The sequence below is a fragment of the Mesorhizobium sp. M0701 genome, assembly GCF_040320365.1.
Taxonomy (GTDB): domain Bacteria; phylum Pseudomonadota; class Alphaproteobacteria; order Rhizobiales; family Rhizobiaceae; genus Mesorhizobium.
In genome coordinates this window covers 168,783-211,677 of record NZ_JAMYPO010000007.1, presented here as the reverse complement: position 1 = coordinate 211,677, position 42,895 = coordinate 168,783, and the positions used below count along the sequence as shown (strand labels likewise).

At 61.3% G+C, this 42,895-nt stretch carries 39 protein-coding genes and 1 pseudogene (1 of these 40 running past the window's edge); 9 read left to right on the top strand and 31 right to left on the bottom strand.

The annotated features are described in order from the left end of the window. Positions 1-579: 579 nt before the first annotated feature. The 3 genes from NKI24_RS09945 to NKI24_RS09935 all read right to left on the bottom strand — a co-directional run bounded on the left by NKI24_RS09945 (position 580) and on the right by NKI24_RS09935 (position 3,139). Positions 580-1,182, bottom strand: a complete 603-nt coding sequence (locus NKI24_RS09945) for a hypothetical protein (RefSeq protein WP_352744822.1) — start codon at positions 1,180-1,182, stop codon at positions 580-582. A 9-nt stretch (positions 1,183-1,191) separates the two neighbouring features. Then, positions 1,192-2,208, bottom strand: coding sequence for a betaine--homocysteine S-methyltransferase (gene bmt / locus NKI24_RS09940; protein WP_352452092.1), 1,017 nt, complete (start codon positions 2,206-2,208; stop codon positions 1,192-1,194). 88 nt (positions 2,209-2,296) lie between these two features. After that, a complete protein-coding gene (locus NKI24_RS09935) occupies positions 2,297-3,139 on the bottom strand; it encodes a helix-turn-helix domain-containing protein (RefSeq protein WP_352452091.1) in 843 nt (280 codons plus the stop codon). 228 nt (positions 3,140-3,367) lie between these two features. Between NKI24_RS09935 and NKI24_RS09930 the strand changes: the two genes are divergently transcribed. Then, positions 3,368-4,378, top strand: coding sequence for a fatty acid desaturase (locus NKI24_RS09930; protein WP_352744818.1), 1,011 nt, complete (start codon positions 3,368-3,370; stop codon positions 4,376-4,378). A gap of 83 nt (positions 4,379-4,461) precedes the next feature. After that, the gene (locus NKI24_RS09925; protein ID WP_352452089.1) at positions 4,462-5,262 is read left to right on the top strand and encodes a phosphate/phosphite/phosphonate ABC transporter substrate-binding protein; all 801 of its coding nucleotides are present in this window, start codon (positions 4,462-4,464) and stop codon (positions 5,260-5,262) included. A 109-nt stretch (positions 5,263-5,371) separates the two neighbouring features. Here NKI24_RS09925 and NKI24_RS09920 read toward each other — a convergent pair whose 3' ends face one another. The 4 genes from NKI24_RS09920 to NKI24_RS09905 form a co-directional block, all read right to left on the bottom strand. Beyond that, complete coding sequence (locus NKI24_RS09920; RefSeq protein WP_352742511.1) at positions 5,372-6,685, bottom strand: M24 family metallopeptidase; 1,314 nt, start codon at positions 6,683-6,685, stop codon at positions 5,372-5,374. Positions 6,686-6,710: 25 nt separating this feature from the next. After that, positions 6,711-8,336 carry an ArnT family glycosyltransferase gene (locus tag NKI24_RS09915; RefSeq protein WP_352744815.1) on the bottom strand — a complete coding sequence of 542 codons (1,626 nt, stop codon included), beginning with the start codon at positions 8,334-8,336 and terminating at the stop codon, positions 6,711-6,713. 39 nt (positions 8,337-8,375) lie between these two features. Then, entirely contained in the window at positions 8,376-10,961 is a 2,586-nt protein-coding gene (locus NKI24_RS09910; protein ID WP_352744813.1) for a GcvT family protein, read from the bottom strand. Positions 10,962-11,093: 132 nt separating this feature from the next. Then, complete coding sequence (locus NKI24_RS09905; protein ID WP_023676493.1) at positions 11,094-12,671, bottom strand: trimethylamine methyltransferase family protein; 1,578 nt, start codon at positions 12,669-12,671, stop codon at positions 11,094-11,096. 208 nt (positions 12,672-12,879) lie between these two features. Here NKI24_RS09905 and NKI24_RS09900 point away from each other — a divergent pair, with 208 nt between their 5' ends. The 3 genes from NKI24_RS09900 to NKI24_RS09890 all read left to right on the top strand — a co-directional run bounded on the left by NKI24_RS09900 (position 12,880) and on the right by NKI24_RS09890 (position 17,825). Further along, positions 12,880-14,040, top strand: coding sequence for an MFS transporter (locus tag NKI24_RS09900; RefSeq protein WP_352744811.1), 1,161 nt, complete (start codon positions 12,880-12,882; stop codon positions 14,038-14,040). Positions 14,041-14,135: 95 nt separating this feature from the next. Further along, positions 14,136-16,205 (top strand): prolyl oligopeptidase family serine peptidase, encoded by a 2,070-nt coding sequence (locus tag NKI24_RS09895; RefSeq protein WP_352744808.1) that lies wholly within the window; start codon positions 14,136-14,138, stop codon positions 16,203-16,205. Positions 16,206-16,445: 240 nt separating this feature from the next. Then, positions 16,446-17,825 carry an aspartate aminotransferase family protein gene (locus NKI24_RS09890; protein ID WP_352452083.1) on the top strand — a complete coding sequence of 460 codons (1,380 nt, stop codon included), beginning with the start codon at positions 16,446-16,448 and terminating at the stop codon, positions 17,823-17,825. A 326-nt stretch (positions 17,826-18,151) separates the two neighbouring features. Here NKI24_RS09890 and mmsB read toward each other — a convergent pair whose 3' ends face one another. The 3 genes and pseudogenes from mmsB to NKI24_RS09875 all read right to left on the bottom strand — a co-directional run bounded on the left by mmsB (position 18,152) and on the right by NKI24_RS09875 (position 20,716). Next, positions 18,152-19,036 (bottom strand): 3-hydroxyisobutyrate dehydrogenase, encoded by an 885-nt coding sequence (gene mmsB, locus NKI24_RS09885; protein WP_352707878.1) that lies wholly within the window; start codon positions 19,034-19,036, stop codon positions 18,152-18,154. Between the two features lie 78 nt (positions 19,037-19,114). Further along, a pseudogene (locus NKI24_RS09880) lies at positions 19,115-19,484 on the bottom strand (four helix bundle protein). Positions 19,485-19,549: 65 nt separating this feature from the next. Beyond that, positions 19,550-20,716: an isobutyryl-CoA dehydrogenase gene (locus tag NKI24_RS09875; protein WP_352744805.1), complete on the bottom strand. Its 1,167-nt coding sequence runs from the start codon at positions 20,714-20,716 to the stop codon at positions 19,550-19,552. A 151-nt stretch (positions 20,717-20,867) separates the two neighbouring features. Here NKI24_RS09875 and NKI24_RS09870 point away from each other — a divergent pair, with 151 nt between their 5' ends. Both NKI24_RS09870 and NKI24_RS09865 read left to right on the top strand, forming a co-directional pair. After that, positions 20,868-21,482, top strand: a complete 615-nt coding sequence (locus tag NKI24_RS09870) for a dimethylsulfonioproprionate lyase family protein (protein ID WP_352744804.1) — start codon at positions 20,868-20,870, stop codon at positions 21,480-21,482. Between the two features lies 1 nt (position 21,483). Continuing rightward, on the top strand, positions 21,484-22,953 hold the full coding sequence (locus NKI24_RS09865) for a cobyric acid synthase (RefSeq protein WP_352744801.1): 1,470 nt from the start codon (positions 21,484-21,486) through the stop codon (positions 22,951-22,953). 307 nt (positions 22,954-23,260) lie between these two features. Here NKI24_RS09865 and NKI24_RS09860 read toward each other — a convergent pair whose 3' ends face one another. From NKI24_RS09860 to NKI24_RS09850, 3 genes are all read right to left on the bottom strand, one after another. Next, positions 23,261-23,680, bottom strand: coding sequence for a VOC family protein (locus NKI24_RS09860; protein ID WP_352451986.1), 420 nt, complete (start codon positions 23,678-23,680; stop codon positions 23,261-23,263). A gap of 73 nt (positions 23,681-23,753) precedes the next feature. After that, positions 23,754-24,581, bottom strand: coding sequence for a helix-turn-helix domain-containing protein (locus tag NKI24_RS09855; RefSeq protein ID WP_352470313.1), 828 nt, complete (start codon positions 24,579-24,581; stop codon positions 23,754-23,756). 111 nt (positions 24,582-24,692) lie between these two features. Continuing rightward, positions 24,693-24,863, bottom strand: a complete 171-nt coding sequence (locus NKI24_RS09850; protein WP_352451984.1) for a hypothetical protein — start codon at positions 24,861-24,863, stop codon at positions 24,693-24,695. Positions 24,864-25,016: 153 nt separating this feature from the next. On the opposite strand from NKI24_RS09850, the gene NKI24_RS09845 reads away from it, so the two are divergent. Next, positions 25,017-25,448 carry a TerB family tellurite resistance protein gene (locus tag NKI24_RS09845; RefSeq protein WP_352470314.1) on the top strand — a complete coding sequence of 144 codons (432 nt, stop codon included), beginning with the start codon at positions 25,017-25,019 and terminating at the stop codon, positions 25,446-25,448. A gap of 21 nt (positions 25,449-25,469) precedes the next feature. On the opposite strand, the gene NKI24_RS09840 is transcribed toward NKI24_RS09845, so the two are convergent. From NKI24_RS09840 to NKI24_RS09785, 12 genes are all read right to left on the bottom strand, one after another. Further along, positions 25,470-25,886: a hypothetical protein gene (locus tag NKI24_RS09840; protein WP_352744796.1), complete on the bottom strand. Its 417-nt coding sequence runs from the start codon at positions 25,884-25,886 to the stop codon at positions 25,470-25,472. 375 nt (positions 25,887-26,261) lie between these two features. Then, on the bottom strand, positions 26,262-26,519 hold the full coding sequence (locus NKI24_RS09835) for a hypothetical protein (protein WP_352744793.1): 258 nt from the start codon (positions 26,517-26,519) through the stop codon (positions 26,262-26,264). 293 nt (positions 26,520-26,812) lie between these two features. Next, positions 26,813-27,238: a hypothetical protein gene (locus tag NKI24_RS09830; protein ID WP_352539679.1), complete on the bottom strand. Its 426-nt coding sequence runs from the start codon at positions 27,236-27,238 to the stop codon at positions 26,813-26,815. Between the two features lie 145 nt (positions 27,239-27,383). Next, positions 27,384-27,584 (bottom strand): DUF4926 domain-containing protein, encoded by a 201-nt coding sequence (locus NKI24_RS09825; RefSeq protein WP_352744790.1) that lies wholly within the window; start codon positions 27,582-27,584, stop codon positions 27,384-27,386. A gap of 140 nt (positions 27,585-27,724) precedes the next feature. Further along, complete coding sequence (locus NKI24_RS09820; protein WP_023676475.1) at positions 27,725-27,916, bottom strand: hypothetical protein; 192 nt, start codon at positions 27,914-27,916, stop codon at positions 27,725-27,727. Between the two features lie 139 nt (positions 27,917-28,055). After that, positions 28,056-28,679 carry a DNA polymerase Y subunit UmuC family protein gene (locus NKI24_RS09815; RefSeq protein ID WP_352679996.1) on the bottom strand — a complete coding sequence of 208 codons (624 nt, stop codon included), beginning with the start codon at positions 28,677-28,679 and terminating at the stop codon, positions 28,056-28,058. Between the two features lie 291 nt (positions 28,680-28,970). After that, positions 28,971-29,435 (bottom strand): Imm26 family immunity protein, encoded by a 465-nt coding sequence (locus tag NKI24_RS09810; protein ID WP_352500928.1) that lies wholly within the window; start codon positions 29,433-29,435, stop codon positions 28,971-28,973. Positions 29,436-29,883: 448 nt separating this feature from the next. Continuing rightward, on the bottom strand, positions 29,884-31,503 hold the full coding sequence (locus NKI24_RS09805) for an ABC transporter ATP-binding protein (protein WP_352744786.1): 1,620 nt from the start codon (positions 31,501-31,503) through the stop codon (positions 29,884-29,886). Beyond that, a complete protein-coding gene (locus NKI24_RS09800) occupies positions 31,500-32,369 on the bottom strand; it encodes an ABC transporter permease (protein ID WP_352744783.1) in 870 nt (289 codons plus the stop codon). Before NKI24_RS09800 ends, NKI24_RS09805 begins: the two co-directional genes overlap by 4 nt. Next, positions 32,366-33,313, bottom strand: a complete 948-nt coding sequence (locus tag NKI24_RS09795) for an ABC transporter permease (RefSeq protein ID WP_352744780.1) — start codon at positions 33,311-33,313, stop codon at positions 32,366-32,368. Before NKI24_RS09795 ends, NKI24_RS09800 begins: the two co-directional genes overlap by 4 nt. A gap of 254 nt (positions 33,314-33,567) precedes the next feature. After that, positions 33,568-35,046, bottom strand: a complete 1,479-nt coding sequence (locus tag NKI24_RS09790) for an ABC transporter substrate-binding protein (protein ID WP_352744777.1) — start codon at positions 35,044-35,046, stop codon at positions 33,568-33,570. A gap of 131 nt (positions 35,047-35,177) precedes the next feature. After that, positions 35,178-36,467, bottom strand: coding sequence for an acetylornithine deacetylase/succinyl-diaminopimelate desuccinylase family protein (locus NKI24_RS09785; RefSeq protein WP_352744774.1), 1,290 nt, complete (start codon positions 36,465-36,467; stop codon positions 35,178-35,180). Positions 36,468-36,689: 222 nt separating this feature from the next. Here NKI24_RS09785 and NKI24_RS09780 point away from each other — a divergent pair, with 222 nt between their 5' ends. Continuing rightward, the gene (locus tag NKI24_RS09780; protein WP_023676467.1) at positions 36,690-37,118 is read left to right on the top strand and encodes a L,D-transpeptidase; all 429 of its coding nucleotides are present in this window, start codon (positions 36,690-36,692) and stop codon (positions 37,116-37,118) included. Positions 37,119-37,261: 143 nt separating this feature from the next. On the opposite strand, the gene NKI24_RS09775 is transcribed toward NKI24_RS09780, so the two are convergent. From NKI24_RS09775 to NKI24_RS09750, 6 genes are all read right to left on the bottom strand, one after another. Continuing rightward, positions 37,262-38,254 carry a lipid A biosynthesis lauroyl acyltransferase gene (locus NKI24_RS09775; RefSeq protein ID WP_352744772.1) on the bottom strand — a complete coding sequence of 331 codons (993 nt, stop codon included), beginning with the start codon at positions 38,252-38,254 and terminating at the stop codon, positions 37,262-37,264. A 1-nt stretch (position 38,255) separates the two neighbouring features. Continuing rightward, positions 38,256-39,284 carry a zinc-binding dehydrogenase gene (locus NKI24_RS09770; protein WP_352451976.1) on the bottom strand — a complete coding sequence of 343 codons (1,029 nt, stop codon included), beginning with the start codon at positions 39,282-39,284 and terminating at the stop codon, positions 38,256-38,258. Positions 39,285-39,320: 36 nt separating this feature from the next. Beyond that, positions 39,321-40,610 carry a beta-ketoacyl-ACP synthase gene (locus NKI24_RS09765; protein ID WP_352744768.1) on the bottom strand — a complete coding sequence of 430 codons (1,290 nt, stop codon included), beginning with the start codon at positions 40,608-40,610 and terminating at the stop codon, positions 39,321-39,323. Positions 40,611-40,685: 75 nt separating this feature from the next. After that, positions 40,686-41,873: a beta-ketoacyl-ACP synthase gene (locus NKI24_RS09760; RefSeq protein WP_352451974.1), complete on the bottom strand. Its 1,188-nt coding sequence runs from the start codon at positions 41,871-41,873 to the stop codon at positions 40,686-40,688. Between the two features lie 39 nt (positions 41,874-41,912). Beyond that, entirely contained in the window at positions 41,913-42,197 is a 285-nt protein-coding gene (locus tag NKI24_RS09755; protein WP_023676462.1) for an acyl carrier protein, read from the bottom strand. Between the two features lie 213 nt (positions 42,198-42,410). Then, on the bottom strand, positions 42,411-42,895 hold the 3' portion of the coding sequence (locus tag NKI24_RS09750; RefSeq protein ID WP_352451973.1) for a histidine phosphatase family protein. The gene runs 64 nt beyond the window's last position; only the last 485 of its 549 coding nucleotides appear in the window; the start codon falls outside the window, past its right edge; its stop codon occupies positions 42,411-42,413.

Below are 42,895 nucleotides of genomic sequence, written 5' to 3'. Positions count from 1 at the left end.
AACCGCTTTCTCTTCATCAGTCCGTCCTTCAATCGAGGCCGGACTCTAATCTCAGATGGAGGAAATTACCCGTGGCAGGTCAGATGCTGCGCGTTGATTTGGCGGAAGATTCTTTACAGGAATCGATTTTCGGGATCACGCGTCGCGTTGCTCATCGCATGTAGACCTGGTGAGGAGCAATATAGCCTATGAAATAAGAAGGCGCTCATCGATAGAAAGATGCTTCCCTGTAGCGAAGCCCCTTTTTAGTGCGCCGCGAGCTAATGTTTGTCTCAGATTTGTCCATTTGGACAAATCCCTAATCAGTTTCTCCGGCGCATTTACTGCGAGCCATTTCCCAATTCTTTCGATCGAATAGCTTTCGACCCAACGCCCGTCTTCCCAACCTTCGACGAAGCGTACAATCGCTCTGTGTGCGTCACGCTCTTCAATAGGCGATTGGAATGCTCGCTTAAATCGTTCTCTGTCGCTAGGTCGGAAAGTTCCTAACCGAGATAGTAAATCGTCCTCTAGTGGCGTGCTTTTGACCATAGCGTTGTTCGTAATCTCACAGAGTGTGGCGACAGCAGACTCTACCTCTCAAAGATAGTCGATCTCAATGTCCAATCCCATACCTTGAATCAAATAGGCAGCCGCATCCACTTGGCTCTTGGATGGCGGTTTTTGTTTGCAATATCGTCCGGAATTGGCATTTAGAATCCAGAGCAGCTTATCGTCATGCAAATCCAGCGCCAACTCTCCGGCAATCCGGGCCTTGCCTCCATCTAATAAGGTCGGATGTCCAAGTTTTTGATCTTCGGATGGATGTTTGTATCCTCGGCGCCGGGGATAGCCGCGTATGTCCGGTTTGCCGTCCAAAACTGCGATCTCCTCGACAGCAATTTTAATGTCACCATTTGCGTCCATGACCCACAGATAATTTTGAGTCTGTGCGGCAGATTTCAGAAGTGGTGATTGGGCGCAATCTCTTAGCGACGACAACGCCGCCAGCAATCCGACGTCCACAGTACAAAGAGAGTTAGGGCTTCGCTCTTTTTCCCAACTCATTATTCTCTCAGGCTCCCTAAGTTCTCCAAACTCAGCGTCGAGATCCTTTTCCAAAGCCGCAGTTCCCCAAAGCCCGCTGTATTCAGTTAACAACGAGAACTTAACTACTGCTTTGAAGATGTCCAGCCTAACCAATCATGGATTTCAAGCGCGTCCGCGGCGCCGCTCGCGGCGGGCTTCGCTGGTCTCGGCGACGTTGACCGTAGCCTGTTTGTTGCGCATCGGGCCAATGCGTTCGACGATCTGCTCGACGGTCGGGCGATCTGACTTGGTGTGCGCATCGAGCGCCTTACGCATGGCGGCGAGGTGCTGGAACGAGGTGCCGCAGCAGCCGCCGACGATTTTGGCGCCGGCATCGACGGCGAGGCGCACATAGTCGGCCATCAGCTCGGGTGTGCCGGAATAGTAGATCTCGGCGCCGCGAAATTCGGGAATGCCGCAATTGCCCTTGACGATCACCGTTGCTTCCGGCTTCGCCTCGGTCATGTCGAGCAGCGACGCGAGAATGTCGGAGGCGCCGACACCGCAATTGGCGCCGACACCGAGCGGTGTCTGCGACAGGCCATCGACGACGGCGTGGATGTCCTTCGGCAGCAGTCCCATCATGGTGCGGCCGGCGGTGTCGAAGGAGCCGGTATAGGTATAGGGCAGGCCGACGCGGATGGCGGCTTCGGCGGCGGCGCGGATTTCGTCAGGCGCCGACATGGTTTCGATCCAGGCGACTTCGGCGCCGCCGGCCTTCAGCCCTTCAATCTGCTCGGCAAAGGCTTCGACCGCCTCGTCATAGGTCATGGCGCCGAGCGGCACCAGCAGCTCGCCGGTCGGGCCGACGGAGCCGGCCACGATCACCTTGCGGCCAGCGTTGCCGGCGACGGCGCTTGCGATCTCGGCCGCGCGCTTGTTCAGCGCATAGACGCGGTCCTGCGCGTGGTGCAGCTTGAGCCGATGGCGGGTGCCGCCAAAAGAGTTGGTCAGGATAATGTCGGCGCCGGCATCGACAAAGTTCTGGTGCAGGCTGGTGATGGTGTCGGGCGCGGTCTCGTTCAAGAGCTCGGGAGCCTCTCCGGCCTCAAGGCCCATGGCGAACAGATTGGTGCCGGTGGCGCCATCGGCGAGCAGGACGCCCTTTTCGGCAAGCAGAGCGTCGATCGGATTGGTCATGTGAAATACGCCTTCCCGGAAGAATAACTGAGATAAGGATATAAAGAATTCTTTATGTGCCGTCAATGTCGGCACGTAGAGCAACCGGTCAAAATCGCATCTCCGCCAGCTTTCGTGTGAAGCTGGCCGCTTCATGCGCGTTGACGTCCGCGGCACGGATCAGATTGTCGAAATGGCTGGTCAGGATGCGGATCGGCTGCGTGGCGTTCAGCACCAGATACATGTCGCCGACGTAAATGGCGGCGCGATAGGGCCCGAAGATGGTGTAGGGGATCGAATAGCGCATCCGCCCGTCATAGAGAAACAGGCGGAAGGTGGGATAGAGGTCGTCGAGCAGCGTCGCCATGTGCAGGAGCTGCTGGTGGCGGTCGGCCTCCGGAAAGCGGTCCCACACGCCCAGCCCGCGCGCGAAGATCTCCAGCGTGTGGCGCGGCATACAGACTTCCATGTCGGTTTCGGGCCGTCGGTTGTAGTCGATGCGGTACTGCGTTTCGCCGGCCTGTGCCTCGCGGCTCTTGTTGGCGATGACGGCTTCGTAGTCGACAAGCGCCTCGGTGCGCAGAAGATCGGGAATGCCGGCCGGCACGTAGCGGATTTTCGTTCCCGCCGCCTCGGCATGCCAGCGAGCCAGCAGCGTGCGGTCGAAGCCGTCCGGCGCCTCCTCGATCTCAAGGCTCTCGCGGATTTCACCGGTGACGCCCTCATCGTGGCTGAGGCCGAGCAGCCAGTCGAGCGAGACTTTGAATTCGGCGGCGATGTTGAGCAGCGTTTCGGCGCGGGGAAGGCGGATCGACGCGCCGGAGAGCAGCTGCGACAGTGCCGAACGGTCGATGCCAACCGCGGCGGCGAAGGCCGACTGGTTCAAATCGGACCTTGTCAAGAGCATTTTCAGGCGCTCGCGAAAGATCGTCGACAGGTCGCGCTTGTCCAAATCTCTACTCTCCCTGACGTGAGCAAAATTTTGCGCCGAAGCGGTCTACATGGCGTTTAGAGCGCAAATGAATCTACGAGCTTGTTTACAATAGATAACATCTGCAGCTGAAAATGCGCAATCGCAACAGTTTGTGCGCTTTATCGCGTTGCAGCGATGCAACGCTCCTGACACAATGCTGTCAGGAATCAAACGGGTTCCGGCGACTGGAAGGCAGTGGTCGATAGCATGACGAGCATGGGCAACAGGCGACACGGCGCAACGGCCATCGAATGGCCGACAGCATTTCTCGCACTTCTCTGCTACGGCGGCTGGCTCGCTACCGGCTTCCTGCTCTGGCCCTCTTACCCGCTGCTGGCACTCGCCTTTCTGACCCTGATTGCGGCGCTGCAATCCTCGCTGATGCACGAGGTCCTGCACGGCCACCCAACCCGGAATGCGCGGCTCAACGAAGCCTTTGTGTTCCTGCCGATTGGCCTTGTCTGGCCGTTTCGCCGATTCAAGACCATTCATCTGCGCCACCATGCAGACGAGCGCCTGACCGATCCGCTCGATGATCCCGAAAGCTATTACAAGGCTCTCTGGCAGCACGAGGAGCTGCCGTCGGCGATGAAATTCCTGCTGAAGGTCAACAACACGATGATCGGGCGTTTGGTGCTAGGCCCGTGGCTTTCCTGCATCGGCTTTTTCATCGACGACGCCAGGCAAGTTGCCGCGGGCGACAATTCCATCCGCAAGGCATGGCTGCTGCATGCGATCGGCCTCGTCGTGGTGCTGCCTGTCGTGCAGTTCGGCTTCGGCATGCCGTTGTGGCTTTACGTTCTGGTGCCGGTTTGGCTTGGGCAGTCGCTGATTTCGATCCGCACCTACGCCGAGCACCAATGGTCTGAACATCCGGAAGGCCGCACGATCATCGTCGAGCGCTCGCCGCTGTCCTTCCTGTTCCTCAACAACAATCTGCATTTCGTCCATCACAAGAGCCCGACGGTGGCCTGGTACAGGCTGCCGAAGGTGTTTCGCGACCGCCGTGACGAATGGCTGCGGATGAACAATGGCTATGCCTACCCGAACTATTTCGCGCTGCTCAAGGCCTATGCCTTCAAGGCGAAGGAGCCGGTCGTCCATCCCGTGCTGCGGCGCATGCCGGAACCAGGACGCGCATTCAAGCCGCGCGTCAGGGCACGCAGCCTCAATGGGCTTGGCAGCGCACCGGTACCCGCCGAGCCGCCGAAAGAATGATTCTTGCGTTGTTGCAGGCGGTGCCGCGCGGACGACGCTTTCCTGACCTTGTCAATTTCCCCGCATAACGGTCAAATCCCGGCATGAGCGAATTCATTGCGGCTTTGCCGATGTACGACTGGCCGGAAGCGCGGGACGATGTCGACGCGCAATGGGCGCGGCTGCGCGATGCTTTCAGACAAAAAGGCATCGATGCGCCGGAGACGATCATCCGCCGCACCGGCGATTTGCCCCCCGTGCCTGGCGGTATTCGCGACGATCAGGGAAAACCCATCGCGCCCGATCCGGCGACATTGCCGCCGGACGAACTGGATTTTCACCAGCTCTGGCTGCATCCGGCGCTGCTCTTTGCGCAAACCTGCTGGGGACCGATGGAACTCGGCCTGTCGCAGCGTGTCCAGCTCATCGGCCAGCCGCGTTACGACGCCTTCGAGGGTGGACAGGGCGAACTCTATTCGAGCGCCATCGTCATGAGAGCGGGCGAGGCACCGCCGGCAAGGGCGCCGGCCGACGGCGGTGCCGTCATTCCGCTCGATCAGCTGCGCGGCAAGCGCTTTACCTTCAACAGCCTCGATTCCATGTCGGGCATCATCGCGCCAGCCCGCGACCTGCAAACATTGGGCGAGAGTTTGGATATCTTTTCCGCGCTGAGCGAAAGCTGTGGGCACCGTGCTTCGATCGTTGCCGTTGCCGAGGGCAGGGCGGACGTCGCGGCGATCGATTGCGAGAGCTGGGCGCTGGCGCAGAGTTTCGAGCCGGCGGCGCAGAAGGTGACGGTCGTCGGCTGGACAAGGCGGCGCAAAGGCTTGCCGTTCATCACGGCCAGGACAACGCCGGAAACGATCGTCGCTGCGATGCGCGAGGCGATCGCCGCGCTCGCATAAAGCGCGTCGCGTTCGGTCGGCCTCATGCGACGCGCTTTAGATTCTTGTTTTATGCATGTCGTTATCGCAAAGCCGCTGCATACTTTTGCGCGACATGCATTAGCGTCGCTCAGCCGCCAAGCAGCCGATTGTCGAGCGGGTAGGTCGAAAGCTTCTCGTTGCCGGTTTCAGTGATCAGGATCTGTTCTTCGATCTTGACGCCTTCGTAGCCGCCAAGCCGACCGATATAGCTCTCGACGCACAGCACCATGCCAGGTTCGAGCACTCCGTCCGGTGTGTCGTCGGTCCAGTCGCTAGCATGCGGCAAAGTCGGGTATTCGTCGGCAAGGCCGACGCCGTGATAGAGCACCCCGTAACGGGCCGGGAAGCAGTCTCCCGGTGGCACTGACGAGCCCTCGACGAGGTCGCGGAACGATATGCCCGGCCGCATCAGCTCGGTGTTGTGGGCGATCTGGTCGGCGGCGATGCGGAACAGGTCGCGCTGCTCCTGCGACGGCGGCGCATCACCGCAAAGCCAGGTGCGCGAAAGGTCGGCGCAGAAGCCGTAAGGACCGATCAGGTCGGTGTCGAAAGCGACGAGCTCGCCGGCCTCGATCGTCCGCGACGAACACTCCTGGAACCATGGATTGGTGCGCGGGCCCGACGACAGGAGCCGGGTTTCGATCCATTCGCCGCCGCGCGCGATGTTGCCGCGATGGAGTTCGGCCCACAATTCGTTCTCGGAGATGCCAGGCCTCAGCGCCTTCTCCATCTCGCCCATTGCCGCCTCGCAAGCGGCGATCGCCCGGCGCATGGCAAGGATTTCGTCGGGCGATTTGATCAGCCGCGCATTTTCCATCACCGCCTCGCCATTGCCGGTCGAGATGCCGAGGCGGGCGAGCTCTTCGATGCCCTCGGGATTGATGTGGTCGACTGCGATGCGGCGATTGCCGCCGCCATGTTCCAATACCAGGTCGGCGATGCCGGCTGCCCAGCGGCGGACTTTTTGACTGGTCAGCTCGCCGCTGTACAGATAAGCCCACGACACCGCCGGCCGCACCTCGTCGACGACGCCGGAATGATCGGAAAGGTGCTCGCAGGAGAAATAGTCGAACAGCACCACCGGGCCATCGGTGGCAACGAAACAATGCCTGGTCCGATTGTGTGCGACCCAGAGCTGCATGTTGGTTGCGTCGGTGGCATAGCGGATATTGACCGGATCGTAGAGCAGGGCTCCCGCATAGTCGCGGCGCTTCAGCTCGGCGCGGATGCGCTCGAGCCGGTATCGGCGCATGGCGGGCAGGTCAGGAGCAGCAATGCCCGCCGCCTGCCATTCGGCTTCCGCCAGCGCTCCATAGCCCAGTGCATGCTGGTTGAGTTCAGCGGCCTTCATCTGCGATTTTTTGCGCAGCACATCATTCGAGCCGTCGGGCTCGAACGGCATGATCTTGCGGTGATGACGGGGCCGGTCAGTCGGGTTCCTGTCCACCCTCGGCTCCTCCGCTAACGCCTTCCTTGGGCGCCGTGGCTTCTCCCACCGCCATTCTCTTCAATCTTACATAGGCGCCGGCCCGGGCGGACTTGCCGGTGCCGCGCAACAGCGGAACCATCATTTGCCGTGGTTGGCCGTCCGGCTCATAGCCGGCCGCTTTGAGCTGCTCCAAAATGACCGGCCGCGGATCGTCGCGGTCAAGCCAGACGAGTACGGCCGGCTCCTGCATCAGCGTTTCGAAATTAGGCACTTCCTGGTCAAGTGCGACCAGTTTTTCGTCGACCAGCCGCAGGTTTCCGACCCATGCACCATCAGATATTGCGGTTTTGACCGGTCCGTCCGCAGTCAGTTGGCGATAGAGGGCGGGGTAATCCACGCGGATCATCCGCGAGAGGCCACTGGCCCCGTTTATCTGGACGTACCAGGTGGCGGGCGCGAGCAGCACGGCGATGATCGCTCCAGCCGCGATCACCATGAGCTGCGCATTCCTGCCGCGCGGCGCCAGCCGTTCCATAGTGGCGACGATGGCCAGCGGCAACATGAACAGGACCGGTAGCAGCCAGCGGTCCTTGACCACCGTCACGCCGGTGGCAAGTACAAGTATTGCCAGCATGGCCAAGCCGAGCGCCAAGGTACGCCACAACAGAATTTCCCGGGGCGGACCTTCCGGATGCCGCTCCGAGAAACGGAACTTCGCCAGCCAGAAAGACAGGGCGGAAACGAGCACCGGCAAGACCGCGAAATTGAAGGTGCCCATGATAAACTTGCCGGCGCCGACAAAGGCCGCCGCCATGCGCGCTTGTTGCGAATCTATTCCGAACTTCTCGCCTCTCGACAATAAATCGGCGGGATGCATGAGGCTCCAATAGGTGGTTGGCGCCAGCACCAATATCGCGACCGCTATGCTGATGGCGAACTTCGGATCGAGGATCGCGCTGCGCCATTCGCGCAGCGACAGCACGGCCGCAACAAGGGCCACCACGAGGAAGACATCATTATATTTGGCAAGAATTGCCGCCGCCGTGGCTAGGCCAAACGCCGCACAGGCGATCATGCTTCGCCGCTCGAGAAGATAGGACATGGCCAGCAGGAGCAGCGAGCAGAAGCCGACGACGGCGACGGAATGCGACAAGGCGCGCTGCGATTCCCAGACGATCTGCGGGATCGTAAACAGGCCGAACATGGCCGCCGCCGCTGTCGCTTTGGTGTAGCCGAACCGCCGCATGGCGGCGAACACGCTGCAGGCGGCAAGGAACAGCACGGAGTATTTGACGAGCTTCAGCGTGAAGATACTGGTGCCGAAAATATGCGCGGCCAGCCAGTTGATCCAGGTGTACAGGGGTGGTTGCGAGCCGCCATATCCAGCCCAGAGATACGGAACATAGATCAGTTGCTCCGCATCATCGATGCCGACGCCGGTTCCCGCCCAAGAGCTCAACAGGGACAGTATGATGGTCTGCAAGGCAAAGTAAGCCGCGACCATGACGATCGCCGCCGGGAAGGGGCCGATCCGCGCCTCGGCAAGCCAGTCGGCCCATCTCAGATTGTACTTCAATGAAATCTCATCGCCCTTGCAGCAGAGTGTTGCCGGCTGCGCTAGCATGAAGAGTATGCTCCGCACAATGCGACCGGCTGGCTGCGCCTACGTCCTCATCTTTTCGCCGCTCGGGTCGAAGGGCGGCTCGACATTGATGCGTGCCGGCCGCCGGTGCCCGAGGATTTCGATCTCGAACAGCCCGGCGCTCTCGTTCTCGGCAAGCGCTGCCGGTACATAGCCTTGCGCCATCGACTTCTCGACATAATGCGCATAGCCGCCGGAGGTGACCCAGCCGACCACGCGACAGTCGCCGTCGACGATGCCGCGCACGGCAGACGCGCCTTCGGCGGCGTTCGAGCCGCGCACTTCCTTGCCGCCCGCGTCGAAGCGCGGCGCGCCATAGCCATGCGGCTTTTCCACGGTGCCGTAATCCTTGCCGCCGACCTTGGCCCAGATCGGCTCGTCGCCCATGACGTCTGCATCCGCGGCATCGACGATGAAGGAGACACGGCGCAGTTTCGGCCCTTCTGCCTGTTCCTTGGCCGCTGCTTCCCGGCCGATGAAGTCGTTCTTCTCTAGCTTGATGAAGCGGTCCATCGAGCCTTCGAACGGTCCGTAGATCGGACGTAACTCGCGGAACCAGGTCGGGAAGTTCTTCTCAAGCCGCATCGAGAGCAAAGCCCGCATGCCGAAATCGACAAGCCCAAACTCTTCGCCGGCCTCCTTGATCGCCTTGTAGACCAGGCGCTGGTAGGCAGGCGCCATCCAGATCTCATAGCCGAGGTCGCCGGTGTAGGTGATGCGATTGACCATGCAAGGCGCGCCGCCGACCGCCATTTCGCGGAAATCCATAAAGCGGAAGGCCTTGGTCGAGATGTCAACATCGACCAGTTTCTGCAGCAGGTCGCGGGATTTCGGCCCGGCGATGGAGAGACCGACCAGCATCTGGTCGAAGCGGTGGATGCGGATGCTTCCATCCTTTGGCAGATGCTTCTCGAACCAGCGCATGTGGTATTTTTGCGCTGCCGAAGAACCCCAGATCATGAAGCGGTCTTCCCCACCCCTTGGGCCCGCCTTGGCGATGGTGAAGTCCCCGATCAGCCGGCCGAACTCGTTCAGCATGGGCGTCAGCACGATGCGGCCGGTCTTCGGCATGCGATTGGTCATCAGACGGTTGAGGAAGTCCTCGGCCCCTGGCCCGGAGACTTCGTATTTGGCGAAGTTGGCGATCTCGGTGACGCCGACCCTCTCGCGGGTGGCGCGCACCTCCTCGCCGATCGGGCGGAAATCATTGGAGCGGTGGAAGGACACGACGTCCTTCGGCTCCGAGCCTCTCGGCGCGAACCAGAGCGGGGTTTCGAGACCCCAGCTGTCGCCCAGGACGGCGTTGTTGGCGAGCATGGTGTCGTAAAGCGGGGTCGTCTGCGCTGGTCTTGCCGCCGGTAATTCCTCGTTGGGAAAGCGGATGGAGAAACGGCGCGAATAATTTTCGCGGACCTTTGCGTTGGTATAGCGCAGCGTTGCCCATTCGCCGAAGCGCGCAACGTCCATGCCCCAGACGTCGAAGCCGGGGTCGCCATGGACCATCCAGTTCGACAGCGCCAGGCCGACGCCGCCGCCCTGGCTGAAGCCGGCCATGACGGCGCAGGCGCACCAGAAATTGGTCAGGCCCTGTACCGGGCCGACCAGCGGGTTGCCGTCCAGCGCGAAGGTGAAGGGGCCGTTGATGATCTGCTTGATGCCGGCCTTTTCGATGCCGGGGAAATGCTTGAAGCCGATCTCGAGCGACGGCGCGATGCGGTCGATGTCGGGCTGCAGCAGCTCGTGGCCGAAATCCCACGGCGTGTTGACCGGCGACCACGGCTTGCAGGCCTTTTCATAGGTGCCGAGCAGGATGCCGTTGCGTTCCTGGCGGGTATAGATCTCGCCCTTGAAATCGAGCACGCCAATCATCTCGCGGCCGGTCGACTTGTTGAATTCCTCGACCTCCGGCATCGGCTCGGTCAGAAGATACATGTGCTCCATGGCCAGCACCGGCAGTTCGACGCCGACCATGCGACCGATCTCGCGCGCCCACAGGCCGCCGCAGTTGACCACATGCTCGGCTTTGACTGTGCCTTGCTCAGTGACGACGTTCCAGGTGCCGTCGACCTCCTGCGTCAGTTCCACGACGCGGTTGCGCAGTACGATCTCGGCGCCTAGCTTCCTGGCGGCCTTGGCATAGGCATGGGTGGTGCCGGAAGGGTCGAGATGGCCCTCGACTGGATCCCACATGGCGCCGACGAAATTCGTCTCGTCCATCAGCGGGAACATCGCCTTGGCTTCAGACGGCGTGATCAGTTCGGTGTCCATGCCGAGATAGCGGCCCTTGGCGTGGGCGAGCCGCAAGAAGTCCATGCGCTCGGGCGTGTCGGCCATCATCACGCCGCCGGTCAGGTGCAGCGAGCAGGATTGGCCGGAAATCTCCTCGATCTCTTTGTAGAGCCGCACCGTGTAGGCCTGCAGTTTGGCGACGTTGGGATCGCCGTTCAGCGTATGGAAGCCGCCCGCCGCATGCCAGGACGAGCCGGAAGTGAGCTCCGAACGCTCGATCAGCATGATGTCGGCCCAGCCAGCCTTGGCCAGATGATAGAGCACCGAGCAGCCAACGACCCCGCCGCCGATGACAACCGCTTTTGCATGAGATTTCATGAAGATAGATCCGTGTTTGAAGAGATTGAATCGAGTGAGCGGGGCGCGAAAACAAAGCGGAGATCGGATACAGCGATGTTTCCGGCCAGCCTGCCATCAAGACGGAGTGGGGGTCGACTACTCATCAGATGATCAAAAATCGGTCGGCGCGCCGCCTTCGGCCCGGCGCTTGTCGACGAAAGCGTTGAGCTCCTCCCGGATTGCCGGATCCATGTAGGGCTCTTCATAGGACGCCAGCCGTTCCTTCCAGACGCGATTGGCCTTTTCGAGTGCCGTCGGCGACCCGGCCTCCGCCCAACTCTCGAAATTGCGCCAGTCCGAGATAATAGGCGCATAGAACGCGGTCTTGTAGCGGTCCTGCGTGTGCTGGGTGCCGAAGAAATGGCCGCCGGGGCCGACGGACTGTATGGCGTCGAAACCGAGTGCTTCCTCGGAAAGATCGAGCGGCGTCAGGAACTCGGCGACCATCTGCAACAGGTCTATATCGAGGATGGTCTTCTCATAGGAGCAGCGCAGGCCGCCTTCGAGCCAGCCGGCGGCATGCATCATCAGATTGCCGCCGCCCTGGATGGCGCCCCACAGCGAGAACACGCTTTCATAGGCGGCCTGCGCGTCAACCGTGTTGGCTGCGCAGGTGTTGGAGGTGCGGTAGGGGATGTTGTAGCGGCGGGCGAGTTGCCCACCGACCAGCTGCGCCTTCATATATTCCGGCGTGCCGAAGGCCGGCGCGCCGGACTTCATGTCGACATTCGAGGTGAAGCCGCCGTAGCCGACAGGCGCGCCCTTGCGCACCATCTGCGCGAAGGCGATGCCGGACAGCGCCTCGGCATTCTGTTGCACCAGCGCGCCGGCAATCGTCACCGGCGCCATAGCGCCGGACAGGGTGAACGGCGTCACGATGACCACCTGGCCCTTGCTCGACATCTGGATGATGCCTTCCATCATCGGCACGTCGAGCTTGAGCGGCGAATTGGTGTTGATGATGGTGAATACCGACGGCTCTGCAAGCAACTGCTCATGGCTGATGCCACGTGCGATCCTGGTGATCTCGATGCCGTCGACGTTGCGCTCCTTGCCGAGCGAATAGATGTGGAACATCTTGTCGGTCAGCGTGGCGAGGTCACGGATGCATTCGAGGTGGCGCACGGACGGATGGATGTCGATCGGCTCGACCGGATAGCCGCCCGTGCAGTTCAATATGTTGTGCATCTGCGCAAGCTTGAGGAAGTTGCGGTAGTCCTGCTGGTTGCCCGGCCGGCGGCCGCGGTCGACGTCGGAGCAATTGGGCGCCGACGCCATCATCGAGATGATCAGATTATCACCGCCGAAGCGCACGTTGTGCGCCGGGTTGCGGGCGTGGATGGTGAATTCCGGCGGGCAGTGCGCAACCAGTTCCAGGATCATGTCGCTGTCGAAGCGCACCCGCTCGCTGCCTTCGCGGACATCGGCGCCATGCGCCTTCATGATGCGCCGGGCTTCGTCATGCAGCACGTCGACGCCGATTTCCCGCAGCACGCGCAGAGAGGCGAGGTGGATAGATTCCAGCTCGTCGTCGGAAACCAGCCGGGTCGGCGCCAGCGGGTTCTTCAACTGTCGAAACGGCGGCTGCTCGAACGCCGCCGATCCGCCGGCACGCTTTCCCGCGCGGCCGCCGCGACGGGCGCGGTCGTTTGCCAATGCAGGTTCGGCGGGCTGAAGGGCGGCGGTCATGATAGTCCTCGTACGCTGCGGCAATGCGGCGGCATAATGGACTGCCGGCCGGCCAGTCATTGCGGAGGCGGCGACCACTAGGACGAGGGAAGCGACATGCCTGAAGGGCAGCCGGAGGGATCGTCAGGCTCCTATCTCTTCCGGCTGGCGCAAGCGGTTTTCGTTGCCGGTGCTTACCGCGATGAAAGCGAAACGCTAGTCCTGCATCATGGACCGGGCGGAACAGGACAGCGGCGAGACAGTGCAATGGGCGGCGATCACCGGCGTGATCGCCACCGTCTCGGTGTTCGCCATCGCGCAAGGGCTGAGCTATCCGCTGTTGAGCTTCATCCTGCAGCGCCAGGGCGTCTCGCCGGCCATGATCGGCCTGTCGGCGGCAATGACGCCGATCGGCTTCATCGTCTCGTCGCCGCTGGTTCCGGCGCTGGCACGGCGTTTCGGGGCAGGGCGCACCGCGCTTACTTGCGCGGCACTTTCCGCGCTGGTGCTGGCGCTGATCGGCTGGACGCAAAATGTCTATCTGTGGTTTCCTCTGCGCTTTTTGATCGGCGCCGTCACCAACCCGCTCTACGTGCTGAGCGAAGTCTGGGTGATCGCACTGGCGCCGCCGACACGCCGCGGCCGCGTCATGGGCATCTATTCGACCATCATTTCGGCGGGCTTTGCGGCGGGGCCACTGTGCCTGCTTGCGGTCGGCACCGAGGGATGGCCGCCGTTTCTCGTCGGCATCACCGCATTCCTGTTTTGCGGCACCTGCCTCGCCTCAGTGCTGGCACGGCTGCCCAAGGTCGACGAGAGCGGGCACCGCGTTTCGGTGCTGGGGTTTGTGCCGCAGGCGTGGCTGCTGTTATCGGCGGTGATCGTGGCCGCCGGTTTCGAACAGGCGGTGCTCGCCTTGCTGCCGGTCTACGGAACACATTATGGCATCGCCGAAGCGCGCATGTCGGCGCTGCTGTCGGTGATGATCGCCGGCAACATCGCTATGCAGGTGCCGCTCGGCCTGCTGGCGGAACGACTGACGGCGCGGCTGGTGCGGTTCATCTGTGTTTCGATGACGGTGCTCGGATGCGTTCTGTTGCCGGTTTTCATCGAGACGCCGCTGATCTGGCCGTGCGTCTTCATCTGGGGCGCGGTTTCCTACGGCATTTACACGATGTCGATCATTGAACTCGGCGAGCGGTTCACCGGCTCGGCACTGGTCGCCGGCAACGCCGCCTTCTCGCTGATGTGGGGCGTCGGCGGCATCGCCGTGCCGCCGCTGGCGGGCAGCGCCATGGATGTTGTTGGCGCCGGCGGCCTGCCAATGACGCTCGGTGCCATTTGCCTGGCGCTGGCAGTTGTAACGGTCATTCGAAGACGGATGGTGTGAATGCCAGAAAGCCGCCGTCTCTGACGAATGACTTGAATATAAGCGGCCCCATGTCGATCTTGGCTATGCCGCCGCCCGACTCAACCGGAGACGTCATGACCAAATCGAATACCAAGGGCCAGCCGGGTTCGGCGGCCGAAGACCCGTTTCTCTGGCTTGAGGACAGGAGGGGCAAGCAGGCGCTCGACTGGGTGCATCACCAAAATGCAGTTACGGTCGGGGAGCTGCAGGGTGATCCGTCCTATCAGACGTCGTTCGAGACGGCGCTCGACCTGATGACAGCCGAGGATAACATCGCCGTCGGGGCCGCTATCAACGGCTATGTCTATAATTTCTGGCAGGACCGGACGAACGTACTCGGCCTCTGGCGGCGCACCACCGTCGCCTCCTACAAGACCGACAAGCCGGAATGGCAGACGATCATCGACTTCGACAGTCTGGCGGCGAAAGAGGGGGTGAAATGGGTGTTCAGCGGCGCCAGCTGGCTCTACCCCGACTTCAGCCGCTGCCTGCTCAACCTGTCGCCGGATGGCGGCGATGCTAGCGAGATGCGCGAATTCGATATCGAAAGCAGATCGTTCGTCGATGGCGGCTTTCGCGCTCCTGCCTCGAAATCGAGCTTTAGCTGGCTGGACGAGGACACGGTTATCGTTTCCGCCGCCTTCGAGGAGGACGACAAGACCCAGTCCGGTTATCCGCGCGTGGTCAAGCTTTGGCGGCGCGGCACGCCACTGGAAGCGGCGATGCCGATCTTCGAGGCGCTGAAGCAGGATCTTGCCGCCGGCGGGTCCGTCGAATTCGACGGCGACAAGCGTCATGTCTTCCTCGCCCGAACCATCGACTTCTTCGCCTCGCACAGTTTCCTGCGGCTGCCTTCCGGCGAGAACAGGCGCATCCCGTTGCCGGACGACGTCACCGATACAGCGCTGTTCAAAGGCCAGCTCGTCTTCGGCGTGCGTACCCCGTGGACTGCGCCGGACGGCACGCTGTGTAAGCCCGACGGGCTCTATTCACTCGATTTCGAGCGCTGGATCGAAACCGGGCTATTCGGATCCCTCGGTACCGTGCTCGAGCCGGCGCACCGTGTCTCGATCGCCGGTATTGCCCGCACGCAGGACCGGCTGTTCATCAATTTGATGGATAATGTGCGCGGCAAGGTCGTCGCCGGCAAGCGCAGCGACAGCGGCTGGGAGTTCAAGCCCGTGGCGTTGCCTGAAAACGGCAATGTCGGCATCAGCCATGCCGAGCATTTCGGTTCCAGCGTCTCCTTCTCCTTCACCGATTTCCTGACGCCGAGCTCGATCATCTGGTCGGACGACAACGCCGCGGGGCTGGCAACGGTGAAGTCGCAGCCGGCGCGTTTCGATGCGTCGTCCCTGGTCTCCGAACAGTTCGAGGCGCGCTCGAAGGATGGCACGATGATCCCGTACTTCGTCGTCAGGAGGCGCGACTTGCATGGACCCGTGCCGACATTGCTTTACGGCTATGGCGGCTTCGAAGTGCCGCTGCTGCCCGGCTATGCCGGCGTGCGCGGCAGGCTGTGGCTGGAGAAGGGCAATGCCTATGTACAGGCCAACATCCGCGGCGGCGGCGAGTTCGGCCCGAACTGGCATCAGGCGGCGCTCAAGGCCAATCGCCAGAATGCCTTCGACGATTTCGCCGCGGTCGCGCAAGATCTGGTCCAACGCGGCATCGCTACGCCCGCCACACTGGGCATCCAGGGCGGATCGAATGGCGGCTTGCTGACCGGCGTCTCGCTGACCCAGCACCCGGAATTGTTCGGTGCAGTGATCATCGACGTGCCGCTGCTCGATATGCTGCGTTACACCGAGCTGCCGCCCGGCGCGTCATGGATGGCCGAGTATGGCGATCCGGCGAAGCCGGAAGAGGCAGCCTGGCTCGCCGCCTATTCGCCCTACCAGCATGTAGACACGGATGCAGCCTATCCGCCGGTGTTGCTGACGACCTCGACCGCCGACGATCGCGTCCATCCCGGGCATGCCCGCAAGATGGCGGCACGGCTGCAGGCGGCCGGCCATGGCAAGACGCTGTTCTTCGAGGAGACCGAGGGCGGCCATGGTGGACGCGGCGACCGGCGGCCGCAGGCCGCACAGGCGGCGATGAAGTACGTCTTCCTGCAGCTGGCCCTGACTGGCACCAATTGACCGGCGTCGCTTGACCGGCACGGCTTGAACTGAGGGCTCGAGGCAGCCTAAGGTACATGCATGGCTCGGCTGGCGAAATCGGGTTGCGCATTTGGGGTGGCGGTGACGCCGTCGTCGCGCACGCTACGCGCCGAGCTGTTGCGGCTCTGCGCTCGCATCGGCTATTCGCCGCCCGCTGTCCTCTGACGAATCCGCCCCGGCGCGAAAGCTGCCGGATTGGTTCAAGAGGAAAGACCAGACATGACCTACCAGAATTATTCGCTGAAGCAGCTTCAGCAGATCGATGCCGCGCATCACCTTCATCCGTTCACCGACCACAAAGAGATGCGCGAGACCGGCTCGCGCATCATCACCCACGCCAACGGGCCGTTCATCTATGATGCCGAAGGGACGGAAATCCTCGACGGCATGGCTGGGCTGTGGTGCGTGAATGTCGGCTATGGCCGCGACGAGCTGGCCGACGCCGCTTACGCCCAGATGAAGGAATTGCCCTACTACAACTCTTTCTTCAAATGCTCGACGCCGACGCCGGTTCTGCTGTCGAAAAAGCTGGCGGAGATCGCGCCAAGGCACATCAACCAGGTGTTCTACGGCTCGTCCGGTTCGGAGGCCAACGACACGGCGCTGCGCCTGGTCCGTCACTATTGGGTGCTGGAAGGCAGGCCCGAGAAGAACCGCATCATCTCACGCAAGATGGGCTACCACGGCTCGACCATCGCCGGCGCCTCGCTCGGCGGCATGGATTTGATGCACAAGCAGCTCGGCGGCGCTGTGCCCAACATCGTCCATGTGATGATGCCCTATGCCTATGAGCTCGCACTGCCCGGCGAAAGCGACCATGATTTCGGCCTGCGCGCGGCAAAAGCGGTCGAGGACGCGATCCTCGAAGCCGGCGCCGACAAGGTGGCCGCCTTCATCGGCGAGCCGGTGATGGGGGCAGGCGGGGTGAAGATCCCGCCGATGAGCTATTGGCCGGAGGTGCAGCGCATCTGCCGCAAATACGATGTCCTGCTGATGCTGGACGAGGTCATCACCGGATATGGCCGCACAGGCGAGTGGTTCGCCGCACAAGCCTTCGATGTCGAGCCCGACACCATCACCACGGCCAAGGCGCTGACCTCTGGCTATCAGCCGCTGTCGGCGCTGCTGGTCGGCGACCGCATCGCGGCGACGCTGGTCGAAAAGGGCGGCGAATTCTATCACGGCTACACCTATGCCGGGCATCCGGTGGCCTGCGCGGTGGCGCTGAAGAACCTCGAGATCATCGAGCGCGAAGGGCTGGTCGAGCGCGTCAGGAACGACACCGGGCCTTACTTCGCCAGGGCGCTGCAAGAACGTCTCGGTGGGCACGATCTGGTCGGCGAGGTGCGCTCGTTCGGGCTGATGGGGGCGATCGAGATCGTCAAGGACAAGGTGACCAAGGAGCGCTTCCTGCCGGCCGGCAGCGCGGCGGTGATGGTTCGCGACCACGCGATTGTCCAGGGCATGATGCTGCGCGCTACCGGCGACACGATGATCCTGTCGCCGCCGCTGATCTGGACGCGCGAGACGATCGACATGGCCTGCGACCGCATCGCCACGGCGCTCGACCTGGCGCAAGCAGATTTGCGCAAGCATTAGGGAGGCGATCGCCGGGCGCTCCATGTCGGGCGCCCGGCGTTTGAATGGGCGCTCGCCAGGCGAGGATGCGAAACGCAAAAACCGCGCTCCATCGGAACGCGGCTTTGCCAGATACGCATGGCGCTTCGCCAACAATACACTTGCGAAACTTACGGCGAAACTTACGGGCTCCGGTACGCGAGACCTGATCCGGAGCGCCGGGCGGATGTCCGCCTCGCAATCCGTTTTAAACGCATATCGTTACTGCAGGGTTAGCAAGAGCTTAAGCAAACCTAAATTTGCCGGCTTTCCGCATTGGGCAGATCGAAAACCTGTGAACTTGGAGCTTACGCCGGGTCACCACGGAGGAAATTAATGATGCCGGAAAAATCCGCGCCGGCATTCCCTTGTGCGTTGAACAGCGCATAAAGCTGGGCTGCCTCGGCGCCGAGCGGCGTTGCTGCACCGACGCTCTGTGCGGCCTCCTGCGACAGTTTCAGGTCCTTCAGCATCAGTGCCGCCGCGAAGCCAGGCTTATAGCCATTGTTGGCGGGCGATGTCGGCACCGGGCCGGGCACCGGGCAATAGGTGGTCAGCGACCAGCACTGGCCGGACGAGGTCGAGGCGACATCGAACAGCGCCTGGTGCGACAGGCCGAGCTTTTCCGCCAGCACGAAGGCCTCGGCAACGCCGATCATCGAAATGCCCAAAATCATATTGTTGCAGATCTTCGCCGCCTGTCCGGCGCCGTCGTCGCCGCAATGAACGATGCGGCCGGCCATCGGCTTGAGGATTGGTTCGGCCTTGGCGAAGGCGTCCTTCGAACCGCCGGCCATGAAGGTCAGCGTGCCGGCCGCCGCACCGCCCGTGCCGCCGGAGACCGGCGCGTCGATCGACAGCAACCCATGCTTGGCGGCGATGGCATGGGCCTTTCGAGCCGACTCGACATCGATGGTCGAGGAATCGATGAACAGCGCGCCTTTTTTTGCCTTGGACACTATGTCTGCGTAAACCGACAGAACATGCTTGCCGGCCGGCAACATGGTGATGACCGCATCGGCATCCTTCACCGCCGCAACGGCATTGGCCATGACGATGACGCCGTGCTCCCTGGCAATGACGAGGTTCTCCGGCACCAGGTCGAAGCCGTGCACGGCATACCCGGCCTTGACCAGGTTGGCGGCCATCGGATTGCCCATATTGCCGAGGCCGATGAAGGCGATGGTGGTCATAATGGCGCTCCGTGGTTTGGGTAGGCAGTAGGCAGTAGGCAGTAGGCAGTAGGCAGTAGGCAGTAGGCAGTAAGCGACCTATTCGGGCGCAAGTTTGCTAATAAGTTGGCGAAGCATTTTCCCGATGCCCTTCGGTCGCTAAAAGCACGTGATAAGCTTGATCATGGGTAGCAAGGCCAATGCGTTCAGCGATCTGGAGGTGTGTCTCGAACTCCTTCAGCGATCCCTGGGCAATCCTGAGAAATTGCTGATAGGAGCCTCTGTTGTCTCGGCCGTAACCTTCCGCGATGTTTGCAGGAATAGAGGTTGCTGAGCGGCGGATTTGGCTGGTCAACCCATACAATTCCTCTTTTGGCCATGCCTTGGTCAGGGAGTAGGCGGTGACGGCTAGATCCATCGCCTGCTGCCATACGATAAGATCCTTGTACGAATTGATCTTGCCGGTCATCTTTCTGCCTATTGCCTATTGCCTATTGCCTATTGCCTATTGCCTACTGCCTACTGCCTACTGCCTTACCGTCCGATCAGCGCGCGAGCGATGATGACGCGCATGATCTCGTTGGTGCCTTCGAGAATTTGGTGGACACGCAGGTCGCGCACCAGCTTCTCGATGCCGTAGTCGTGCAGATAACCATAGCCGCCGTGCAGCTGCAGGGCGTCGTTGGCGACGTTGAAGCCGGCGTCGGTAACGAAGCGCTTGGCCATCGCCGACCATTTCGAGGCATCCGGCGCGTTGCGGTCGAGCTTCGAGGCGGCGGTGTACAGGAAGATGCGCGCCGCCTGCAATTCGGTCTCCATGTCCGCAAGCTTGAACTGCAGCGCCTGGAACTGGTTGATCTTCGAGCCGAAAGCCTTGCGTTCGGCGGTGTAGGAGAGCGCCTTGTCGAGTGCCGATTGCGCGCCGCCGAGCGAACAGGCGGCGATGTTCAACCGGCCGCCGTCGAGCCCGGCCATGGCGATGCCGAAGCCGGCGCCTTCTGCCGACAGAAGGTTTTCCGCCGGCACCTTGCAGTCCTCGAAGACGACCTGGCGGGTCGACTGCATGTGCCAGCCCATCTTGCGCTCGTTGGCGCCGAAGGAAAGGCCGGGCGCATCGTTCGGCACGACGAAGGTGGAAATGCCTTTCGGCCCGTCGGCGCCGGTGCGCGCCATGACGACATAGAGGTCGCTGTCGCCGGCACCGGAGATAAACTGCTTGGCGCCGTTCAGCACATAATCGCCACCGCTTTTGACCGCACGCGTCTTCAGCGCCGCGGCATCGGATCCCGAACCCGGCTCGGTCAGGCAGTAGCTGGCCAGCCATTCCATCGAGGTCAGCTTCGGCAGGAAGCGCCGACGTTGCTCGTCGCTGCCGAAGCGGTCGATCATCGATGCCGCCATGTTGTGGATCGAGATGAAGGCGGAAAACGCCGGATCGGCCCGCGAAAGTGCCTCGAAGATCAGCACGGCGTCGAGCCGGCCGAGCCCCGAGCCGCCGACGTCGTCGCGGACATAGATGCCGCCAAGGCCGAGCGGGCCCGTCTCGCGGATCACATCGGCGGGGAAATATTTGTTGCGATCCCAGTCGAGTGCGTTCGGCGCCACACGGTCGGCGGCGAAGGCCTCTGCCATCTCCTGGATGGCGCGCTGGTCCTCGTTGAGTTCGAACTGGCTGGTGCCCGCATCGACAGCGGCGTCCATGGCGTGCTCCCTGATGTTTCCGGCCTGCTGGCCTGTCGTTTTTGGCTTTGCGCGCAGTCCAATCTAGACCAATGATGCCGCCGCGCAACCCGATCGTCTCCATCCAACCATCTGGGCAGCGGCTGTGGGCGAATGCGCTTTGGAGCAAAGTGTGACGACAACTTTCGACGAACTGCTTGGATGCTTCCATGCCTATCTCCAGACGTTCGATGATGCGCTGGTGCGCGACGCCGTGGCCCGGATCGGCTGGGACATGCCGTCCCGTCCGCTCGAACCGCATGCACTGCCTTGTCTCGTCCAGCTCGACCGGATCGTCGAACTCGCTCCCGCCGCGGCCAAGTCGCTGGCGCGGCTGGTTGCGGAGCGTCGCGGCTATCTGCACTGGGGCCAGACCTATGGCGAGGCGGATTTCGGCAAGGTTTTCATCGACAATTACGGCTGGCTGGAGGTGTTCGGTACACGCGGGCATTTCGTCAATGAAGAGGTTGCGGGCGGTCTGCTGATCCTTGGGCCCGACATCGTCTACCCCGATCACCACCATGTCGCGGAGGAGATCTATATCCCGCTTACCGGCGGCACCGAATGGTGCATGGGCGACGGCGGTTTTCGCCTTCGAGCGGCGGGCGAGGTGATCCACCATGCCTCTGACATCAACCACGCCATGCGCACCGGCAAGGAGCCGCTGCTGGCGCTCTATCTCTGGCGTGGCGGGCCACTGGCGGCCAAGTCGACGATCACCGGAACCGTTGCGCAGGGCAGGGACTGACATGGCCAAGGCGATCATGCTGCAGGGCACGGGTTCGGATGTCGGCAAGACGGTGCTCGTCGCCGGTCTGTGCCGCGCGGCGAAGAAGCGCGGCTTGAAGGTGCGGCCGTTCAAGCCGCAGAACATGTCCAACAACGCCGCTGTCGCCGATATTCCAGGCGATTCAGGCGGCGGCGAGATCGGCCGCGCCCAATGGCTGCAGGCGATCGCCTGCGGCGTGGCGCCGACCGTCCACATGAACCCGGTGCTGCTCAAGCCGCAGACCGATGTCGGCGCTCAAGTCGTCGTGCAGGGCAAGGTGTTCGGCGAGGCGCGGGCGCGCGACTACCAGGCGCTGAAGGGCCGGCTGATGGATGCGGTACTGGACTCCTGGGCAAAGGTCGGCGAGGGCGCCGATCTGGTCATTGTCGAGGGCGCCGGCTCGCCGGCCGAGATCAATCTCAGGAGCCGCGACATTGCCAATATGGGCTTTGCGACGCGCGCCGGCGTGCCGGTGGTCCTGGTCGGCGATATCGATCGCGGCGGCGTCATCGCCTCGGTCGCCGGCACCCATCTGCTCCTGCCGGAGGAGGACCGGCGCATGATCGTCGGCTACCTCATCAACAAGTTCCGCGGCGACGTCTCGCTGTTCGACGACGGCATCGAGGCGATCGACACATTCACCGGCTGGCGCTGTTTTGGCGTCGTGCCGTGGCTGAAGGCGGCGGCGCGGCTGCCATCGGAAGATTCCGTCGTACTCGAGCGACTGGCGTCCGGCGAGAAGCGCGCGCTGAAGATCGCCGTGCCGGTGCTCTCGCGCATCGCCAATTTCGACGATCTCGACCCGCTCAAGGCCGAACCGCAGGTCGAGGTGGTGTTCGTGCCGCCTGGTGAGCGCTTGCCCGAAGATGCGGGTCTGGTGGTCATTCCCGGCTCGAAGTCGACGATCGGCGATCTCCTGAAATTCCGTGAGAACGGCTGGGACCGCGACCTTGCCGCGCACAGGAAACGCGGTGGCCAAATCGTCGGCATTTGCGGCGGCTTCCAGATGCTTGGTCATATCGTGCGCGATCCCGACGGCATCGAGGGCAGCGTTACCGAAACGCAAGGCCTCGGCCTGCTCGACGTCGAAACGGTGATGGAGCCGGAAAAGACGGTGCGCAACGTCAGCGCGCGCTCGGTGCCGTTCGATCTGCCGCTCGACGGCTACGAGATCCATCTCGGCCGCACCACCGGTCCGGATACGCTGCGGCCGTCCGCCGTTATCAACGGCATCGATGACGGCGCTGTCTCGGCCGACGGCAAGGTGCTGGGCACCTATATGCACGGGCTGTTTTCCGCCGATGCCTTCCGGGCGAAATTCCTCGAAAGCCTTGGCGTCAAAGGCGGCGGCATCGACTACCGCGCCGAGGTCGAAGGGGCACTGGACGAGATCGCAGCCGAACTGGAAACCCACCTCGACTGCGACACGATTTTTGGGCTAGCGTGTTAGATACTTAGCGCGGAAGTTTTGCACGGGTCGTTGGCTTCGACGGATCACATGCCTTGGCGATTAGCGGAAACGTCCATGGCTTCGTCATCCTGGGGCGGAGCAAGGAGCGAAGCGACGCGGCGCAGACCCAGGATCCATGCCCTGACTTCGGAGCGCCGCTGCGGCGCAGAATTCTGCTCCGCTGGCTCCTCGGCCAAGGTCACGGCATGGATCCCAGGGTCTCCGCGACGGAGCTTCGCTCCTGCTCCGCCCAGGGATGACGAAATTGGGAGGCTTCGGCCAATCCCGAATGTGCAGCGCTACCAGTTCATGCTTTCTCGTCAGCCTTCGGCCAGTAGGTGCCGAACGACCAGACGTTGCCTTCCGGATCGCGGCAGATGAATTCGCGGCTGCCATAGTCGCGGTCGGTGAGTTCTTCCAGAATCTCGGCGCCGGCGGTCTTTGCCCGCGCGTATGCCGCGTCTGCGTCAGCGACCGCAACGTAGATCGACTTGCCGCCACCCGAACCCGGCGCGCCGACCATCTTGCCATAGGCGTCGTCGCGCGCCGTGCCGAGCATGACGATCGAAGAGCCGAAAGCGAGTTCGGCGTGGTGCACCACGTCGCCTTCGCCATAGCGGGCGCGAACGCTGAAGCCGAAGGCCTCGCACAGCCAATCGATCATCTTGCCGGCATTCCTGTAGCGCAGCGCCGGATAAAGCCGCGGTGGTTCGGGGGTGTTCGGCATGGCTGATCTCCTTCAGCGGGTTGGTCGATCAACCCAGTCTGCGCGACGGCCGGTTGCGCGTCTTGAAGAAATGTTACCTCGCGGCAAGCGCCGTCGGCGCGACGCCTGCCAGGTCGCGAAACTCGCGTACCAGATGCGCCTGGTCGGCATAGCCGCAGTCGGCGGCGATGTCGGCCCAAGCGCTGTTCGCCTGTCTCGACAGGCCAAGCGCATGATTGAAGCGGACGATGCGCGAGAGCGTTTTTGGGCCGGTGCCGATAGCGTCCGAAAATTTTCCGGTAAGATGCTTGCGGCTCCAGCCAAGCTTTTCGGCCAGCGTCGAGATGCGGGTCCGCCCACGCGTCGAGACGATCGTCTCATAGGCCCAGACCATTTCGGCCTGGGTGCGGTCCGCGGTTGCCAACCGATCGCCAACGAAGGCTTCGGCGATGGCAAAGCGTGAGCTCCAATCCGGTGCATTGCCGAGCCTTTCGCGCAGCGCGATGCCTTCTACGCCGAGCACGTCATCCAGGCCGACCATGCGGTCGGTCAGTTCGATCATCGGGCGGCCGAAGAAGCGACGAGCGCCGAGCGGGCTGAAATTGATCTGCACACAGCAGGCGCCGCCGAAGGATTCGATCACTACCGGCCCGGCATAAAGGCCGGCGGCAAAACTGGCGAAGCGGTCATTGTCGCCCGGGTCATGGCCGAGCCCGATGGCAAAGGGTTCGGCAAAGCTGATGACCAGCGGCACGGTCAGCGAGGCATATTCGACGGCGCGGAAATGGCCTGGCATGGTTTCGCGAAAGCCGCATATGTCGGTGACGGCGCCCTGAAGCCGATGGCTCGGCGCGCGCCGCACCATCTCGAACCGATCGAGGCCTGGGCTTTCGTGGCGGCTGCCGTCTTCGCTGTCGGGCATGCGCTTTCCTTCCGCCACGCGACTTTAACAGACCATTCGTCGGAATCAAAAGCGCCCCGCGTTTTGGCGGGCGCTCGGTGTTGCCTGAGATTCTGAATTGTCTGGACGTGTTTAGGCGCCGCGCATCAGGCAGCCGGCGGCCAGCACGATGTAAGCGATGACGACAATCCACACAGCAGCCAAAGGGATGAACGCAAGGACGCCAAGCGCGGCGAGAACGCCGATAATGGCGATAACAAGGGATATAATGAAAATAAGCTGGGTAGGCGCACTGAGATTCATGTTCGGTCCCTCCTCAACATGATTCGTACAACGGCATACTATCAGTCGCGCGGTCACACACCAATGAGTGCACGCAGGCGGCTTTTCCACCATCGCACCCCGTTTGCGCCAAGCCGATTCCGCGCTACCTTCCCGACGAATCGGAAGGGGCTGATGGCGATGGGATTGCTGGACCAGATACGCTCGATCTTCGACGGCGACCCCGGCGTGCGCAAGGTCGCGGACGATCCGGTGCTGTCGGCGGAATTGCTGATGCTGTTCCGTATGATCCTGGCCGACGGTTCGGTCAGCGAAAGCGAAATGACCGCCTTCAGGCGTATCTGCCGCGACGCCTTCGGCATACCCGAAACCAGCGTCGACAGCGTCATCGAATATCTCAACGATTTCGGCTACGAGACCAACAGCTCGCAGGCCGTCGCCCAATTCCGCGACCTCGACGTCGAACGGCGCAAGCTGCTCGCCCGCCACATGGCCGAGATCGCCAAGGCCGATTCGCAACTTGCCGGGAGCGAGATGCAGCTGTTGCGCCGCACGCTCGACCTGCTCGACATCAGCCCGGCCGATTTGGTCAAGCCGCAAGGCTGAGGCATCGGCAGGATTGTTGAGTTACAGCAATTCAAGGTCAATCTGAGATGAATTCAGTATAAACTTGTGGTAAAATAAAATAACTGTGCATTGGTAAAACATATATATCGCAATCGGATCTTGATGATCCGGTTTTTCCTTATATTCTTCGGCGTCGTATACTACGTCGAAATATTTTCCAAATAAATCGTCGTCAGACCAAAGATCGTATTGCTTGACCCTATTTGGTTCATCGGGCTTACCGAGATACGCCCAAATCCGACTTCTTCTAATAGTTTTTATGTCACCAAATTGTGCGGTCAACTTTTCACGCGATAGCGCGTCCTCCCATCTGGGCGAAGGGCCAGTGATTTGCTGATAGAATATAAGCAAGACCAATACGGCAGTCGCAGCACTCAGCACAGCGGCCGAAAGTAGGCACTGCTTACTAATTTTCATTTCAGCCACCTATTTCTGATATCAATATCAATCGGGATCAAGCGACCGGAGAGAGGGCGCCCCGGTGGCGTCATCGAATTTTGCACTCGACTAAACAACATCACCGACTTTAGCTTCTTTTTGGGAAACAATCTTGGAACCGGGAAGATCCTTCATTGGCACTCAAGCGGATGCTCAAAGTACTATCATAGCGCTACCTGTTTATCTTATGCAGTGTAAAAGCAACGGAAATCAAAGAGAATACAGCCATAATTGCGAGATACGCGGCAGCCAATCCGCTTTCACTTAAGGCGCCCGAAATCATAAAATGAATTGCAGTAATTAAAACTAATATATAGTTATACTTTTGGATAATACTCAAATTATATATCATTTTTACGCTTGATTTTGTATACTTCCATCCGGTCCAGTCATTTTTTGAAATTCCTCTCCAGATAAACCGATGGGGTGTTCGAAACGATTAAGAAGCTCCGCTAACCTTCTTGGAAAGGCAAAGGAGGCAGCAACTATCGCGCCAATAAAAACCACCATCCAGGCGGATTCACCCCAAATCAGCGAAACAGGGATGGTCGCGGCCGATGTCCATATGGCTGTTACTGAGAATATCTTCTCAAGGGTTCCGTCCATATCCATAATCTCTGCACCTCCGATCTTCCGGGGCATTTCCAACTACCGAAAGAATCCTCCTCTTCCGGGGCGGCGATGCCGCCTGCCAGGAGCTGGTCGATGCTTGATCCTGATCTGGCGCGGTGCGAACGCAGCTGTCAACCGAGAACGGGTGCGGTTCAAATGCTGGGCACTGAATTGGATTGGCAGTTCGCGCTGCCAAAAAAAATGCTCTGCACTCTTGACGCGCGGCCGGCTAATGAGTGTCACCGTAATTCCACAATTCCTCCAACGGATCGGAAAATTTGTATGCCTTGCTGCTATTGGTAGTATCCTTTCTGAAAGATTAGCACTGTCTCGACAGGCGCCATGGAATCTTCTTTTGCCAACGGGGCATAAATACTGACCCCAAGGCCAAAAGCGATTGCCCCATCAATTTCTTCTTCGATTTCTTGGCCCAATGAAATAAGTGCACGTTTTGCGGTTTCAAATCCTGTTCCTAGAAATCGAACCCCATTCAGAGAAGGAGCGGCAGGACTCGTGAATTCGACCGCGTTCAATTTTCCTGATTTACTATAGTAACAAAATACCCCAATATTTTCGAAATAGTCGCAAGGAAACGTATCCCTGATAGATCGTTTGAATGTTCGAAAATTTGTCCCAAGACGCCGTCTAATCTGATTCGGGGACATTCCAAACTCTATTTCCCCGGCGCCAGTGAAAGGTATGATCTTGAACTCAGTCATCAAAAACCGTGCCCTACGGCTTCGTGCTCTTGACGAGCCGCCGGCTAATGGGTGTCACCGTAATTCGTAATGCGACCGTAGTGCGTAATTCCGGATCATGTCGTAATTCGGAGAGGAGATATGGAAAAGAGTGCGCTGTAATTCCTTACACAGCAATCAGTACGAACTGGTTTGGAAGTAAGGCTAATTGAGCGATGGTCTTCCCATTTTCGCTACTGAATTCAATCTCGTATGCCTCCTCGGGATAAGAATGCTCTTCAACAACGACTCTTAAAGCTCCGGCCTGAAGGGATTCTCCCAGCATATCACAAATCAATCTCACAACGTCGTTGATCTTTGGTTTCATAGCGGGACTCTACTTCACGAATAGTGTCATCAGCGACGGGACGTTTGAACCGGGGGCTAAAAATCCACCCGGTGCGAACCTCAACGGTGCCGGCCGGACCTGTAACAGTTACGTCCACCGTATATCGAGCTCCGTATTTATCAACAACCCGTCTGGCCGGAGGCATCGCGCACGCTGGTCGTGGTGTGGGTCAGCGTGCCCAGCGTGACGTCCCGGCGGGCGAGCTTGCCAAAGCCGTCATACTTGTTGCCTTGCGTTGCCCCAGGGTTGGTGGAGGTGAGCTGGCCGATGTTGTAGAAGCCGGACGCCGCTATGCGGGCAAGGCGGGCCATGTGGTCAATCTACGTGCAATGATAGCCGGGCGAACGCGATAAAAGTGCACCGAAATTGCGAAATTCTCTCCAGTTCCTGCCGCACAATAGCGGCCACTAAGTAATGACCCGCGTCATAATTAGGATCTGTGAATGGCAACTAACGACCTTGTGCACTGGCCCGATAATCCAACAACTCTTGCATTTCTACAATCTCTTCCCCGTATTGTCCCGTGACCTTAATGGTGTTGGTGTCAAGATCAACCAGACTCTTCAGGAACAAAATGGTGGGCCGCGCGTGCTCAATTGGAACTAAACCTAAAAGCCTTATCGCATAGAGCGAATTCGCATCCCCGCCTCCTTTTTGGGCCAAAGACATTTTCAATTCTTCCTGCAATTTTTCAATATCGTCGTAAATGCCAACATAAGAGTCCGTAAGCGATCGAGTTACTTGATCAAAATCTTTCGTTCTCTCGTCCAATTGCAATGGAGTCGCAAGATTCTTATCAATCAATCTCGTCCATATAAAAAGGTAAAGTGCACCAGTATCCTCATTAAATTCTTCATACTTCGTATTCCAGTCCATGAACTCCTTCGCAATTTGCGAGGTTACGCGTGATATACATTTCTCCTCAACTGCTCGCCAAGTGAACGGCCAATTATCGGCAAAGATTCCATTTGAACAGTTCAGTATCTCAGGAGTTGATGGCACAGTACAGGCCGATCCTCCGAAAACAAAAATTGCAACAAATCCGGCAAGTTTCAATGCTATTTTAAAATGCATGATGGCAACTCCTCACGAACCAATTGGGAAATCATTTACCTGTAAACTCGCACTACCCAGCTTATTCGGGCCGATTACATTCATAAGCGAGTTATAGTCTTTATTGTTATCCACCAAACAACCCAGTGACATCCCTCCTTCACCAGTCGTGGGGCTCCTCCCCGGATGAATAGTCCGCCCGATGCAAATTAGCCGCTGACGCCGCCAAAAAAGTCCGCGCGGCATTGACGAGAGGCCGGCTAGTGGGAGTCACCGTAATTCGTAATTCACATCGTTACCGTCATTCCTTGATCAATGGGGTTTCAGCTGCTCGATCAGAATCAATTCGACGGCTTGATATCCGTGTAAACCGTCCTGCTCCAAATCGCCCGCCGAAGCTACGCTAGTTTGGCTCTCTAGCTTCGATGGGTCAGACTCTGAGTATTTTCGAATAAGAATTCGGTTGGAAAGGCTTTCTTTGTGAACGAAGGTTGGCATAGGCCATTTGTCTTCTGCCCAGCTCTTCATTTGGCCAATAATTGGCCAAGTTCCATTTATTAAACCGAGATCGCCACACCGTAGGCACCTGACTGCATTATCTGGACTAAGGTCATTTAATTCATCCGCCTTTGGCAATTCCAGACGCATTGGTCCAAATAGATATGCTAGAATAATCTTTCCCATTGGGGCCATATGAGCTACCAAGCCAAGCCCGTAGCCACCTGATCTCAACGGAATGGCAAATAGGGTGCCTTCCTTGTAGGGTAGTTGTCTCACTTTAAGGTTCCCTTTACTACAGATGCCGGCGTGATGCGGAAGGCGCGAGTGGTGATTAGTTACGGCTTTGTTGGAGCGCCAAGCTCTCGTGTGTTTGGGGGCTATCCGTTGCTGCCAGTCGTTTTGCTTAGCTTAAGCGCGACGATGCGGAGAATACGCGGCAGGACAAAGCCGAACGGGCGAGGCAGAAAACATACATTAATACCGTAATTTCCAAACCTAAGTTCGCTAAATCTCCTTCGCGCGCAAAGGGACGATCAGGTCCGGGTTGCGCGATCGGCGATCGGCCCAATGGCCCCATATTTTTTCTACTTTCATAGGCTGGCCACAAACAGTCGTCTCCACCACGTCGCCAACCACCGGAGCCTCCTCGTGGGGCGAGCCACCGGTCTCGCCCCGTCCTTCGGACCCCACAGTGGGAGAACGGAAGGCCCGTGCCCCTTGCCGCTCAGCCCTGTTCGTGCAGCCGTTTCGCGATCGCCCGGTGCAAATCGGGAGCAGCAGTGACCAGCGCCTTGGCCGCCTCGGACTGCGGGTGGTCGAGCACTTCGTTCGTCCTGCCGCGCTCGACGATCTTGCCATCATGCATGACCATCACCTCGTCGGTGATGGCGCGGGCGACGGTCAGATCATGGGTGATGAACAGATAGGCGATGCCGAGTTTTTGGTTGAGCTCGGCGAACAGATCAAGAATCTGCGCGCGGATCGAGACGTCGAGCGCCGAGACCGGCTCGTCGGCGACGACCAGCTTCGGCCGGGTGATGATGGCGCGGGCGATCGACAGGCGCTGGCGCTGGCCGCCCGAAAACTCATGCGGATACTTGTCCATGTCGCCTGGTGAGAGGCCGACCTCGTGCAGCGCATACGCCACCATCTCGCGCCGCGCGGCGGGCGCCGGCTTCTTCTCCAGCACATGCAGCGGCTCGGCCACCAATCTCTCGACCTTCTGGCGTGGGTCGAACGAACCATACGGGTCCTGGAACACGACCTGCATGTCGCGCCGTGCCGGCTTCAGCTCCGCCTCGCTCTTGCCGGTGAGGTTATCGCCGCGGAAGCGGATCGTACCGGCCGTTGGCTTGTCCAGTGCCAGGACCATGCGAGCAAGCGTCGACTTGCCACAGCCGGAACGCCCGACGAGCGCCATCGACTGGCCGGGCGCCATCGAGAAAGAAACATCGTCGACGGCGCGGATGGGAGCCCCTCGCTTGAGCAGCGATATGCGCCGTGCCGGATAGTCGCGCGTCACGCTCTCTACCTCAACCAGAGGTTTTCCTTGGCCGACGCTGTGCCTAGCCCGCGCGGGCACATGCATCGAGGCCTGCGCCAGCTGGCGCGTATAGGGATGAAGCTGTCCGGACAGAATGCGCGCCGTGTCGCCGGCCTCCATCACCTCGCCATGGCGCAGGATGGTGATGCGGTCCGCCATCTCGGTCACCACGGCGAGGTCGTGCGAGATAAGCAGCAGCCCCATGCGGTTTTCCGCAACGAGGTCGCGCAGCAGGTCGAGGATCTGCGCCTGCAGCACCACGTCGAGCGCGGTCGTCGGTTCGTCGGCGATCAGCAGCTTGGGCTTCAGCGCACAGGCGATGGCGATGACGACGCGCTGGCGCTGGCCTCCGGACAGCTCATGCGGATAACGCGACAGCGGGAACTGCGCCGCCGGCAAGCCGACCCGGTCGAGCATTTTTCGCGCCCGTTGCTCGGCGTCAGCGCGGCTCGTCCTGGTGTGCCAGCGAATACCCTCGGCGACCTGCTCGCCGATGGTCTTGACCGGGTTGAGCGCCGTCATCGGCTCCTGGAACACCATGCCGATGTCGTCGCCGCGCAGTGCGCACATCTGATCCTCGCTCGCCGCCAGAATATCAATGCCGTCGAAGGTAACGCGTCCGGTGGCGCGTGCCGCCCAGGGCAAGAGCTGCATCACGGTGAGCGCCGTCATCGACTTGCCGGAGCCGGATTCGCCGACCAGCCCCATGACTTCGCCGGGCGCGACGGACAGCTCGATGTCCCTGAGGATGGGCGTGCCGCCGATGGCCAGCGACAGCTTCTCGATTTCGAGCAGGCTCATCGCTGCCGCCGCGATTTCGGATCGAGAATGTCGGCAATGCCGTCACCAAGCAGGTTCAGGCCAAGCACGGTGACGACGATCGCCATGCCGGGAAAGATCGCCATCCATGGCGCCACCACCATGCGGGTCTGGGCGTCGAACAGCATGCGGCCCCAACTCGGCATCGGTGGCTGCGTGCCCAGCCCGACATAGGAAAGCCCGGCTTCGGCCAGTATGCCCAGCGCGAACTGGATGGTGCCTTGCACCAGCAGCAGCGTGGCGATGTTGGGTAGCACATGTTCGATGCTGATCAGCGTCCTGCTCTTGCCGGCGGCACGGGCGGCGAGGATGAATTCGCGCGGCCAGATCGCCAGGGCACCGGCGCGGGCGACGCGCGCGAACACCGGGATGTTGAAGATGCCGATGGCAATGATGGCGTTGAACGCGCCCGGCCCGAAGATGGCGGTGATCATGATTGCCGAAAGCAGCGCCGGAAAGGCGAAGACCAGGTCGTTCAGCCGCATCAGCACGTCGTCGGCGGTGCCGCCGCGCGCCGCGGCAAAGGCGCCGAGCGGCACGCCGACGCCCATGCCGATGCCGACCGCCACCAGCGCCACGGCAATCGAGTTGCGGGCGCCGACCATGATCATCGACAGGATGTCGCGACCGAAATGGTCGGTGCCGAACCAGTGCGCCAACGATGGCGCCTGGGTCTTGTCGGAAATGACCAGCCTGGTGACGTCGTAAGGCGTCCACAAGAAGGAGACGATCGCGACCGCCGCCACCAGTGCGGTGATGACGAAGCCGGCGAGGAACGAACGGTTTCGAAACGCCTTGGCCAGGATGCCGGCAAGGTTCTCGTCGGGGATGTCGATGTGCAGCGTCATTGCCGGCCTCTCAGGCGCGGATCGACCACCGCATAGGAGAGATCGACAACGAAATTGACGACGATGACCGCGGCGACCAGCAGCATGACGACGCTCTCGACCACGATCAGGTCACGCTGGTTGATCGCCTGGAACACCAGCCGCCCGAGGCCGGGCAAATAGAAGACGTTTTCGATAATGATGGTGCCGGCAAGCAGGAAGGCGAATTGCAGGCCTAAAATGGTGACCACCGGGATCATGGCGTTGCGCAGCGCATGCCGCCACAAGACAAGCCGATAGGGCAGGCCCTTGGCGCGGGCGGTGCGGATGTAGTCCTCGTTCAGCACTTCGATCAGTGCCGAGCGGGTGACCCGGGCGAGGATCGCCGCCTGCGGCAGAGCGAGAGCGACTGCCGGCAGGAGCAGCGACTTCAGCGCCGGCCAGACGCCGGCGCTCCAGCCGGGAAAGCCGCCGCCCGGCACCAGCCGCAGCCAGACGGCGAACAGATAGATGAGCATCAGCGCGAACCAGAAGTTGGGCACGGCGACGCCAAGCTGGGCGGCGCCCATCGCGATCGTGTCGCCGGCCCGGCCGCGCCGGCTGGCGGAAAACAGCCCGACCGGGATGGCAATGACGGTGGACAGCGCCAGCGCCATCAGGGCCAGCGGCAGCGAGACGACGAGGCGCTCACGGACCAGATCGATGACCGGCACCGAATAGGTATAGGAACGGCCGAAATCGAGGCTCAGCAAGCCGCCGGCCCAATGCAAATAGCGCAGCACGACGGGAGCGTTGAGACCCATCTGGTTGCGCAGCAATTCGATCTGGTCGGCACTGGCGTTCAGGCCAAGCATCAGCCGCGCCGGGTCGCCGGGAATGATCTCCAGCACGGCAAAAACGACCATTGAGGCCAGAACCAGCGTGACGACGGCGATGACCAGGCGCTTGAGGAGATAGGCGGTCATGGACGTTGAGGAACCGCTGTGTTGCCGGACGCAAAAACCGGGCGAAGCTTGCGTTCCCGCCCACCCCCCTCTGTCCTGCCGGACATCTCCCCCTCAAGGGGGGAGATTGGCAGTTTCCACGCCGGCACTGTCCTTGCAACGCTAGTGGTTAGCGAAAGCGGCGGTGAGGGCTCAATCTCCCCCCTTGAGGGGGAGATGTCCGGCAGGACAGAGGGGGGTGTGACGGAGCGCAACTTTCGCCTTTCTGTCAGCGATCAATCCGTCCACTTCACCTTGGTCAGGTCGTTGGCCTGGATCGGGGCATTTTCCCACAGGCCCTGCAGTTTGGCGTCCCAGACGCCGACCTTCGGCAATTCGTAGAGGAAGCCGACCACGGCGTCATCGGCCAGGACCTTCTGCGCCTCGCCGAGCAGCGTCATGCGCTTGGCCTCGTCGGAGGTAAGGTTCAGCTCGTCGATGATCTTGTCGAAGGCCGGGTTGTCGTAGTTGAAGTAATAGTCCTTGCGCGAATAGATATCGATGTCGTTGGGCTCGGTGTGGGAAACGATGGTCAGGTCGTAGTCCTTCTTGGTGAAGACCTGGTCCAGCCATTGCGCCCATTCGACCGGGATGATCTCGAGATCGATGCCGACTTCGCGAAGCTCGGAGGCGATGATCTCGCCGCCAAGCCGCGCATAGGAGGGCGGCGGCAGCTTCAGCGTCGCCTTGAAGCCATTCTCCAGGCCGGCTTCCTTCAGCAACTCCTTAGCCTTCTCCACATTGTGCGGATAGAGGCCGGTGAGGTCGACATAGGCCTTGCTGGCGGGCGACATGTGCGAGCCGATCGGCACGCCGAGGCCGGCCGAGGCGCCGTCGATGATCGCCTTGCGATCGAGTGCAAAGGAAATCGCCTGCCTGACCTGCAGCTTGTCGAAGGGCGGCTTCTTGTTGTTGATCGACAGGATGGTTTCACCCTCGGTCGAGCCGATCACCACCTTGAAGCGCGGGTCGTCCTTGACCTGGGCGACGCTGTCGGGGTCGAAGAACGGAAAGGCCTGGACGTCGCCGGAAAGCAGCGCCGGAACGGCGGCGGCGGCATCCGGAATGATGCGGAACTCGGCCTTGTCGAGGAACACCGGGGCGCCCCAGTAATTGTCCGACTTGACCAGCGTGATCGACGAGCCCTTGGCCCAGTTCTGGAATTTGAACGGGCCGGTGCCGATCGGTTTTTCCTTGTTGGTGTCGGCTGTCTCAGGCGCGACGATAACCGCGTCGCCCCAGCCCATATTGTAGAGGAACGAGCCTTGCGGGTTCTTCAGCGTGACATTCACCGTCGTGGGATCGACGACCTCGACCTTGTCGATGGCGGCGAACAGGCTCTTTTGCGCGTTGACGGAATTGTCGGCGCGGGCACGATCGAGCGAGAATTTCACGTCGTCGGCATCGAAGTCGCTGCCGTCATGGAATTTCACGCCTGTATGCAGCTTGAAAGTGTAGACCTTGGCGTCGTCGGAAATGCTCCAGCTTTCGGCGAGATCGGGCAGCACCTCGCCGTTCGGGCCGATGCGGGTCAGGCCCTCGAAGACATTGGCATAGAGTACCTCGTCGATTGCCGCCGCGGCGCCCGCCGTCGGATCGAGATGAGGGGGTTCGAGCGTAATGCCGATGACCAGGTCGGTGCGCGCGGCCATCGCCGAGGTTCCGGCGGCCAACGCCAGCGCCGCAGCGGCCAGAATGGTTTTCCACAATTTCATCGTGCAACTCCCCATATGCTAAAACACGTGCTCAAAACCCGGCGGATAGAAGCGTGAATTTGCCGCCGAGTAAATTGCGTTTCGTACCGTCCGCCGACGCCGGGAGGAATGTTTTTCCGCCCATGGCCGGATCATAGCGGGCCGGCGCCCCTCAGCAGAACGCCGAGGCCGATGGCCATCACCTTCGCCGAGTCCAGCATGTCGGCAATGCCGACCCATTCATCGGGCCGGTGGGCGAGATCGAGGATGCCCGGGCCATAGGCGATGCAGTCATAGATGTGGCCGATGCGGGCGATGTGCTTCTGGTCATAGGTGCCGGGCGAAATCACGTAATCCGGTTCGCGGTCGAATATCTCCATAATGCCTTGCGCGACCGCCTTAACCACCGGCGCATCGCGCTCGGTCATCAGCGGCAGCACCTCCATCAGATCGCGGATTTCGTAATCGAACTTTTTGCGCTCGCGCTTCAGCCGTTCCAGGATATCGGTCACCTCGCTCTTGACCGCAGCGAGATCCTCTTCGAGCAGGAAGCGGCGGTCGATGGTCAGCCGGCAGGAATCGGGCACGTTGGGCGAGGGCAGGCCGGGCCGGAAATCCTCCGTCTGGCCGCCATGGATCGAGTTGATGTTCATGGTCGAGCGTTTTGCGCCTTCGGGCACGACCGGCATGCGCGTCATCTTGCGGTCGAGCGCCGGAAACAATTCGTCTTCGAAGGCCCGCAGCACGGCGCCCATATGGCGCACCGCATTGTCGCCGAGGAACGGCATCGAGCCGTGCGCGATCTCGCCCTTGGTCTCGATCTCCGCCCACCAGACGCCGCGATGGCCAAGGCAGATGCGATCCTTGTTGAGCGGCTCGGGAATGATGACGTGGTCGACCTTCGGCCTGGAGAAATAGCCGAGCTTGGCCAGATGCGCGACGCCGCCAAAGCCGCCGGACTCCTCGTCGACCGTCCCCGAAATCTCGATGGCGCCGGGAAAATCGGGAAAGACCTCCATGAAGGCTTCAGCGGCGATGATCGAGGCGGCAAGCCCGCCTTTCATGTCGCATGCGCCGCGGCCATAGACCTTGCCATCCCTGACGATGCCGTCGAACGGATCGAGGCTCCAGCCGTCGCCGGGCTCGACCACGTCGATGTGCGAATTGAAGTGCACGCAAGCACCCGGCGCCCGGCCATCGAAACGGGCGACGACGTTGACGCGCGGATAACGGTCAGTGTCGCCGGGCGTGCCTTCGGCACGGATGAATTCGATCTCAAAACCACGCTTCTTCAGCCGCGCGCCGATATATTCGGCACATGGCCGATAGGCTTCGCCGGGCGGATTGATGGTCGGAAAGCGGATCAGATCCGCAGTCAGTGCAACCAGATCATCGGCTCGGTCATCGATAGCCTTGAGGAGCCGTTCGTTCGGTTCGTTCATTCGGCGAATTGAGCAGCGGATGAGGGAGTTTTGCAAGCCCGATGGCGAATTGCGAGGCGATTGCGTGTCGTTACGGCAACTATTGCGGGAAATCGTTCAAATTCGCTGCTTTGGATTGGTGAAATCGTCAGGGAGTGGGTGTTAGCTCGCTGGCTTGCCATCAAAACGCTGGAGAACAGCGCGAGGGCAGGCAGGCAAGGGGCATCAAAGGGGTTTGATTGCATGAAAAACACTGTTCTCATGGCAGCGGCATTGATGGCGATGCTGTTCGGTTCGTCGTTCGAGAGCCGGGCGGCCAGCCTGGTCGCGAACATCGACATATCCTCACAGACGATGACGGTAAGATACGGGCTTTCGTATTACCGGTGGAGCGTTTCCACCGCCCGCAAAGGCTACATCACGCCGCGCGGCAGCTATCGTCCACAGCGGACGGCCCGGATGTGGTATTCGCGCAAATACGACATGTCGCCGATGCCCTATTCGGTGTTCTTCCGCGGCGGCTATGCTATCCACGGCACCGGCGCGATCCGGCAATTGGGGCGCCCGGCATCGCATGGCTGTGTGCGCCTCCACCCTAGCAACGCCGCCGCGTTCTATTCGATGGTGCGCAAAGCCGGCTTCGGTAATACGCGGATCCTCGTGACGAATTAGGGCCTGCTCCTCGGCCCGCAATAAAAAACCCGCCGGAGCGGCGGGTTCGTCGGGGCCAAATAGCACCATAGCGAAATTAGTAGCATAGCTGCCGGCACAAAGCAAGAACAAAATAGGGCCGGTGCCCAAAAAGATCGTTCCGCTCAGGCGGCTTTGTCGCGCACTATCGCCGGCCGACGCTTTTTGCGGCCGCTGATCTCCCAGCGCTTGTGGAACCACATCCACTGGCCGGGGTCTTCGCGCACCCAGCGCTCGACCACGTCGTTGAGAAGCTGGGTGGTGGCGCGGACGTCGACACTGCCGCCGACGGTGCGCGGCAAGGTGAGCTTGTCCTCGATCTCGAGCCGGAAACGATTGTTCGGCAGGCGCACGCAGCGCGCCGGGTAGACATCGCAATCGTAGTGCCGCGCCAGGGTGCCGAGGACCCGGTTGCTCTCGCAGGGGCGGCCGAAGAATGTCGTCTCGAGCCCGCCGGTGAATTTCTGGTCGACCAGCACGCCGATATTGCCGCCTTTCTCCAGGATGGCCGCAAGTGCGAACGAGGCACCGGTCGAAGACGGCAGCAGCGATCCCATGCTCGAGCGGCGGGTCGAGAGGATGTACTCGGCGAGGTAAGGGTTGTTGGGCGGGCGAAACAGCGCCGTGATGTTCATGCCGAAGGTCGCCGCAGCCACCGGCAGCAGCTCGAAATTGCCGAGATGCCCGGTGAAGACGATATGCGGCTTGTCCTCGCCCGCGATGCGCACGAAATGCTCCACGCCCTTGACCTCGACACGGCCCGGCTTCGTCGCAGCGGGATCGTAGTCGAACAAAGCATCGAGAAAGATGTATTCGGCGGCCAGGCGGGCCATGTTGCCCCACATATCGGAAGCGATCGCTTCGATCTCGGCATCGCTTTTTTCCGGATAGGCCTGGCGCAGATTGTCGACCGCAACCTGATGGCGCGCCACCCAGGGGCCGATGCGGCGGGCAGCGCGGTCGGCGAAATTGAGCGCGCTGTCGGGCGGCAGCAGGCGCAGCGCGGAGATGATGATCATAGCGACCCGCGCGACCAGCCAGTAGTTGAACTGGCGAAGCCGCCTGCCATAGCGGAATCCCAGGTCCCTGCGGATCTTCCTGAAGGCGTTGCCGATCATTTCAGCCGACGCGCAGGATGATCTTGCCGAAGACGTCGCGGCCTTCCATGCGCTTCAGCGCCGCATCGATGCCGTCGAAGCCAACCTCGGTGTCGATCACCGGCGCGACCAGGCCCGCCGCCATCTTCTGCATGGCGTCGGCCATGTTTTCCATGCGGCAGCCGAACGAGCCTAGCAGCTTCAGCTGCTGCTGGAACAACTGCATCAAATTGATCTGCGTCGACACGCCGGAGGTCGAGCCGCAGGTGACCAGCCGACCGCCGCGTTTGAGGCACAGCATCGAGGCGGCAAATGTGTCGGCGCCGACATGCTCGAACACCACGTCGACGCCCTTCTTCTTGGTCAGCTTGCGCACGACGCCTTCGAAGCGGTCGTCGCGGTAATTGATGACGTGGTCGGCGCCGAGCGCCTTGGCCTTGTCGATCTTGTCGTTTGAGCCGACGGTGGTGATGACCGTGCAGCCCATCTTCTTGGCCAGCTGAATCGCGGCGGAGCCGATGCCGGAGCCGCCGGCATGGACCAGTATCGTCTCGCCGGGCTGCAGCCGGGCATTGTCGAACAGCATGTGCTCGACCGTGCCGAAGGTGACAGGCGCCACCGCCGCGCCGATTTCGCTCACGCCTGGCGGGGCGGGGACCAGAAGGCGCGCCGGCAGGTTGATCTTTTCCTGCGCAAAGCCGTCGAGATGGAAGCCGTGCACGCCCGAAACATGCTCGCAGAGATTGTCGCGGCCTTCGCGGCAGGCGCGGCAAAGACCGCAAGTGCGGGCGCCATAGATCGACACCAATTGCCCGGGCACAAGGCTGGAAACGCCGGGGCCGACCGCCTCGACCTCGCCGGAAGCCTCGGCGCCGACGACCAGCGGCAGCTTGCGCTTGGCAAAAGCCATGCCGCGCCAGCCCCAGACGTCGATGTGGTTCAGCGCCACGGCCTTGATGCGCAGCGTCACCTCGCCGAGCGCAGGTTGCGGCGGGGGCGGCAGGTCCACCGTTTCAAGGCGGCGGTCCTCGATAAGTTGCAATGCGCGCATGGTGCCTGTCGGTTCAGTCTGGCTGAAAAAGGTCGCTTAGACCGGTTCCCGCGCCATGACAAGGCAGGTGTTCTGGCCGCCGAAGCCGAAGGAGTTCGACAGGACCGTGCCGACCTCGGCGTTGCGCTTGGTGTTCGGCACCACGTCGAGCACGATTGCCGGGTCGGGATTGTCGTAGTTGATGGTCGGCGGAATGACGCTTTCGCGCATCGTCATCAGCGAAAATGCGGCCTCGACGGCACCGGCAGCCGATAGGGTGTGGCCGATCATCGACTTGTTCGACGAGACCGGCATTGACGAGATCCGCTCGCCGAACACCGTCGACAGCGACAAATGCTCCATCTTGTCGTTTTCGGGCGTCGAGGTGCCATGGGCGTTGACATAATCGATCCCGTTCTCACTCAAGCCGGCATCGGCAAGGGCGGCGCGCACCGCCGCGATCGCCGGCGAACCATCCGGCTTGGAGCGCGTGCGATGGAAGTCGTCGGCCTTTTCGCCGCAGCCGCGCAATATGCCGAGAATGGTGGCGCCGCGGGCAAGTGCTGCCTGCAGCGATTCCAGCACAAGGGCGCCCGAGCCTTCGGCCAGCACGAAGCCGTCGCGGTCCTTGGAGAAGGGTTTTGAAGCCTTTTCGGGGATGTCGTTATGGGTCGAGAGCGCGGACAGAAGCGAGAAGCGGATCAGCGCCTCGGCGGTCGCCGAGCCGTCGGCGCCGATCGACAGCGCCCTGTCGCATTCGCCGCGGCGGATCGCCTCGACGCCGAGCTGGATCGCCGTGGCGCCCGAAGCGCACGCGGTCGACAGCGTAATCGGCAGGCCGCGCGTGCCGAAACGGTCGGCAAGCCGGTCGGCAATCGAGCCGAACTGGGTGGTCTCGAAGATGTCGAGTTCTCTGAGGCCGCGCGCTACCCGCAGCAGCCTTTCGGCGCCGGAATCGTGCCTGTCTGAAATATTGGGCTTGTCGGAATTGTAGAGCGAAAAGCGCTCGCTCCAGTCGAGCTCGACCGGCGGCGAAGCGAGGAACAGCGGTCCGCCGAAATCGCCGGCATCGAGGCCTGCCTCCGACATCGCTTCCTGGGCGGCGGTTTCGGCAAGCTCATAGGTGAGGAGACTGGCGCCCTTGGAGCTCGACGGCAGGAAATCGACCATGCCGGAGATGCGGGTGTTGAGATGATCGACCGGGAAGCGGGTGATCGGATGGATGCCGGATTTGCCTGACGTAAGTGCCGCCCAATTGTCGGCTTTGCCGACACCGAGCGACGTCACCACGCCGATGCCGGTGACCGCGACGATGGGCCTGCCCATATGGTCGTTCAGATTGGCCATTTGTTGTCCAAAAACCTGTTTCTCTTGGAGCGTCGGATCGCCCGAAAACCGCGCCACACGTTTCGGTCCGATGCTCTAGGCGGCTTTGATCAGCGCCATGCCCTCGAATTGGTGATAGCCGATCGCCGTTGCAAGGACGGTCTTCGGGACACCGGCAAACGGTTTTTCGACTGTGGCGTCGAAGACAGGGTAGGCGGCCTTGCGGTCGACAGCCAGGGCCGCCAGCGCAACGGCAAAGGGGAACTGCGCTTCCTTCATGTGGCCGGTCAACGTCGAAAAGCCGCGTGCGGCGATCGCCGGATTGGCGTCGAGCGCCGATTTCTCGGCGGCGGTCGCGGCATGGGCGCCCGAAGCGCCGGAGATCGCCAGCAGTTCGCCGTCCGGCAATGCCGCTTGCTTCAGCAGCGCGGCGATCTCACCGTCGAGTTCGCCCCGCCGGCGCCTGGCACGGCCGGACAGGATCGGGCCGAGTTCCGCATAGATCTTCCGGCCACGGCTTTCCGCATGCTCGCGCTGCTCCAGGACGAGAAACGCGCCGCCGGATCCGGTCACCACGCCGCCGCCCTCGGCACCTTGCCTTTGCCAGACCGGCGTCCACGGACCGCGATGCAGGTAGCCGGCCAGTTCATAGCCGAGCAGCATGTCGGAGTGTTCGGTCTGGAAAGCGCCGCCGACCAGTATATGCGTCGACTGGCCGGAGCGGATGCGCGCGGCCGCCGTCTCGACAGCGGCGACGCCGGCGCCTTCCTCGCCCATGAAGGTGCGCGACGATCCCGTCACCTTGTGGACGATCGAGATGTTGCCGGCGAGCAGGTTGGAGAGCTGTGCCAGAAACAGCGTCGGGCGCAATTCCGTGGTCAGCTTCTCGTTGAGCAGCACGTCGCGGTCATTGCGGCTTTCCGATGCTGCGAGAATGGCCGCGTCGACCGCCTCGTCGCGCTCGCCGCCGCCGGCGGCCACCACCATGTCCATGGTCGCGCAGAGTTCGTCATTGCCCTTGATGCCGGCATCGTCGAGCGCAAGGCCGGCCGCATAGGTGCCGAGCCTCTGCCAGATCTCCATCTGCCGCTGGTCGCCACGCTTGGCGATCTGCAGGTTCCAGTCGATCTCCGGCAGCGGGTGGACCGTATAGGGCGAGAAGCGCGAGGCCTCCAGAACCGGCTCAAGGCGCGGCTGGACGAGCTTTTGCCAATGCGCATCCGGACCCTCGCCCAGTGACGAGACAAGGCCGATGCCTGATATGACGACGTCGCGGGGGTTCATGGGCGGCTGTTGTGGGTGAGGGCGCGTCAAGCGCTGTGCTTAGATGGCGTTCTTGGCGGCGACGAGCGCGTCGATCTTGGCGCATAGGTTCTTCATGACGAAATAGTCGTCGGTCGAAGCCTTGCCGTCGTTGACCTCCTGCGTCCACTTTTCCAACGGCACCTTGATGCCGAATTCCTTGTCGATGGCAAAGACGATGTCGAGGAAGTCGAGGCTGTCGATGCCGAGATCGTCGATGGTGTGGCTTTCGGGCGTGATCGTCTCGATGTCGATCTCGCTGGTGTCGGCGATGATCTTGGCGACTTTGTCGAACGTGGTGGACAAGGGCTTTTCCTTCGATTGCGGGCGGAATCTGTCCGCATGTGTTTTGGGCTGTCTAATCGGTTTTTCCGGGCAGGAAAAGGCCTGATGCGCCGGGCGCAGATGGGATTGCTGCCCAGGCAGAGCAAGATGAGATCGGAATCCAACCACGGCTTCTCGTGGCAGTGGCATTTCGGCAACACCTATCTCGCTCGACGCGAGGAGCGACCGGCCCGGTCAGAAGGTAACGCGGCCGAGTACCCGCAGGCCGTCGCCCTGCGGCGCGACGACCACGGCTTCGCCTTCGCGCGGCGAGATGCCGGTCAATTCCTTGATGTCTTCGAGATGCGTGACCATGACCAGATTGTCGGAGCCGGAATAGCCGCGGATCTCGGCCAGGATCGCAGCGATCTGGGCGGCCTTCTCCTTTTCGTCGGTCTTCAGCAGGTCAAGCGGTGCGAACGGCTCCGGCTCGCTTTCGAAAGCGATGCGGGCGGTCTCGAGGCAGCGGCAATAGCGGCTGGACAGCACGCGCTCGACCGGTGCCGCGCGGGCGCCAAACAGCGCGCCGATCTTGCGTGCCTGCTGCTTGCCGCGCTCCGAGAGATTGACCTGGGTTGCACATTTGCCGAGGTCGAAATTGGCCGCATCGGTGGTGCCGGTGACCATGGCATGGCGGAGCAGGACCACATGCCCGCCGTCGCGCAGCAGCGCCCAGCCGG

Excerpts from the sequence above, each read along its gene's own strand:
- bmt (WP_352452092.1), bottom strand. The coding sequence starts at position 2,208 with ATGACCAATCCGATCGACGCTCTGCTTGCCGAAAAGGGCGTCCTGCTC.
- NKI24_RS09930 (WP_352744818.1), top strand. The coding sequence starts at position 3,368 with ATGACGAGCATGGGCAACAGGCGACACGGCGCAACGGCCATCGAATGG.
- NKI24_RS09925 (WP_352452089.1), top strand. The coding sequence starts at position 4,462 with ATGAGCGAATTCATTGCGGCTTTGCCGATGTACGACTGGCCGGAAGCG.
- NKI24_RS09920 (WP_352742511.1), bottom strand. The coding sequence starts at position 6,685 with ATGCCGTTCGAGCCCGACGGCTCGAATGATGTGCTGCGCAAAAAATCG.
- NKI24_RS09915 (WP_352744815.1), bottom strand. The coding sequence starts at position 8,336 with ATGCTAGCGCAGCCGGCAACACTCTGCTGCAAGGGCGATGAGATTTCA.
- NKI24_RS09910 (WP_352744813.1), bottom strand. The coding sequence starts at position 10,961 with ATGAAATCTCATGCAAAAGCGGTTGTCATCGGCGGCGGGGTCGTTGGC.
- NKI24_RS09905 (WP_023676493.1), bottom strand. The coding sequence starts at position 12,671 with ATGACCGCCGCCCTTCAGCCCGCCGAACCTGCATTGGCAAACGACCGC.
- NKI24_RS09900 (WP_352744811.1), top strand. The coding sequence starts at position 12,880 with ATGGACCGGGCGGAACAGGACAGCGGCGAGACAGTGCAATGGGCGGCG.
- NKI24_RS09895 (WP_352744808.1), top strand. The coding sequence starts at position 14,136 with ATGACCAAATCGAATACCAAGGGCCAGCCGGGTTCGGCGGCCGAAGAC.
- NKI24_RS09890 (WP_352452083.1), top strand. The coding sequence starts at position 16,446 with ATGACCTACCAGAATTATTCGCTGAAGCAGCTTCAGCAGATCGATGCC.
- mmsB (WP_352707878.1), bottom strand. The coding sequence starts at position 19,036 with ATGACCACCATCGCCTTCATCGGCCTCGGCAATATGGGCAATCCGATG.
- NKI24_RS09875 (WP_352744805.1), bottom strand. The coding sequence starts at position 20,716 with ATGGACGCCGCTGTCGATGCGGGCACCAGCCAGTTCGAACTCAACGAG.
- NKI24_RS09865 (WP_352744801.1), top strand. The coding sequence starts at position 21,484 with ATGGCCAAGGCGATCATGCTGCAGGGCACGGGTTCGGATGTCGGCAAG.
- NKI24_RS09860 (WP_352451986.1), bottom strand. The coding sequence starts at position 23,680 with ATGCCGAACACCCCCGAACCACCGCGGCTTTATCCGGCGCTGCGCTAC.
- NKI24_RS09855 (WP_352470313.1), bottom strand. The coding sequence starts at position 24,581 with ATGCCCGACAGCGAAGACGGCAGCCGCCACGAAAGCCCAGGCCTCGAT.
- NKI24_RS09850 (WP_352451984.1), bottom strand. The coding sequence starts at position 24,863 with ATGAATCTCAGTGCGCCTACCCAGCTTATTTTCATTATATCCCTTGTT.
- NKI24_RS09845 (WP_352470314.1), top strand. The coding sequence starts at position 25,017 with ATGGCGATGGGATTGCTGGACCAGATACGCTCGATCTTCGACGGCGAC.
- NKI24_RS09840 (WP_352744796.1), bottom strand. The coding sequence starts at position 25,886 with ATGAAAATTAGTAAGCAGTGCCTACTTTCGGCCGCTGTGCTGAGTGCT.
- NKI24_RS09835 (WP_352744793.1), bottom strand. The coding sequence starts at position 26,519 with ATGGATATGGACGGAACCCTTGAGAAGATATTCTCAGTAACAGCCATA.
- NKI24_RS09830 (WP_352539679.1), bottom strand. The coding sequence starts at position 27,238 with ATGACTGAGTTCAAGATCATACCTTTCACTGGCGCCGGGGAAATAGAG.
- NKI24_RS09825 (WP_352744790.1), bottom strand. The coding sequence starts at position 27,584 with ATGAAACCAAAGATCAACGACGTTGTGAGATTGATTTGTGATATGCTG.
- NKI24_RS09820 (WP_023676475.1), bottom strand. The coding sequence starts at position 27,916 with ATGGCCCGCCTTGCCCGCATAGCGGCGTCCGGCTTCTACAACATCGGC.
- NKI24_RS09815 (WP_352679996.1), bottom strand. The coding sequence starts at position 28,679 with ATGCATTTTAAAATAGCATTGAAACTTGCCGGATTTGTTGCAATTTTT.
- NKI24_RS09805 (WP_352744786.1), bottom strand. The coding sequence starts at position 31,503 with ATGAGCCTGCTCGAAATCGAGAAGCTGTCGCTGGCCATCGGCGGCACG.
- NKI24_RS09800 (WP_352744783.1), bottom strand. The coding sequence starts at position 32,369 with ATGACGCTGCACATCGACATCCCCGACGAGAACCTTGCCGGCATCCTG.
- NKI24_RS09795 (WP_352744780.1), bottom strand. The coding sequence starts at position 33,313 with ATGACCGCCTATCTCCTCAAGCGCCTGGTCATCGCCGTCGTCACGCTG.
- NKI24_RS09790 (WP_352744777.1), bottom strand. The coding sequence starts at position 35,046 with ATGAAATTGTGGAAAACCATTCTGGCCGCTGCGGCGCTGGCGTTGGCC.
- NKI24_RS09785 (WP_352744774.1), bottom strand. The coding sequence starts at position 36,467 with ATGAACGAACCGAACGAACGGCTCCTCAAGGCTATCGATGACCGAGCC.
- NKI24_RS09780 (WP_023676467.1), top strand. The coding sequence starts at position 36,690 with ATGAAAAACACTGTTCTCATGGCAGCGGCATTGATGGCGATGCTGTTC.
- NKI24_RS09775 (WP_352744772.1), bottom strand. The coding sequence starts at position 38,254 with ATGATCGGCAACGCCTTCAGGAAGATCCGCAGGGACCTGGGATTCCGC.
- NKI24_RS09770 (WP_352451976.1), bottom strand. The coding sequence starts at position 39,284 with ATGCGCGCATTGCAACTTATCGAGGACCGCCGCCTTGAAACGGTGGAC.
- NKI24_RS09765 (WP_352744768.1), bottom strand. The coding sequence starts at position 40,610 with ATGGCCAATCTGAACGACCATATGGGCAGGCCCATCGTCGCGGTCACC.
- NKI24_RS09760 (WP_352451974.1), bottom strand. The coding sequence starts at position 41,873 with ATGAACCCCCGCGACGTCGTCATATCAGGCATCGGCCTTGTCTCGTCA.